Source organism: Bacillus sp. R45 (genome assembly GCF_021729365.1).
GTDB classification, from domain to species: domain Bacteria; phylum Bacillota; class Bacilli; order Bacillales; family Bacillaceae; genus Bacillus; species Bacillus velezensis.
In genome coordinates, this window is record NZ_CP091421.1 from 1,245,673 (window position 1) to 1,302,334 (window position 56,662).

Genomic DNA, 56,662 nt, shown 5'->3' on the forward strand with positions numbered 1-56,662 from the left:
AAATTGATGAAAGTATCGGTCAGCGATTGCAAAGAAAATAATCTCCGCGATAACGGCGATGTTGATGATGATTCCGATGGCATATGCGGGCGCATCGATTTCCTGCAAAAAGAGATAACCGTAATTGTAGTAAGATGCATGTGCCGCCTGCAGTAAGATAACGATTGCGAGCACCAGACCGAAATATTTGATGCGGAATAAGGCAAACATGCCCTCTTTTCTTGCGCGGTCTGTTTCCGGCCGTTTTGAAAGAACAGCTGGCGCATGCATAAAGCTTAGGGATGTGAATATCAGGGCGCCCAAAAGCAGTGCCCATAAAATCGCTTGGTCTCCGAATATACCTGTAAAGACGGACAGGATGACGCCGGCTGAAACAAAACCCGCGGATCCCCACTGTCGGCTAGTCCCATAAGCCTTTAATTCGTTATGCTGTACAAGGACGCCGCAAGCGCTGTCTAAAGCAGGCATTAAAGCCGGGTAAAACACATGCAGCACTAATGTGACAAGAAGCAGGCTTTGAAAAGAATCAGCGGGAATATAACATAAAAGTGCGAGAAGCGTCCCGATTCTGGCGCCGTTTAATAAGGCTTTGCTGCTGAATTTTCCTGATAAATAAGGGAAGAAAAATAATGTGGAAATCCCTCTTGCCGCCAGGCCCAGACTCATAATGAAACTGGCTTCGGATACGGAAACCCCTTTTATATGCACCATCCATCCCGTCCAATAGGGCAGAAAAACACCCCATGTCATAAAAAAACTAAAAAAATGAAGACTCATCCAGCGATATGCTTTCATTCCCGTTCCTCCTTTAATTGGCATGTTATCATGTAAGGACATAAAGACAATATGAGATATCTCATATTTTTGGGGTGGACGATGGAAATTTATAAAGGCGAGAAAAAGCGGCATCAGTTAAAAAAACACTCAATCGCGCATTTATTCTCTTTCCCCGCTGAAGAGTTTATGGAAGTGCGCGAATATGAGCGGGACGAATGGATTATTCAAGAGGGCAGGAGGCCTGACTTCCTGTTTTACGTGATTGAAGGAAAAGCGAAAATATATGTAACCCACCAAAACGGGAAAGTTTCTTTAATTAATTTTATCAACAAAAATGATTACATCGGAGAGATGGAACTATTACATGAAGTGTATTACACAAAAGGAATTCAAGCCTCAGCGAAGACTGTTTGTTTTGTTCTGCCTATTTACCGCTGCCGCGCGCAATTGCTGCAGGATGCGAAATTCCTGCGTGAGCTGGCTAAGTTTTTAAGTGCTAAGGCAACGCTTATGGCTTCGAAATATTCACAAAGTCTGGCGTTCCCGCTTGAAAACCGGCTTGCTGATTTTATTTTGCAGACGGCTTATAAAGGGGTTTATAAAGAGAAGCACGTAACGGTCTGTGATTATTTGGGTGTATCTTACCGTCATCTCTTGCATGTGCTGACGCAATTCTGCCAAAAAGGGTATTTGCAAAAAGAGGGGCGGGGCTATCAAATTAAGCAGTATGATTCATTGTATGAACTTGCAGAAGCGCTGCAGAATAAGTAGCACGCCCAGAAAAAACAGCCACCCGCAATTTACGGATGGCTGTTTTCATTATACAAGCTGAGCTTGTTTTTTTCGTGCCTGTTTCGCGGCGTCGACCATATTTTTTAATGCCGCAACGGTTTCTTCCTGCTGTCTTGTTTTCAGTCCGCAGTCCGGGTTTACCCAGAAGCGGTCAGTCGGACACACCTCAAGCGCGTCATCAATAATTTGATAGATTTCTTCAGTTGCCGGCACACGCGGGCTGTGAATGTCGTATACACCGAGTCCGAGGCCTTTCACGTAAGGATGTTCTTTCAGGTACTCTAAAAATCCTCCGTGGCTTCTGCTGTGTTCGATTGTAATGACATCCGCGTCAAGATCATTGATCGTATCTACGATATCTTCAAAGTTGCTGTAACACATATGCGTATGAATCTGCGTCTCATTTTGCACAGAAGACGTCGTTAACCGGAATGCTTCTGCGGCCCAAGTTAAATATTCATCCCAATCCTGCGTTTTTAACGGCAGTCCTTCGCGGAGCGCGGGTTCATCCACTTGGATAATTTGAATACCGGCATCTTCAAGCGCTTTTACTTCTTTTCTGAGGGCAAGCCCGATCTGGAAGGCGATTTCTTTTCTTGAAATATCCACACGCGGGAATGACCAGTTTAAGATGGTGACAGGTCCCGTCAGCATGCCTTTCATGTGTTTTTCCGTCAGCGATTGGGCGTAGACCGTATCTTTTACCGTCATCGGTTCGATAAATTCGACATCTCCGAAAATAACAGGCGGACGTACGCAGCGTGAACCGTAAGACTGGACCCATGCATATTTCGTAAAGGCGAATCCGGCCAGCTTTTCACCGAAGTATTCCACCATGTCCGTCCGCTCAAATTCTCCGTGAACGAGCACGTCTAAGCCGATTTCTTCCTGAATGTCAACCCAGCGCTTCGTTTCCGCATTAATAAAGGCTTGGTACTGTTCATCCGTCCAATCTTTTTTCCGCCATTTTTGCCGTGCGCTCCGCACCTCGGCAGATTGAGGGAAGCTTCCGATTGTCGTCGTCGGCAGAAGGGGAAGACCGAGTGATTCATTCTGCAGCGCCAATCGTTCTTCAAAGCTTGCCGGACGGGAGAAATCTTTTTCCGTCAGCTGATTCAGCTCTTCTTTTTGAGCGGAGTTCGCTCCTGTTGCGAATGCTTTTAAAGCCTTAAGTGCCGCTTTTGATTCTTCGATCTGCTCACTGACGGCCGCTTTGCCGGACAGAAGCCCTTCTTTTAAGACGCCGAGTTCCGCCAGTTTTTCTTTAGCGTATGACAGGCCGTTCAGCAAATCCTTTTCAAGATGCTCGTCAGGGTGTTTCGCCACCGGCACGTGCAGAAGGCTGCTTGAAGGCTGAATCCATAACTCCTCAACATCAGCGTGGCTGAGGATATCCAAAGCCGCATCAAGGCGTTCTTCTACATCGATTTTCCAAATGTTCCGGCCGTCGACCACACCGGCTGCCAGCACTTTATCTTTCGGGAAGCCGTGCTTTTTCAATTGCTCAAGGTTTCTGCCTTTATCATGCACGAAATCAAGTCCGATTCCCTGTACGGGATAAGAAACGAGTTCTTCATATGCATCAACCGAATCGAAGTATGTCTGCAGGAGGACATTCAGCCCTGAAAGCTCTTTTGTGATCGCTTCATAGAGGTCTTTGGCGGCGCGGACGTCTTCAGAGGAAGCTGTCACAAGGGCAGGCTCATCAATCTGAACCCATTTGACGCCTTCAGCTTCAAGCTCTTTCAGCAGCTGCACATAAAGAGGAACAAGGCGTTTTTGAATCGCTTTCGCTTCTGATTCTTCGTATCCTTTCGCAAGCGTGACGAATGTATACGGACCGACGATGACAGGTTTCGTTTCCGCTCCGAATTCTTCTTTGATCCGGCGGTAGTCGTCAAGCTGTTTGTTTCTCGTCAGACGGAATTCAATGCTTTCGTCATATTCAGGAACGATGTAATGGTAGTTGGTATTGAACCATTTCGTCATTTCACTGGAAACGGCGTCTTTTACACCGCGGGCAATCGCAAAGTATGTATCAACGGGATCCGTGATGCTGCGGAATCTTTCCGGAATCCAGTTAAAGCTGACGGCGGTATCAAGCACATGATCATAATGAGTGAAATCAGAGACCGGCACGATATCGATATGTTGGTCAAGCTGTGTTTTGACAGCTGATAAGAATAAGCCGTCAAGCTCTTTAAGAAACGTTTCTTTATCAGTGTTTCCTTTCCAATAAGCCTCAAGTGCTTTTTTCCATTCTCTGTTCAAGCCGATTCTCGGAAAACCGAGGTTCGAAGTTTTGATTGTTGTCATTAAGTCTCCTCCTTTAAGTGAGATGTAACAAAAAAGCCTCTTTCTCATGAGAGAAAGAGGCTTTAACTTCAAAATGCAAGCCTCTCTTATCTCTCAGATCACGTCTGATGGAATTAGCACCGTGCCTTATGAGACAATCGTCTCGGCGCAAAAATCACGCGCCCCATTTCACAATGGAATTACGGTCGGTTGCTGTTGGGGTCAAAAGGCCAATCCCTCGCCCAACTCTCGATAAGAGAAAGTATTTCAATTTTTTTGAAAAGTTACATCATTTGTTGGTTATCTTATCAGCTTATTCAGATCACTGTCAATAGAAAATCTCACAATTTAAAAATTGGTGATGTGACAAACTGATCAATCATTATACGAGAAAAATATCAGAAAGACAGCAGCTGTGCCTGTTCGGCTCTTTCCATCAGCACTTCAGGCGCGTCTAAATATAGAAATCCGTTCCCGGCCAATGTTTTGGCGATGTCCAAAGGAAGGGTCCGCCGCACGAGCTGGGCGTAGACTTCAGCCTCAGAAAGCGTCCGCTGAAACGCGTCCTGTTCAAGCCCTTTTATTAAGGCAAGCGCTCCGCTCACATGCGGGGCGGCCATTGAAGTGCCCGTCAGCTTCCCGTATTTATGGTTGGGAAGGGTGGAGAGAATATTTTCTCCCGGAGCCACCAGGTCAATCTCTTTATTGGCGTTTGAAAATTCAGACGATTTACGGGCGATTGAGACTGATCCGACTGCGATCACTTCGTTGTAAGCGGCCGGATACGACAGTTCCTCTGTACGCTCGTCTCCGTCGCCTTCGTTTCCTGCCGCGCAAACGACCAGAACACCGCTTTTTACCGCATTTGTGACCGCTTCTTTCAGTTCAGGCACATCGCTTGGCCCGCCGAGTGACATGGAAATAATGTCCGCCTTTTGTTCAACGGCGTAGTTGATGCCGTTAATAATCCATTCGTATTTGCCGCTGCCGTTTTTCCCGCCGAGAACTTTAACGATTAAAAGGCTTGCTTCCGGCGCGACACCCGAAATTCCGCCGTTTGAATCATTGGCTGCAATCGTTCCGGAAACGTGTGTCCCGTGTCCGTTGTAATCGGAAATCACGTCTTCTTTGCCTCCGTCATCATCGGTGAAGTTTTTCCCGCCGACAATCCGGTCTTTCAAATCAGGATGATTGATGTCGCAGCCTGTGTCAAGCACCGCGATTTTAATATCCTTGCCTTTAAACCCTTTTGCCCACAACTCTGGCGCCTTAATCACTTTAATCCCCTCAGGAAGCTCGTTCACATCCATGATCTGTTCATCCGTGACATAAGGAATCAAATGCATTTCACCATTCATAAAAAAGCCCTCCTTTTTTATGCTTGCGAGTGGATACAAGGGTGTTGCTACTATTTTATGGCAGAGCATGCCGGCCGGAAAGAGTCATTTGAAGCATTTTCATAAAAAAGGCGTAATCTATCGGACTAAAAAATTTCAAATAAATGGATAGTTTGACAGCTTTCATTTTCATTCATGACCCGCTGACGCTATAATTGGAAATGGGAAAGGAGAAGAGAGATGAAGATAAATGAAGCGTTATACAGCTATTTTTCAGAACAAGTGGATCAAATTGCGAAAGAGTGGATCGAAACGATGGAAGATTCGGATCCGAATTCGATTTATTCTTTGACAAATCCCGTCATCACAGAAGAACTGACGGAGCAGGATAAAGAATTTTACCGGCATATTAATAAAATGTATATCATGCCGGAAAAAGAATTTTTAGAAGAATTCGAGCGGTGGGTGATTGAGCTTGCGAAAGACCAGAAGCATCTGGATACTCCCGTCCAGTATGTGGTCCGTGAATTCATGAGAAACCGGAGACTATACATCAGTTATTATGATGCGTTTGCCGATAAACATGAATCTTCGTTTGCCGAGGGAGAAAGGAAGAAATGGGAGAATTTAATTGCACAAGTATTTGATTTTACGATTTACACGTTTGTCGATCATACTGAGCATAACTCAAAAATGCAGCTGAATGCGCAAAGAGAAATGATTTTGGAGTTAAGCTCGCCGGTTATCACGCTGAGCAAACGGACGGCGCTGCTGCCGCTTGTCGGCGATATTGACACGGAGCGCGCCAAATTCATTCTTGAAAATACGCTGAGCACATGTGCAAAACGGCTGATTGAACATCTGTTAATTGACCTGTCGGGTGTAGTGGTTGTCGATACGATGGTGGCGCATCAGATTTTTAAATTAATTGAGGCGCTGAAATTGATCGGCGTCACGTCCACTTTATCCGGAATCAGGCCGGAAATTGCTCAAACCGCCGTACAGCTCGGCATTAATTTCTCAGAGATTACGGTCAAGTCCAATCTCGCTCAGGCTCTCAATTATCATCAATAACATACATAACAAAACAGGCTGCCGAATCACTCCGGCGGCCTGTTTTTATACAAACAACAATGAAATGAGCCAGCTTGCGCCGAATAACAGAAGCACGAGCAGGAAAAAGCACCAGTCGGCGCGGCGCACAGTAACAGTTCTGTAAAACGTGCGGTTTCGGCTCCCAGTAAAGCCTTTAGATTCCATCGCGATGGCCGTGCGTTCCGCCTTTCTGATTGCGCCTGCCAATAGCGGAATGGTGAAGCGCCTGAAGGCGGAGAGCTTTCCTTTCAGCCCGGAATCAGACGCCGCACCCCTGATTCTGTGCGCCTGCCGGATGATCAGGATTTCATCTTTCAGAAGAGGGAGAAACCGGAATCCCGCGATAACGCCGTATGCAAGCTTGGGCGGCAGCTTACACTGCTGAATCAGACTGAGCATGAACAGAATCGGATCGGTTGTGAAAAGAAACATCATCGACAAAGCGGAAAAACATAAAATACGAAACGCGATAGAAATCCCGAGCGCCGCGTTATCACTGTTGACGGCAATCGGCCCGAGCTTAAACAGCAGATTGCTCCCGGTTGTCGGGACGTTTCCGAATACGGCGGCTGTCCATAAAGAACCGAAGGCCAGAATGACAAACGGAATCGTGAACAGCAGCCATTTTTTCAGCGGCACACGCCCCGCCGAGAGGACGCCTCCCGCAATGATGATATAAAACAAAGCAGGGGTGTACGGATTATAAATAAATGACAGCATAATGACGCATAACAATACAGCCGCCGCCTTTATTGACGGGTTAACAGCCTCCAGCCGCAAGTTCATTTCTCCGCCTCCTGTCGTGTTTCATCCATTCATACCGCAGGGGCAAAGCTAAATGCGCCCGCTCCGCGATTCCGATATGATCAGAAAACAATGAGTCGGGCGTTCCGCGGTACACCAGCTTCGTGCCGCAGAGCACAAGGATCGTGTCGGCATAATCCGAGACGAGTTCCATATCGTGTGTCACCATCAAAACAGCCGTTCCTTCCTTTTGAATCTCACGGAGCATTTGCATACACTCCCGCGCCGTTTTGGCATCCTGTCCGAAAGTCGGTTCATCAAGCATCAAAACGTTCACATTGTGCATAAGCATCGTCGCGACGCTGAGCCTGCGTTTTTGTCCTTGGCTTAAAGAAAACGGATGCTGTGAGGCATGGCGTCTCATGCCGAATCGGGTTAACAGCTGAAGAGCTTTCTCCTTTGCGGCTCTGTTGCTTTCAAAACCGAACATCAGCTCTTGAATGACGGAATCTGTGACAAACTGGTGTTCAGGATTCTGGAAAACATATCCGATCTGTCGCCGCAGCTCTTTTTCAGAATAGGAATCAATCGGTCTGCCGTCTATTTTGATGTCTCCGCCCAGCGGACGGATGAGCTTGGCCGCGGCAGAAAGGAGCGTGGATTTTCCTGTTCCGTTAGGACCGGCAATCGCGGTGATTGAACCTTTTTTTACGGAAAAGCTCACATCCTGAAAAATGACTTCTGCTCCTCTTGAGAATGACAGTTCGTGAACGCTCAGCGCGTCTTCTGCCGAAAGCGCGGCGGGCCGGGGTTCGGGCAGAGATGGTACAGGTTCGTCAAACAGATTTTCTTTACACAATGTAAAAGGAATGCTGACGTGCTCCTGCAATGAGATCACACGCGGAATCGGAATGCCGAGCTGCATCAGCTCTTCAATCTTTGTTTCAAAGATAACGTCTGTCTCTCCGTCCATCACCTTCTGACCCGTTTCGTCAAGGACAATCGTCCTGTCCATCCACGGCGCCCAGTGATCAAGCTGATGTTCGATAACGAGAAGGCCGAAGCCTTTTTTTGCTTGAAGATCTTTGATCAGCCGCACTAATTCACGTGCCGAATATGGATCAAGCTGTGCCGTCGGTTCGTCCAAAATAATGAGTTCCGGTTCCATTGCAATGATACAGGCAAGCGCCACTTTTTGTTTTGAACCGCCTGACAGCGAAGCGATCGTTCGCGTTTTCAGATGAGTGATCTCTAATTTTTCTAAAACGTCATCGATGATTGCGTCCATATCTTCTTTTGTATATTGCAAATTTTCCAGGCCGAAGGCGATTTCATCTTCAACGGTCAGCATGCAAAACTGCTGGTCCGGATCTTGAAACACGACGCCGATGGATCTGGCGGCGGGTTCTGTCAGGTGTGAAAGAGGTGTTCCGTATAAAGAAACGGTTCCCGATTGAACCCCATCGCATGCTTCCGGGTACAGACCGTTTAAACAGAGAGCGAGCGAGCTTTTGCCGCATCCGCTCGGCCCGAGCAATAAAGCCCGCTCTCCTTTGCGGAGCTGAAAGGACACGTTTTGAAAAATCGGCTTTTCATCCTGATCATAAGAAAAGGTAAGACGGCCGGCGGATAGAAGGGGTTCAGATGCCTGCATCTTGGTTCACCTGTTTCTTTTTCTTCTTGAATTGTTTTCCGAGCGCCATGCCGTTCAGCACTCCTGTGTAAGCCAGCGCATCACTGATTGCTTTGCCGAGAAGGCCGGCAAGAAGCGCACCTGAGACCAGACGGATGAGAAGCATGACGGCTAATAAACCCGGATTCAAAACAGAGTATCCGGAAACGAACAAGTCATAAATGAAGCTTGTCACAGAAGACCCCATACCGGATAAAAGAAGCACGGGCAGGGTATACACCCGCCAGCGTGTCGCTAAAAAGACCGCTTCCGCACCGATTCCCTGTGCGATCCCGATCAGAATCACCATCGGTCCTGACGGATTTCCGAGTAAGCACTCCACAAACGCGGCGATGATTTCAGAAACGAGAGCCGCTCCCGGTTTTTGAATAATGTACGCGGCAATCACCGAGACGATAAACCAGATACCGTAAATCGGTTCGTAGCTCATCCGGCCGAAAAATCCTGCCGCTATATTGCTTGCATGAGTTGATACTAAATAAATGACAGCAAATACAACACTGATGACGGACATGACGACAATTTCTCTCATTTTCCAATTTTTCATTGTGATCTCCTGCTTTCTTATCGATAGTCGTAAGTATGAAAGAGTTGATTTTACGAAAGACGATTGATCGTAAGTTTCATATTGCGGTGTCCTCCCCCGTTTTTTAATGAAAAATAAAAAACTGCATATCCGAGGGAATATGCAGCAGCAGAACGAAAACGCATGGGGAAAAACCCTGCGCTCCGGTCAATCTGCACTTCCCCACGCTGGTATTATCCAGATCGGGTTATAAGGGATCAAAACACGCCTGCCGCATGTTTTATCTCAGCCGATAACAGCACCCCTAGTGCGTTTCCTATACAGTTTTTTATAATGACATCATCATAGTTGATCATGTCTGATTTGTAAACAGCCTTTCTCCGAACAGAGTTTGGAATCGGACCGGAAGATCATTCATAAAGATAAGAAGAGCCCTTTTGATCAAAAGGAAACGGAGGACATCTATGTTTGTTCATACAGTGCAGTCTGGCGACTCGTTATTTTCCATCAGCAGAAAGTACGGATACCCTGTTGACAGCATCAGAAGCGTCAACGGGCTTGAGGAAACGAATATCGTTCCGGGGCAGGCGCTTTTAATCCCTCTTAATGAATATACGGTTCAGCCGAATGATACGTATGCCGTTATCGCAGGTAAGGCTTATGTGCCGCAGATGCAGCTGATGCAGGCAAACCCGGATATTCCGCCGAACCGGCTGCGGACGGGTATGAAAGTGAAGATCCCTGATATCTCTAACTATCTTGCGGGAACCCTGCAATTTTATGTCATTCGGACGCCTGAAGCGGATAGAGAGCTGATTAATGATTTTGCGCCGTATTCTTCGGCGATTTCTTTGTTTGAATATCATTTCGGCCCGAATGGAGATATCATGAACGATTTAAACGACAGAACCGCAATAGAAACCACATGGCAGAACAGAGTGCGCCCGCTTGCCGTCATTACGAATCTGACAGAAGGGGGATTCAGTCCGGAATTAGCCCATCAAGTGCTGCAGAATCCGGCGGCAAGAACGAATCTCGTCAACAATATCGTCTCCTTAACGGTAAGAAAGGGATACGGCGGTGTAAATATCGATTTTGAACGGGTCAGAGAAGCTGACAGGGATCTCTTCACAGGATTTCTCCGGCAGTTAAAAACCCGGCTTTCAGAGCATCAGCTCGCGTTAACGATATCGGTTCCGGCGAAAACAAGTGATGCAGTGCCGTGGCTGAGGGGATATGATTACGGCGGAATCGGAGCCGTCGTCGATTATATGTTCATTATGGCGTACGACTGGCACCACGCCGGCAGTGAGCCGGGACCCGTGGCGCCTTTAACAGAGGTCAGGCAAACGATCAATTTTGCCATCAGCAGGGTGCCGAGAAGAAAAGTGATTCTCGGTGTTCCGCTGTACGGGTATGATTGGGTGATTCCGTACCGTCCCGGAACGATCGGATCTGCCATCTCCAATCAGCGCGCCATGGAAACGGCGATGAAGCATCAATCAATGATCCGTTATTCCCAGCAGGAGCGTTCCCCTTACTTCCGGTATACTGATGAAAATGGAAGAACGCATGAAGTGTGGTTTGAGGATGTACGGAGCATGAGTGAAAAAATGGTTCTCGTTCGGGAGTTCGGACTGCAGGCGATCGGCGCGTGGCAATTAACGCTCGGTTTCAAACCGGGCCCGTGGCTGCTTAGGAACTTTTTCACGATCCGAAAAATATAGCTGCATGTCCCTCTCCGTAAGTGATTTTTTCTTTCCTATGATAACGGAGCTTCTTTTGGACAATCTAAAATTGAGAAGGAGGTCTGTCATATGAAGAAAAGGGAAGAGCAGTATATCAACGAGGCTGAGTATGTACCGCATCCGACAAAAGAAGGGGAATACGCGCTCATGCTGCATGAATCCTATCATTTCCTTTCAGAAGAGGATGAAAGCGATTTGCCGGAATAAGGGCTTTATGCCTTTATTCCGTTTATTTTATAGGCATGTGCTGAAATCACAAATTTAAGGTTGACACATTCCTTTTTTTTCTGTAATCTCAGTGTGTCAATTCAAATAAGAACTTCGTTAGGTGAGGCTCCTGTATGGAGATACGCTGCTGCCCAAAAATGTCCAAAGACGCCAATGGGTCAACAGGAATCATCGACATAAGGTGATTCTTAACGCAGCTGGATGGCTGTCCTATGCCATACAGTGCTAAAGCTCTACGATTGGAGGCCCCGCACGTTTATTTGCCGTGCTTGTTTTCGCCTTCATATCGGAAGGTTTTTTTTATGCCTCAAAACGTACACGACTGAGCATGATAAGGAGGTGCGGAGTATGGATTCTCCCCATTCGAGTATGTCAGAAGAAGTACCCATATACAGCCAGATAACCAGTGACGACATGATGAGGAGACAAACCGCCGCACTTCCCTTGACGGACGGCGCGTCTCCGTAAAGGAGGTACGAGTCCCGATGGTCCAAAACATGACCTATGACGAACTCATATTACGCATTATCATTTTATTGCGGGACGGAAAAATAAAAGAATTCCGAAACATGATAGATGAGCTTCAGCCCTATGACATGGCATTTTTATTTAAAGAAATGCCGGAAAAGCACCGGGCCCGCTATCTGTCATATATGACGGTTGATGACATCACCGACATGATCGGAGAGCTGGAGCGGGAATTTCAGCTTGCCGTTTTGCATAAGGTCGGTAAAACGAAAGCCACTCTCGCAATGAATAAAATGGATAACGACGATCTCGCCGCATTGCTTGAAGAGATGGATGAAGAACTGAAAGAACAGCTTTTATCCAGTATGGAGGCTGAGGAATCAAAGGCCGTACAGCTTTTGATGAACTATCCGCAAGAATCGGCGGGCCGGATGATGACGAACCGCTTCGTCTGGATTCCGCAGCATTATACAGTAAAAGATGCGGTCGTGAAGCTGAAAAGTTTTGCAGAAATCGCAGAATCAATAAATTATTTGTACGTGATTAATGACAGCAAGCAGCTTGTCGGAGTGCTCTCTTACAGAGATTTAATTCTCGGCGAGCCTGACGATAAAGTGCAGGATCTCATGTTTACGCGTGTCATCTCGGCCGGGGTGCTCCAAGACCAGGAAGAAGTCGCCCGGCTGATCCAGCGGTATGACTTTTTAGCCATTCCCATCGTGGAAGAAAATAATGTGCTTGTCGGTATTGTCACTGTCGATGATATTATTGACGTCGTGATTAAAGAAGCCGATGAAGATTACGAAAAATTCGCAGCCTCCGGTAAGGCGATTACATTTGATACGAAAGCATACGTGGCGGCGTACCGCCGTTTGCCGTGGCTCATTCTGCTTTTGTTTATCGGATTGATTTCCGGAAGCATTCTGAATTATTTTGAAGATACATTGCAAAAAGTAGTCGCCCTCGCGTTTTTCATGCCGATGATCGCGGGAACGACGGGTAATACAGGCACACAGTCACTCGCCGTCGTCATCAGAGGACTGGCTAAAGAAGAAATGAATAAAAAAACCATTTTTAAACTGATTTTCCGTGAATTAAGAACCGGTATCTACATCGGCATTGTCTGTGCGATCGCGATTACGATCGTCGCAACCGTCTGGCAGAAAGACTTAACGCTCGGTTTTGTCGTCGGTTCATCGCTGCTTGCAACGTTGATTATCGGTACGATGGCCGGAACGATCGTCCCTATTATTCTTCATAAACTGAACATTGACCCGGCGATTGCGTCAGGACCGCTGATTACGACGCTGAACGATATTTTGTCCTTATTAATTTATTTCGGCATTGCAACTGCATTTCTTCATGCTTTATAAAAAAAGTCCGTCTCACAGGAGGCGGACTTTTTTGATCAGCGGTTTTTATACTTAAAATGAGCATTAAGCTGTCCTTCCAGCATTTTTTTGCGGAGCTGCGGGTCGTTTTTGAGAGCCTGTTCTTTTTTCCGCATGTCTTTTAAAATCTCAGCCGTCTGCACGCCGTCTTCCCGCTTGTTGGCAATATCCATCAGCCGCTCAACGTCCGCGAAGGAATACTTTCTCGTTCCCCGTGATGATCGCTGCGGGTAGATTAATTTCCGTTCTTCATAGTATCTGATCTGTCTGACTGACAATCCGGTTAATTCGCTTACAATGCCGATCGAGATTACTTTTTTATCTTTGTAAGATTGTTCGTCTGTCGTCATTTTTCCACCCCTGGATGTCTTTTACTCATATTATATAAGAAAAAAAGAGAAAAAACCTGACGCTTGTCAGGTTTTCTGACGCGGAATAGAAAATTTTAGAAAAAAAGCGGCAGAAAAATTGACAAGGTTAATGCATGGTTCTGTGCCCCGTTTTATGCTTATTGTACAGATACAATGAGGAGGAAGGATAGGAATGGAGAAAGAAAAAGCGGTTTCGCTGGCAAAAGAAATCATTGAATTAGATATGAAACGCGATGAAATGCTGGAGGCGTTCATGCAGCTTGCCGGGGAACACGCTTTTCCGCTGCTCAGAGCCGTCCAGAACGGTCTTTACCGAAAAACATCATAATCTACAGAAGTTTTACAATGGCTTTATACGTCTTTGATATAAAAGCGTTATTCTGATCATAGAATAACGGAAAACAAAGGAGGCCGTCATGAGTCGTTTGCTTCAAAATGCATTGGATAAAGAGAGAAACCATTATTCCAAAAAGCTTCTGCAGATCGGAGTCTATACGAAAGAAATACTTAATTCCATGACAATTACGGAGCTGAGAAAGGAATACGCGTATTTTTTTCGGAACATTCCCTATAAAGAACGGAACCCTTATACAAATTAAATGATGTATAAGGGTATTTTTTTATATAAAAAAGAAGGAATTCTGAAAAACGGCACGAATAGAATATAAAACAAAGAACGACTCTTATGAATTGTAAGGGTTTACATTATTTTTTTATAAAAATCTTAAATACGGGGTAGATATGATGAGATTATCATTTAACGAAGAAGAAGTGATGCGTTCGATGAATTTGTACAAAGTTTTTGCAAGGGCTTTCAAGAGTGTGTCTGAACACAGCATCCGCGACAGTAAAGAACACGGTTTTAATCCGACTGAATTTGCCGTTTTGGAGCTGCTCTATACGAGAGGACCGCAAAAGCTTCAGCAAATCGGGTCGCGTCTTTTGCTTGTCAGCGGGAATGTCACCTATGTCATCGACAAGCTTGAAAGAAACGGGTTTTTGGTCAGAGAACAAGACCCGAAGGACAAACGGTCTGTTTACGCCCATTTAACTGATAAAGGAAACGAGTATTTGGATAAAATTTATCCGATTCATTCATTGAGAATTGCGAGAGCGTTTTCAGGACTTATGCCTGAGGAACAGGAACAGCTGATAGCCTTACTGAAAAAAGCAGGAATTCACAGCCAGCATTTGCTTTTCCGTTAAAAGAAAGCGGATACAGACACTCTTCTTCATGAAGAGTGTTTTTTTTTTTGTTTCGGACAGTAGAGCCTGAAGCGGTTTTTGCATAAGCTGATACAGGGCTGCATCATTATTTACCAATCATAATGTGTCATGCCTCATGCCAAAATATGAGGGTGCTTTGAATATAAAGAAGGTGAACATGTGAGAAGCTGTCTGCTGTCTATATGGTACTTACTTGATCCGCTTTATTTCTTCTTTACCCGGCTGACGCTGATTGATAAACGGCAATCGAATGTATTCCGCGTCCGTTTGACTAGATATAAAGGAAAAGAAGTCATCCTGAGCGACGGAACCAGAATTAAAAAAAACGACGTGTTAGTTAAGATTCATCTTCATAATGTCAAACTCCTGAAAGAGCTGCAGCCTATTGAAAGCGCAGTCAGAAGGGGGATTATGCTATATCAGAAGGTATATCAATCCATGCCACATTTAGCGGATTATATTAACCAGCATAAACGGAAAGACGAGATTAAGGGAGTCGTCGGCATTACAATGCTTCATAAAGGAGCGGCGAGACTCGGTTTTGATGTGATAAAACCGTCCAGCGGCTGCTACAGGCTGTTTAAGAAAGCGGCCCATCTTCCGATTTTATACTTTACTGCAAAACAGCTCACCCTCAAAAACATTCCTTACTCCTGCTATTTATTTATTTCCAAAGAAAAATTGATGTGCACGTATCAGACTGAAAAGAGCTGACCAAAAGCGTCAGCTCTTTCTCTTGATTTGCTCAAGCACGATTGAAAGCGGGCCGTCCTGCGGATTCCGGTAAAAATCATAAAACGGATCTCCCTCTGTCCTGACGCGGTTCACTACTGTATCGATCGTATAATCATCAGGTGTTAAAGAGGAGTTGACTTCGCTCCAATAAAGGGGAGCCGCAACCGTTCCCAATTCGTTGCCCCGGGTCGAATAGGGGGCGATAATGGTTTTCCCTTCGGCATGCTGCAAATAATCTAGGTAGAGCCTGCCGTTTCGGTTTTTGATAAACCGCTCTGTCGTAAAAAGATCCGGGCGTGTCCTGACGCAATAATCGGCGATGAGCATTGTGAAAGCACGGGTTTCTTCATAGGTGAATGCTTCCGGTGAAAGCGGGATGTAAAGCTGAATGCCTTTATTTCCGGAGAGCTTCGGGAATGACGTCATGCTGAATGAGTCAAACAGCTGTTTCAGCACATGCGCAGCCTCCACTGCCATAGGAAAATCATTCCTTGACGGAGGATCAAGATCAATGACGATTTCTGCGGGCCTTTCAGAATGCACTGTCTGAAACGGAACGTGAAATTCAAGCGCCAGCTGATTAGCCAGCCATAGAAGTGACGGTATGCTGCTGCATACGATGTGCTCGTGGCTCCCGTCAAACACGCTTGAGACAAAGTCCGGCGTGTAGTCCGGTTTGTTTTTTTGAAAGAAAGATTCGCCAGGCGCGCCGTGCGGATAACGGATCACCGTGACGGCCCGATCTTTAAGAAAGGGCATAAGAAAATCGCTCATTTTCACCATATAACTAAGGAAATCTGCTTTCGTTTTTTCATGTTTTTTAAAAACGATCTTATCCAGGCTTGTGAACTGCAGCTTCGGCGGCAGCGTTTTAGAGCGGAGGATAAGCTGCTGATACGTGCATTCCGTCCAATCCATTTCAAACTGAAAGGACACAAAAGATACTTCACGCAGCGTGTCCTGCAATATGGTTAAATACTGCACGGTCATGCAGATAGAAGGCTCAAGTGTATACTCGCCGCTTTTTTGTTTTTTTCCGTGGGTCTCCATAATGGTTCTGACGGCGTTTTTTTCTTCCGCCTGCATGCCGTGGGACACGGAAGCGATCGGGACGACGATGCCGTCTTTCAAAACAGAGGCTGTCACATACCCGTTCTTCGGATTGAATCCGGTTAATAGCACATGAGCCGTTTTCATATGTTTATACTTCTGCCAGTCGGGAGAGCGTTTATTTTCCGCCCATCCGCTGGAAGTCCTTTTGGCTACGATACCTTCTCCGTCATGGCGGACGACCTTGTCCCAAAGCGCGTCAAAGTCAGTGTGCTCCGGAATGTATTGAATTGCTTCTTCCGCTAAGTGATGAGGGCAGGCGGGAAGATTTGCTTCTTTAAGCAGTTTGGAAAGGGCGCGCTTCCGTTTCACATACGGTAATGAGACGGTGCCGGCGCCTTCCAGAACGAGGAGATCAAATGCCAGAAAGCGGCACGGCCGTCTCTCAGCGGTGCTTTTAATTGCTTCGGTTCGTTTTAAACGTCCGCGGATTTGAAGATGCTCAAAGTCCGCCCTGTACGGATTGATTAAATAGACAAGCTCTCCGTCAAGCGTAATGGGGAACCTGTCTTTCATGTGCTGAAAACACCGGGCCGCAAAAGCCGTGATCTCCGGAAATTGATTCGTCAGCGTCTGTCCGTTTCTGCTGGTTAATGTAACACCGTTTTCGTCTATGCGGAGAAGACAGCGGAATCCGTCATACTTTACCTCATAGCGCCACTCACTGCCTTCAGGCGGTACAGAGGTCAAAATCGGCTGCATCGTCAGCACCATGATTAAGACGTTCCGGCTTTTTGTCTGGTCGTCTTCTGCTTTTTGCCTCCGCCGCCTGCTGACGCTGTGTCTTTTGTCCGTGCCGGTGCAGCCTGTTCGCGATTCGGCCGCTTCGTCCGGTCAATGCTTGCCTGAAGCGCGCTGACAAGATCAATGACATCTTCTCGCGGGCCGGCAGGAGCAGGTGTCACGCCCGCTTCTTCATGTTCGAGCTTATCGTTAATTTTGGCGAGAAGGGCTTTCCGGTATGTGTCTTCGTATTGTTCCGGGTCAAACTCGGTTGTCAGCTCATTAATTAACGTGATCGCCGTCTGCAGCTCTTTTTCATTAACGGCTGTCTGCTCAGGAACGCCCGGCACATGTCCGGCATTTCTGACTTCATCCGGATAATGAATGGATTCCATCACGATGCAGTTGTCATACACGCGAAGAATCGCAAGCTGCTGTTTAGAGCGGATCGTAATGGAGGCAATCCCGATTTTACCCGTCGTCCTCAGCGCTTCCCGCAGAAGTGTATAGGCTTTTGTGCCGTTGTCTCCCGGCCCGACATAATATGACCGGTTAAAATAAATCGGATCGATTTCCTGCAGCTGGACAAAGTCAACAATCTCAACCGCTTTTTCTTCATGTTCCTGTTTTACGTCTTTCAAGTCTTCGTCTGTCATAATGACGTATTTCCCTTTTACATACTCATAGCCTTTCACGATTTCATCAGGCTCCAGACTCTTTTCACATCCGGTGCAGATTTTTTCGTATTTAATCGGCGCATGGTCTTCTTTATGAAGACTGCGGAATTTTATATCTTTATCTTCAGTGGCCGCAAAAAGCTTGACCGGGATATTGACGAGGCCGAAACTGATCGAACCCTTCCACATCGTGTGCATGAATAAAAACTCCTTTTTGTCTTTATTGTGGATAAACGGGTCCGTTCCATGTGTAGCAACTTATGGGTGATGCGGCGTTCATGGAGCGGCTGTTCTATTTCCTCATGCGGTAATGGCCGGCTGAAAAGGAAATCGCATGTGAATCGGTAAGTTCTTTAAATCGCTGAAGTCCCCGAAAATCATCAATGGTTGATCAAAAAAATTATACAGAATCATTCCCCGGGAAATGCCCACGCATTTCCATGTAGTGACCGAGAGAATTTCCCGCTCCCATAAAAACAGATTCGGCGATGGCAAAGATCCCGGCAAAACGCACTGCCCATATGAACTGAATTCCGGTCAGCCGCCGCTTACCGCGAAGGGTAACTTTTCCGGAGATCTTAAGTGATGTAACCGCCGCCAGAAGAGCAATCAGGAGAAAGGCGGGCCGATCTGAAACGACTCATATTTATAACGGGCATGTCTAAAAGATATTTCAGCCTCAAGGTTTTGTGTTAAAATCATTCTTAAGTTTCAGAATATAGACGTAAGCCGGGAGTGATAGATCATCGAAGATTTCATCATATCAATAATTGAAGCGTTTAAAAGCTTATCTTACGCCGGAATTTTTTTGGCGCTCAGTATAGAATTCATCCCGGCGGAAATTGTTCTTCCGCTTGCGGGCTATTGGGTCTCAAAAGGGGATATGACGCTTGCCGGAGCCGTGTTTGCCGGTTCGCTCGGCGGTGTTTCAGGTCCGCTTGTCTTATATGGGATCGGCAGGCTGGGCGGTCGGCCGTTTTTGCTGAAATATGGAAAGTACATATGGATAAAACCCGAATCCCTGCAGAAATCAGATGATTTCTTTCAGAAGCACGGAGGTTTGGTAGCGTTCAGCGGCCGTTTTATACCGGGGGTCAGGACGCTGATTTCTTTGCCGTGCGGCATTGCGAAGATGAATATCTGGGTGTTCTCTCTCTATACATATGCAGCGATGCTGCCGATTACATTTGCTTACGTATACCTCGGAATGAAACTCGGGGAAAATTGGAAAAGCGTCGGTTCCATTCTCGATCAATATATGCTGCCGCTCGGTATATTCATTGTGTTGCTTCTCGTTCTTTGGATGTTTTTGAAGAGAAGAAAACAGCGGGTCAAAACAGAAAAAATTTCTCAATTTGTTAAAAAAGTTAAGCGTTGACAAATGATGAAACAGGCTTTATCATGAGCGTATAAACAAATATTTCTTGAAATCCCAAAGGGGAGTAGCGTCCGGATATTCCGGAAACAAAGTCGTCAATTCATGGATCATATCCATCGGCTTTGTTGGCATGCCAATCATTCATGTCTAGCAAGACCTTTGCCTTATATCGGCAAAGGTCTTTTTTGCGTAAAAAAACCGCCGGTATAAGCTCGGATGATAGAAAAAAGAAACGGAGGGAATGGATTGGACTTTGCATTATTATTGGAGTATGGATGGGTTCTTCTCGTTTTAATCGGGCTGGAAGGGATTTTGGCGGCGGATAACGCGCTGGTGATGGCTGTGATGGTGAAGCATCTTCCTGAAAAACAAAGGAAGAAGGCTTTATTTTACGGATTGGCGGGCGCATTTATTTTGCGTTTCGGGTCGCTGTTCGCCATTTCATTTCTGGTGAATGTTTGGCAGGTCCAGGCCGTCGGCGCTTTATACCTGTTTTACATTGCGGTCAGCCATTTGCTGAAGCGGTATGTATTCAAAGATAACGCCGGGCAGAAAACGCAGAAAGAAAGCGGGTTTTGGCAGACTGTCTTGAAAGTGGAGCTCGCGGACATCGCTTTTGCCGTTGACTCCATTTTAGCGGCGGTCGCACTTGCCGTAACGCTTCCGGGAACACGGCTTCCTGCCATCGGCGGCTTGGACGGCGGTCAGTTTCTCGTTATTTTAGCCGGCGGCGTAATCGGTTTAATCATTATGCGTTTTGCGGCATCAATGTTCGTATCCTTACTGAAAACCAGGCCGGGCCTTGAAACGGCGGCATTTGTGATTGTCGGATGGGTAGGCGTGAAGCTCGCTCTTTATACGTTGGCCCATGAGGAACTCGGTATAATTCCGGCAGATGTCATCCATTCGGCGGCCTGGAAAATCATTTTCTGGGCGGTTCTGGCTGCCATTGCGGTTTGCGGATGGTTTATGTCAGGATTAAAACAAACAGAGTCCGGCGCGGCATCGGAAAAAAGAGAACACGCGTAAAATGATCAAAAAGGGAGTCTGGCTTTTTAGAAAGCAGGTTCCCTTTTTTGTTTGAAACGCTTACATTTAAGACATATGATAACAATTTTATAACAGCATTGTTACAAAAAACACAGAGAAAACCCCCTTAATTCTGCATGGGGGCACGAAATCATGTATAGTACGTCTTATTGGCTTGTCATAATTGAGACAAATGAAATCGATTTCTCTTTTTCTTCCTTTGCGAATCCCTACTAAATTAGCTATGATTATGAGTAGTTATAGGGAGGAACTGAGGTGAAACCAGTGCTTAGCCTTTTGTTTAAATTGGGAAAAAAGAAGCAAACGCTTGAAACATCTGTTGAAAAAATACAAAAAGGCGACAAAGATCTGCAGAACGATTTAATACAGCAATATAAGCCTTTTATCGCGAAGACGGTTTCATCCGTTTGTAAACGATATATAGATGAAAAAGACGACGAATTCAGCATCGGGCTGATCGCGTTTAACGAAGCCATTGAAAAGTATTCGGCTGAAAAAGGTAATTCGCTGCTTGCATTTGCAGAGCTGATTATAAAAAGAAAAGTGATAGACTATATCAGAAAAGAAGCAAGAACCGCTCAGCATATCAATATGGATGTGCAGGAGGGCGACGACCAGGAATCTTCGCAGAGCCTTATCGAAGCGGAGCTTTCCATTGATGAATACCGCAAACAGATAGAACAGGAACAGCGCCGGGAAGAAATTCTTTTTTTTCAGAAGCAGCTGAAAGAATACGGCCTGTCTTTTAAAGAGCTGCTGGAACAATCGCCGAAGCATACTGATGCGAGGCAGAATGCGATTAAGGTAGCCTACACGCTTGTTGAAAATGAAGAGCTGGCGTCCATTTTGCACCAGAAAAAACAGCTTCCTGTCAAACAGCTGGAGCAGCTTGTGTCGGTCAGCAGAAAAACGATCGAACGGAACCGAAAATATATCATCGCCATGAGTATTATTATTACCGGTGATTATATTTATTTAAAAGATTATCTTAAAGGGGTGTTGCACTCATGAGAAGAGGGATCATAGTAGAGAAAAATAAAAAATTCGTCACGTTGCTAACCCCTGACGGACAATTTTTAAAAACAAAAAATGATCACCGCACTTGTGAAATCGGAGAGGAAATTACGTTCGAAGGCGAAACGCGTATGGGAAGAAGGGCCAGCTTTTTTGATTTTCTGAAACTGCGCCCTTTTAAATTGGGAGTGTTTACGATGACTGCTATTATTTTGTTTATTTTAATTTTGCTCCCGGTTTTTTCTGATAACAAAGCTTACGCGTATATGACGCTTGACATTAATCCCAGCATTGAAATGGCTTTAAACAGCAAATATGAAGTCATTGAACTGACACCGCTGAACCATGACGCCAAACAGGTCATCAGTGACATCGGAGATTGGAAAAGCAGCGATTTTAAGGAAGTCATCAATAATATTATTACCGATTGCAGCAAGCATGGATATGTAAAGGAATCAAAAGAGATTTTAATTTCCACGGTTTATGAAAATACAGATGACAATACATATAAAAAAGGCGTTAAAAAACAGCTGGCTGACATGACTGAAAAATATAAGGGCACCTACCAGGTCCAATCTCTTGAATCTGATATGGAAACAAGAGAAAAAGCAAAACAGGAAGGGATGTCAACAGGCAGCTACATAAGAAGAAACGAAAAGAAAACAGAAGAAAAACAGTCTGAAAAGCAAACCGACGGCAATGAAACAGATCAAAAAGATACCGAAACAGACGCTGATCAAAGCAAGCAGCCGGACACAGAAAAGCCGGCGGCTGATGAAAAGACAGCTCCTGATGAAGAAAAGGCAGCAGAGAAGCCGGAAAACAATGAAACAACGCCTGGCACGGAAGAAGCGAAGCCGGACAGTCAGGACGGCAGTCAGCAAACCGACAAAAATGCAGCTTCCGGATCAGAAGAAAACACACAGAAGGAACAAGATGGGGAAACAGAGCAGCCCCCAACACAAAATCCTCAGGAAAACGGAAATGACAAAGAGCCTAAGCAAAAGTATTACAATCATTACTGGAATCAGCGGAATCATGATCGCAATGAACATTGGGACTCCTATCGGCATCATGAAGATTCGTCAGACCGCAGGAATCCGAACGGCTACCGGCACGGAAAGGAGAATGCCGATAAATATCAAAATTCGCCGAGAAGTCCCGGCGAATAAGCTGCATTATTGATTTTTCCCGTTTAATTGTGATTGAGCCTGCTGTACAAGACGTTTTGTCATTTCCCCGCCTACAGAGCCGTTTGCGCGTGCTGCTGTATCAGAGCTAAGGTTCACGCCGAATTCTTGAGCCACTTCGTATTTAAATTGGTCAAGTGCCTGCTCAGCCCCTGGAACTAAGAGTTTATTTCTGCTCGCCATCTTTTTCATCTCCTTTTCTCTGGCAAGATGTGTTTACGCATTTTAGTTTCAAACGGAACGGTATTGATTATGCTGGCAATTGTTGTACAGCAAAAAACCCCGGCGCAGACACCGGGGCGAAGAAGCGTTATGAATTATAATAAATGGCTGGTCATTTTGTAGGCTGAGGCTTGAATATGGAAAGTCAAAACGGAGAGCACCGTGACGGCGATGATGGATCTGATATTGTTCCATTGTCCGCTTCCGAGTTCTTTAAAGCAGCCTTTGAGCTTGTCCGTCTGCTCTTCAACGAGCTCCTGCAGGCTCGTTTCCTTCATCGGCGGGTTTGCTTTATGATGAAGATAATCAATCACTTGGGCGCAGCTTTCATAGTAGCTGATCGGGCTGATGACGTCGTCTGATCTGTCTGTGATCGTGTTAAAAGCGATTTTTAATATGCCGCGTATATGTTCGAAGTCATAAATTGATTTTAAATCACGTACAATGAGAAGGATGACAGCTTGTTCAATTGTATATTTTTTGCCGAGTAAGGGGTGGCCGATTAAATCTTTAATATCGCGCTTCACCCAGTTTTGGACGGCGGTTGATTTTAAAGACGTCAGCTCGCACAGATTTCCCAGCTCGACAATCTCGTTAGTTGAAAGCCCGTATTCCTTTTTCTCTTTTTTTCGTTCGAATCTCGTCAGAAATTCAGGGATATGCAGACGGCTTTCCGCTTCATCCAATGTCATTTCCGCTGATTGCAATAAGATTTGGAGAGGAGTTGCGTCTCCTTGGCCTTTTAACGCGTAAAGAAGCCGGACCATATCAGTTCGGGTCAGTTTAAACGTGTTCATGGTTCACCTCTGATTGATTACGTGTTCACTTTCTGATATCACTGAGAATTACATTTACATCATACGTCGAAATTGTTGCATTTTCAAACAGATCATTTATAATTTAATTAAATAAGTTCTTTTGATCTTAAAAAAGACGGAGGTAATTATGGCGAAAAGAATATTTCTGTTTATTTTAACGAACCTTTTGGTCATTACGACAATCGGAATTGTGCTTACGATTATTACAAGCGTTACCGGTGTCGGCTCGTATATACAAAATGGCCGCATTGATCTGATGGCATTGCTCGTGTTCAGTCTTGTCGTCGGTTTTGTCGGTTCTTTTATTTCTCTCGGAATGTCCAGATGGATGGCCAAAACGATGATGGGCGTCCGGGTGTTAAATCCGAAGAAACAGTCACTCAGCTATGAAGAACAGCAATTGGTTGACCGTGTGCACAGATTGTCCCGTGCCGCAGGGATGACGAAAATGCCTGAAGTCGGCATTTATCAGTCCCCGGAGGTCAATGCTTTTGCGACCGGACCTTCTAAGCGCCGTTCGCTTGTCGCGGTTTCTTCAGGTTTATTGCAGCAGATGGATGATGCTGCGGTGGAAGGGGTTCTTGCCCATGAAGTCGCACACATCACAAACGGTGATATGGTCACGATGACGCTGCTGCAGGGAATCGTCAATACGTTCGTCGTATTCCTTTCCCGAATCGCGGCATGGGTTGCAAGCCGCTTTGTCAAAGAAGACCTCGCACCGGTCGTGCATTTTATCGCGATGATCGTGTTTCAGATTATCTTTTCCATTCTCGGCAGTCTTGTCGTCTTCGCCTACTCGCGCCACAGAGAGTTTCACGCTGACCGCGGCGGTGCAGACCTTGCCGGCAAGGATAAAATGATTCACGCCCTGCGTACGCTGAAGTCTTATACAGGACATGTGAATGAAGAAGACCAGACGGCGGTGCAGACGTTAAAAATTAACGGCAAAAAGCATTCGTCACTGTTCTCCACACACCCTGATCTCGATGAGCGCATCCGCAGGCTGGAAGCAAAATAATAAACAAAACCTCTGACAATCGTTTCAGAGGTTTTTTGTTTAAAGATCGGCAAATTACATAAGGTAATGAAAAATCTTTCAAAAAAGGCCTTTAAAAATTCTCCCAATATCATTAGAATAATTACGTACTACATTTGAGAGGCAGAAGGAACTATCTTATGAAATTAAAACTGAAGAAATTCATACAGATCTTGTCGCCTGCACAGCTGATTGCATTATATTATTTTCTTGCTGTGACGGTGGCATTTATTTTGCTAAGTCTGCCGGCCGCCCACAAACAAGGGGCCAGCTGGTCGTTTATAGACGCGCTGTTTACGGCTGTCAGCTCAGTCAGTGTCACCGGTTTAACGGTCGTCAACACGGCTGATACATTCAGCACGGCCGGGATTGTCATTTTGGCTTTCGTGCTTCAATTCGGCGGAATCGGCATTATGACGCTCGGAACATTCGTCTGGCTCATTATGGGCAAACGGATCGGTCTGCGGGAACGGAAGCTCATTATGGTGGATCAGAATCAATCGCAGTTTTCCGGTATCGTCAACCTGATGAAGCAAGTGCTGTTTTTGATTTTATTAATCGAGTTTTTAGGCGGCATCATCTTAGGAACATATTTTTTAACGTACTATGATTCGTTTGAACAGGCGTACTTGCACGGATTCTTTGCGAGCGTCAGCGCCACGACAAACGGCGGCTTTGATATTACGGGAAATTCACTCGTCCCGTTCAGACATGACTATTTCGTGCAGTTTATTACGATGCTTCTGATTATTTTCGGTGCGATCGGTTTTCCGGTGCTCGTAGAAGTAAAAGACTTTTTGTTTTCAAAACAGCGCAGATACTCATTCACGCTGTTTACGAAAATTACGACCGTTACGTTCGGAATGCTCGTTTTGTTCGGAGCCGTGGGCATTTACGCGCTTGAAGCAAGCCATGTTATGAAGGGGAAAAGCTGGCATGATGTTTTATTTTTATGTCTCTTTCAATCAACTGCTACGCGAAGCGGCGGGCTTGCGACAATTGATATCAGCCAGCTGTCGGCGCCGACATTATTTTTCATCTGCGCCCTCATGTTTATCGGCGCATCACCGAGCTCGGTCGGCGGCGGAATCCGTACGACGACGTTTGCGCTTAACCTTCTTGCCCTGTTTCATTTTGCCAGAGGGAATAAAGCGGTCAAGGTCTTTAAACGCGAGCTTCATCAGGCTGATGTCATGAAGTCGCTGGTCGTTACGATGATGGCGATTCTGCTCGTGTTCGGGTCGACGCTGATTCTTTCCGTGACGGAGACAAATCAGACGCTCCTCGGACTGCTTTTTGAAGTGTGTTCCGCTTTCGGAACGACCGGCCTGTCGCTCGGGATTACTCCGCATTTAAGCGATATCGGAAAATGTGTGATCATGATTGTGATGTTTATCGGCCGGATCGGCATTTTGACTTTCCTTTATTTGATCGGCCGAAAAGAAATCGAAGCAAATTATCATTATCCGAAGGAAAGGATGATTATCGGCTGACACCGCTTTTCAGAAAGCGGTGTTTTTTTTATTGCCGTAAAATGGATGAGTGGAAACAGTTTCTTTGGAGATTCTACTTGTAAAGAGGTGACGTCATTGTTTGCCGTATTTTGGAAGTCGGTAGTTATGATCGCGGTCGGTACCTTTTTATTGCGGATTGCCGGACGGAAATCCATCAGCCAGCTGTCGGTGACCCAGACAGTCATCATGATTTCGATCGGCTCGATTATTATTCAGCCGTTTATTGAACATAATTTATGGGAAACCATTTTCGCGGCGACGATTTTTATTGCGGTACTGATTCTGATGGAATATTTAGAAATCAAATCAAGCTTTTTTGAGTTTTTATTTTCAGGAAAAACCGTCGCCGTTGTCAGAAACGGAAAAATCATCCCGGAAAACTTAAAAAAAATGCGTTTTACCGAAGACCAGCTGTCAATGAGGATCAGGCAGGAAGGCCTCGGAGACATTCAAGATTTTAAATATGTGCTGCTTGAGCCGAACGGACAGATCGGCTATGAACTTATTGATGAGGCCAAAAACGTGACAGTGCGCGACTTAAAAAAAATGCTTAATGAATTCAAAACAGATTTGCTTACAGAAGGAGGAAATCAAATGAAACGCAAAGCAGCAAAGAATGAAGCTTTGACCAACAACAATACACCGACTGAGAGCATGGACAAAGATGCATACAAAACACAATATGACGGTGATCCCGGACTGAGAGGCGCAAACCGCAAATCAAAACACGGCAAACAAGGAGGCGAGTAATATGACGAAAAAAAACCGCCACAGCAAAGACATGCAAAACCATAAAAAGCCGATGGACCCTAAATTGCTTGAAGAAGAGTTTTCAAGCGAGCTCGGTGATTATAACGCCGGAAAATGGATTGAAACGCTTGAACAGACGAAGCCGAAGAAAAAAGAAGACGGCAAAAAATAAAAAATACCTCTTAAGCGGCAACGCTTAAGAGGTATTTTGCATTATTTCGAATAAGCACCGTTTCTTGTTCCTTTCACCGCTTGAAGCAAGCCGGTTATCCGCAGCTCAATAAACGGCTGTGCGGCCGTTTTCACCGCATTGCTGGAGAGAATGGACGTAAGAGCGGCCGTTAACATTAAGAGCATGACTAAATTCTGATAATCAGACAAGTGATCTTCAAGCCCGATCTGCCGCAGCGTTTTTATAATGAATCCATGCAGCAGATACACGTAAAACGTTCTCGTACCCCATTTCGTAAAGAAATAACGCTTTTGCGGAACGAGCGCCAAAAAGCTGAAAGTGGCGGCAAAGGCCAAAACATACCAGCCGATGCGTGACAGACCGCTCAACAGCGACACTGTGCCGAATGTAGAATAAGGCTCTGATCCGAACAGCCACGAGTAATCAAAATCAATGCACCAGCATAAGAGGAAAACAATCCCCAGTACGCCCGCGGCAATCTGCCTGCCTCTTTTAGCCCGAAGCAAATCAAAGTGCCGTTTCTTTAAATAAAACCCGACGAGAAACATCGGTAGAAAAACAAACGTCCGTGAAAGACTCAGCGTGCTGCTGATGAAATCGAGATACCCGATCATGACGGCAAGCCCGCAGCTCGCCCCAAGCGCCCACATTTTCGGCAGCTTCGTAAAGGGATAAAGCAGCAGATTCCAAAAGAATAAGCTGACTAAAAACCAGAGAGACCACTGCGGATCAATCGGATTGACGCTTGCCATGCTTTCATCCTGAATCAAATAGTAAAAAACCGAGTAAATGCCCTGAAAAATCAGGTACGGAATAATCAGCTTCACAGCCAGCTTCTTCACATAACCTTTCCGCTTAAAGTTTTTTGCGAAATAGCCGGAAACCAGGATAAAGGCCGGCATATGAAAAGTATAAATGAATTTGTAGAGATGGAGCATAAACTCATTTCCGTTAATAAATGACCGGAGGATATGGCCGAACACCACCAGAAAAATCAAGATAAACTTGGCGTTGTCAAAGTAACTGTCTCGCGATTTTGTCATAGCATCACCTTCTCTTCAAAAATCATCCACTGCATGATTATTTCCTGTTGGTGTTCATTTTAAAATAAAAAACAAAAAATTGAAGGAGGACAAAAGGGATTGTTAGGATGATGTAACGGGGAGGTAAGGATCGTAGAAAAAGACTTTAACTTGTCATATCATTGAAATTTTCTGAAATGTATAGGGCGAATGAAGGAAGATGAGGTATTTTGTAGAAATATTGAAGGATAGGTTTTTGAAGAAGGAGTGTACTGAATGGCTGAAACTCTGGATTTGCAAACAAACGAGTCGCTGAAAGAGCAGCTGAAGCGGATGAAAGAGGAAAATGACCGCCTGAAGAGTGATTTGAACCGGTATCATGTGATTATGAATAACACGCTTGATGCCATTTTTATATGCCGTAAGGAAATGAAAATCGTCCAGGCGAACGAGGCTGCGGCCCGGATGATGCAGATTGAGGCAGAGAGCCTTATTAACCGCTCCGTCCTGGACTTTTTATATTCCGTGCCTCAGGAAGAACTGAATAAGGCCGTGAAAAAGTTTTTAAAAAAAGGCCATCTGTGGAAAGAGGTGCCGATTAAGCTTGACAGCGGCGCGACGAAATACATTGAATTCCTCGCCAGAGACGGAATTGGGGAGGATTATTTTTTTGTGGTGATGAGGGACATCTCCTCTAAAAAAATATTAGAGCGCGAATTCTCCATGAACGAGCAGCTGTTTAAAGATTTGTTTGACAGGGCTGTCGACGGCATCGTGCTGTTTGATAAGGACGGCGGGTTTATTGATGCGAACCTCTCTTTTTGCAAAAGCTTTGAGATCGGCCAGAATGAATTGTCCCATCTGTCGCTCCGCCATTTTACCGACGGCGAAAACAAAAAGCATCTGAAAGAAATCTGGGAAACCCTCCGCAGAAAAGGAAATGCCAAAGGAGAACTGCCCGTCAAGCTTCGGTCCGGCGAAGAGAAGCTGTTTGAATTTACGATTACGTCCAACTTAATCAGCGGGTTCTACATGTCCATTATGAGAGATATAACAGAGAAACGGTTGATGGAATTGAAACTCTTTAAAAGCGAAGAGCGATTCCGCGAAATTTTTGAAAACGCGATGGACGCGATTGTCATTTGGTCTGATGACGGAAAGATTGCTAAAGCAAACGAATCGGCGTGCCGCATTTTCGAACTGCCGATGGATAAGCTGCTGGAGACGAATTTATGTACGTTTATCGTTGATCCGCAGAAAAAATACAAGCAGATTAAGAAGAAATATGAAAAATACGGGGAAATTCGTGAAGAAATGCTGTTTCAGATGGCAAACGGCCAATACAAAGAGCTTGAGTTCACATCAAAACGAACCATACTTGAAGGTCAGCATTTAACCATTTTAAGAAATGTCAGCGATCGTAAGCGGATGGAAAAAGAATTGCGGGAAAGCGAGCTGAAATTCAGAAAAGTATTCAACGGCTCAATGGACGGCAAGGTCTTATTTGACAACCAATTCCGCATTATTGACGCGAATCCTCTCGCAAGCCGTATACTCGGCATGCCGGATGAGGAGCTGAGAGCGTACACCGTTCCGGATATTCTTTCTTTATTTGATATTGAAAACGCGGGTGTTCCCGCCAGAAAGATTGATTTAGAAGGAATGGATAATGAAATCCCCTTCCTGTTAAGCAGCAGTGACAGCCGCAAACTGGAATTCTCCTTCAAAAGAAATATCATTCAAAATATGAATCTGGCCATCTTTAAAGATGTCACAGAGGCCAAAGAGCTTGAAGAGAGGCTGCGGAAATCCGACACTCTTCATGTTGTAGGGGAGCTGGCGGCGGGCATCGCCCACGAAATCAGAAACCCGATGACAGCGCTGAAAGGGTTCATTCAGCTTCTTCAAGGAAGCATTGAAGGCGAATATTCCCTGTACTTTAACGTCATTACCTCAGAATTAAAACGCATCGAGTCTATCATCACTGAATTTTTAATTTTAGCGAAACCTCAGGCGATATTATATGAAGAAAAAGACGTGACGCAGATTATGAAAGACACGGCTGATCTTTTGAATGCCCAGGCCAATCTTGTCAATGTGCAGATTCATCTGAACCTGACCGGAAACATCCCGCCGATTTACTGTGAACCGAATCAATTAAAACAGGTGTTTATCAATATTTTAAAAAACGCCATTGAAGTCATGCCGGGCGGCGGCAATATCTACGTGACCATCCAGCCTTCTGATCAAGACCACATTTTGATTTCTTTTCAAGATGAAGGAACAGGCATTTCCGAAGACAAATTAAAACGTCTGGGCGAGCCATTTTACACGACAAAAGACAGGGGAACGGGCCTCGGTCTGATGGTCAGCTATAAAATCATCGAAGAACATCAGGGACGCATTCATGTGGAAAGTGAAGAAGGGAAGGGCACGGTTTTTCATTTGACGCTTCCGATACGGCAGAATACCGAAGAAAGAAGGAGCGGGGAATGATCTGTTTTACAAGTGTAAAAGCGCCGTTTGGAACCGTTATCGTAACAGAGGAAGAGGGCTTTATTACCGGCCTGTTTCTCACCGGGGAAGATTTTGAGGAATGGCGGAAAGACGCGCCCGGCGTAAAGCCGTGCGAAACCGCTTTGCTGTCGGAGGCCAAGCAGCAGCTGGCATCCTATTTTTCAGGAGAAAGAAAGCAATTCTCTCTGCCTTTGAGACAAAAAGGCACACCCTTTCAGGAAAAGGTGTGGAACGCGCTGACGATGATTCCTTACGGGGAATCCCGAAGCTACGGCGATATGGCCGAAGCGATCGGAAAACCGAAAGCGGTGCGCGCCATCGGACAAGCCAATAAACGAAACCGGCTGCCGATTTTTGTCCCGTGCCATCGGGTAATCGGCAAAAACAGCGCCTTAACGGGATACGCGGGCACGAAGACGGATGTAAAAGCGGTGCTGCTGAACATCGAACAAATATCCTATAAAGAAAAATAAAACATATGGCACGTTCCGTTTTTTCGCGTCCGACATATCATTTTATTAAGTGAAAAAAGTTGGTCTGGTGAAAAAGGAGGACGAAGCCTGATGAAAATGAGCCGTCCGCAAAAGATAGCCGGTTATGCAGAGCTGTTTTTTAAAATGCATCTCATTACAGCCGCCCAAAAAGATGAAGTGATTACATTGTGCAGACAAAAAAACCGCTGACATTGCCTGAGGCAACATCATCAGCGGTTTTTCAGCTCAGCTGACAGTCGGCGAATAATTGTTCAATTTCTTCCGTGTAAGAACCGGTCACAATTCCTTTCTCGGTGATAATGCCTGAAATCAGGCTGCCCGGTGTGATGTCAAAGGCCGGATTGAAGACCGGCACATCTTCGGGAGCGGTGCGTATGCCTGAGATCTGTCTGACTTCATCCGGATCTCTTTCTTCAATCGGAATCTGATCGCCGTTTTCAATCTGCAAGTCAAAGGTCGAAAGCGGTGCGGCCACAAAAAACGGGATCTGAAAGGCGTTTGCCAAAATAGCGAGGCCGTAAGTTCCGATTTTGTTGGCCGTATCTCCGTTTTTAGCAATTCTGTCAGCGCCGACAATGACTGCTGATATATGTTTTTCCTTCATTGTATGGGCGGCCATGCTGTCCGTAATGAGTGTGACATCAATTCCGCCCTGCATCAGCTCCCACGCCGTCAGCCGGGATCCTTGGAGAACGGGTCTTGTTTCACATGCGTAGATATGAAGGCCGAGGTCTTTTTGTTTCGCTAAGTAAAAGGGAGCAAGCGCCGTACCGTACCGGCTTGTAGCAATCGAGCCCGCATTGCAGATGGTCATGATCTGGTCGCCTTTTTTAAAAAGGTGCAGCGCATTTTGGCCGATCATTCGGCAGGTTTCTTCATCCTCAATCTGAATTTGAATGGCTTCATGAACGAGCGTTGTCTTCGCTTCATTGATTGAGATTGCATCCCTGATGGAATCCGTCAGTCTGTCAAGCGCCCACGCGAGGTTGACGGCAGTGGGCCTCGAACTGTTTAAATACGCTTTGACATCCGCGAACTGACGTCGGAAATCTGAAAGGTCGCGGGCTTCAAACGACTTGGCGGAGAGCGCGAGTCCGAATGCCGCGGTTATACCGATGGCCGGGGCGCCCCTTACTTTCAGCGTGACAATCGCGTCGAATACATCTTCCTTTGTTTCAAGTTCCACATACTCAGTGACGTCGGGAAGTTTTTGCTGATTTAAAATGCGGATGTAGGTTTCTTTCCATTCCACAGAACGGGGGATGGCAAATTCATTGGTCATGCTGCATCATTCCTTTACACGGAGCTTAAATTGGTCCAGAACCTCGGTGATATGCTTCAGTTCTTTTCTGTTTTCGATATAATAGGCGCCGATCTCAAGCGCCAGCTTCTTCCGTTCGATTCGTTTGTCAAACGGAGTGATTTCATCTAAGTCAGCCACATGGGCGAGTCCGATCGTGCGCCGGATCAATTCGCATCCCGCAAAACCGACCGCTTCTTCAAACGCGTTTTTCAGTGTGTCTTCCAGCAGGTGTCTGCGGGAAGGCAGGCAGTCTTTCTCCCATGCTTCACTGAATGTTTTCACAAATGTATCCCATACGGCGGCAGTATGGTCATATAACGGCTGTCTGTCGTCACCGTCGCGGCTGAGGGCGTTTAACAGCAGATTGGCGATAAATTGGCCGATGTCAAACCCGATCGGTCCGAAGAAAGCAAACTCGGGATCAATCACCTTTGTTTCATGTTCATCGGCGAAGATGCTTCCCGTGTGCAGATCGCCGTGAACCAATGTTTCCGCGGAATTCAGAAAGATGGCTTTCAATTCGTCAGCGCCTTCTTTCAGCCGGGAATTGTTCCAAACTTTTTCTGCGTACGGGCGCAGCTCCTCCTCAAAATCGTTTGTCTCATGGTCGAGAAACGGTTCTGTAAACACAAGCCTTTCTGTAATATTGCAAAGCTCAGGATTTGTAAACTGCTTTGCGAGCTGCTGCTTTACTTTCGCATCGAGCGCATAATCGGATGAGTAAAAAAGCGTTTTCCCTAAAAATTCACCGATATGAACCGATAAGTTCGGATAATGCTGCCCTTCCAGCAGCCCTTTTCTTGAAATCTGCAAATGTGAGAGGTCTTCCATTACCGTGACGGCCATTTCAGTATCGGAATAGTAAACGGCCGGAACGAGGTGCGGCACGTGTTCACCCTGGCGGATGAGGGCGCTGCTTTCGATTCTCGCCCGATCAATTGTAAGCGGCCAGCTTTCACCGACGACTTTCGCGTAAGGAATCGCCTGTTTGATAATCAGTCCTTTTTGGTTTTCTTTATCGTAAACATGAAAGACGTAATTTAAATTGCCGTCGCCGATTTCACGGCATGTCAGAGTGCTTTTGCTTTGGAATAAGCCGAGCTTGACGGCTAACGCGGCGGCGGAGCTTTCTGTTAATTGTTCATAAAGACTTGTTTTAGTTGCTGACATGGATTTACCCTCCAATTATGTAGTGGCAGTAAGAGATCGTGACGGAGAATACGCCCGAAAAAAAGCCTCCTTCTCTGAAAGAGAAGGAGGCTGAAACAGTGCAGTCCGCCTCTTATCTCTCAGATAACATCTGATGGAATTAGCACCGTGCCTTATGAGACAATCGTCTCGGCGCAAAATGTACGCGCCCCATTTCACAATGGAATTACGGTCGGTTGCTGTTGGGGTCAAAAGGCCAATTCCCTCGCCCAACTCTCGATAAGAGAAAATATATTGATTTGTATCACAATTCGGATTAATCAGTTGATGAAAATATTAGCAGGTGCCGGATATTCTTGTCAACATTTTTTTGAAAATTAATATAAATCACGCCGCAAGTCTTGGAAAACCGGAATGGTTCCGCGGACGGCCGCGCTTTCTGACACATCGATTTCCGCCCGGACTGCGCCTTCCGTCCGGTCTCCTTCGGCTAAAATCCGGCCCCACGGGTCAATAATCAGGCTGTGGCCGGCAAATTCATTATCGGGATTGGACCCCGTGCAGTTAGAGGCTGCGACAAAACATTGGTTTTCAATTGCTCTGGCGATAAGCAGGCTTCGCCAATGATCAAGGCGGGGCAGAGGCCATTCCGCAGAGATAAACAGGACATTCGCGCCCTGGGACGTATGCTTTCTGATCCATTCGGGGAAACGGATATCATAGCAGATCAGCCCGGCGCACTTGACACCGTCGAGCTCAAAGGAACCGTCGCTGTTTCCCGCTGACAAGTAAAGGTGTTCATCCATCAGCTGAAACAGATGGGCTTTCTGATACCGCTTCACGATCTGTCCGCTGTTATCGGCGATGTACATGGTGTTATAGACATTTTCGCCTTCTTTGACCGCAAAAGATCCGGCAACGAGGTGTACGTTGTATGTTTTTGCCGTTTCTTTAAGCCATTGTTCCGAAACTTTGCCGTTTTCATCCGCCAGCTGGTCTAGCCGTGTGAGATCATAGCCGGTTGTCCACAACTCAGGAAGCACGATTACATCCGCATGGCGGCTTTCTTGCTCAATCAAAGATTCCGCTTTTTTAAAATTTTCTGAAGGATTTCCGTATGAAATATCAAATTGCAAACAAGAAACGGTCCATTTCATTTTTTAACACCTCAAGTTTCTCTTTACTTTTTTTATTTAACCATATATGATGATGGACTATCATTTCAAGACATTTTTAGAAGGTGAAAAATATGAACTTTGAAATCTCAGATGTACTCAAACAGCTGCCGGAACAATTTTTCGCATCATTGGTGCAAAAAGTGAATCAAAAGCTGAAAGAAGGCAGAGACGTCATCAATTTAGGGCAGGGAAACCCTGATCAGCCGACGCCTCAGCATATCGTTGAAGAAATGAAGCGCGCCGTCGAAAGGCCGGAAAATCATAAATACTCATCATTCCGGGGCGCTTACAGCTTCAAAAAAGCAGCCGCTGCATTTTATGAAAGGGAGTACGGGGTCACGCTTGATCCGGAAACGGAAGTCGCCGTGCTGTTCGGAGGCAAGGCGGGACTTGTTGAGCTTCCGCAATGTCTTTTAAACCCGGGAGATACCATTCTGGTGCCTGATCCCGGATATCCTGATTACTGGTCGGGCGTCGCCCTTGCGAAAGCGAAAATGAAAATGATGCCGCTGACGGAAGAAAGAGGGTTTCTCCCTGATTACAGCGTAATTCCTGAAAAGGTGCGGAGCGAGGCGAAGCTGCTTTATCTCAATTATCCGAATAATCCGACCGGCGCTGTGGCGACAGAGGCGTTTTTTGAGGAGACGGTCGGTTTTGCGGAACAAAACGGTATTTGTGTCGTTCACGATTTCGCGTACGGAGCCGTCGGCTTTGACGGGCATAAACCGCTGAGCTTTTTGCAGACGGAAGGCGCAAAGGAGACGGGAGTCGAAATCTATACCTTGTCCAAAACGTATAATATGGCGGGCTGGCGGGTCGGATTTGCCGTCGGAAACGCTTCTGTCATCGAAGCGATCAATCTTTATCAGGATCATATGTTTGTCAGCCTGTTTCCCGCGGCGCAGCAGGCGGCGGCAGCCGCTCTTTTAGAGGATCAGGCATGCGTCGCAGCGCAAAATGACAGATATGAATCGAGGCGCAATGCATGGATTGAAGCCTGCCGCGGTATCGGCTGGGATGTGACGGCTCCGGCTGGCTCCTTTTTTGCATGGCTCCCTGTGCCCGACGGTTATACGTCACAGTCGTTTTCAGATCTGCTGCTCGAGAAAGCGGATGTCGCCGTCGCTGCCGGAAACGGGTTCGGAAAATGGGGGGAAGGCTATATAAGAGTCGGTCTTCTGACAAGTGAAGAAAGACTTAAAGAAGCTGCGGAACGGATCGGGAAACTGAATCTTTTCACCCGAAAAAGCATTGACATATCTGGATAACAATGCGATAATTCAAAATACTTTATAAAATCATTATTCTTATCAAGAGCAGGCAGAGGGACGAGCCCGATGAAGCCCGGCAACCGACTGATAAAGCACGGTGCTAATTCTTGCAGCAGGAGCTGAGAGATAAGATTCGGACATAACACGAAGCCTCTTTCTGCTCATACGGAAGAGGTTTTTTTATGTTTTGTGAAAGAAAGAGAGGCGTTCACGCATGAGCGAAGTATTGGCAACATATCTTCTGACAGACACAACGGACAGTGAAAAGCGGGCGGAACAGATTGCGGCGGGGCTGACGGTAGGCTCCTGGACTGACCTGCCCCTGGTGAAGCAGGAACAGCTCAGAAAACATAAAGGCCGGGTCGTAAAAGTTGAGGAGAAAGAAGGAACCTCAGAAAACGAAACACAATCCGTCATCACTATCGCCTATCCCGAGGCGAACTTTTCAAGAGATATTCCGGCCGTCCTGACGACGGTATTCGGAAAGCTGTCACTGGACGGAAAAATAAAATTGACTGATCTTGAATTTTCCGAAGGGTTTAAACGCTCCCTTCCCGGGCCGAAATTCGGTATATACGGCATCCGCAAACTGCTGGGCGAATTTGAAAGACCGCTTCTGATGAGCATATTTAAAGGCGTGATCGGACGGGATCTCGCCGACATTAAAGAACAGCTCAGACAGCAGGCGCTCGGAGGCGTGGATCTGATTAAAGATGACGAAATTTTCTTTGAAAATGAACTGGCTCCGTTTGAAACCCGCATTATCGAAGGAAAACAAGTCCTGAAGGAAACCCGGGAGGAGACGGGGCATAAAACGCTGTATGCCGTAAACCTTACGGGAAGGACCGCTGAACTGCGGGATAAAGCGAGGCGCGCGGCAGAACTCGGGGCGGACGCGCTTTTATTGAATGTGTTCGCTTACGGTTTAGATGTGATGCAGAGCCTTGCCGAAGACAGGGAAATCCCGCTTCCGATCATGGCGCATCCGGCAGTCAGCGGCGCGTTCACTTCATCTCCCGTTTACGGCTTGTCGCATGCGCTTTTGCTCGGCAAGCTGAACCGCTATTGCGGCGCTGATTTCAGTTTATTTCCGTCACCTTACGGATCCGTTGCTCTTCCGAAGGAGTCCGCGCTTGCAATTCATGATGAATGTGTAAAAGACGATGTCTTTCATCCGTCGTTTGCTGTCCCGTCGGCAGGCATTCATCCCGGTATGGTGCCATTGTTGATGCGCGATTTCGGCATCGATCACATCATCAATGCCGGCGGAGGCATTCACGGCCATCCGAAAGGAGCCGAGGGCGGCGGAAGAGCGTTCCGCGCCATCATTGATGCGGTGCTTGAAGCGCAGCCGATTGAAGAAAAAGCCGCGTCGTGCAAAGATCTTCAGCTCGCATTAGACAAATGGGGAAGGGTGGAAGCCGTATGACCCGCACACCGCTGATTATTTGTGATTTCGACGGAACGGTCACCATGAACGACAACATTGTCAGCATGATGAAAGAATTCGCGCCTCCTGAGTGGCTTGAATTAAAAGACGGTGTTCTGTCTAAAAGCCTATCAATCCAAGAAGGAGTCGGCCGGATGTTCGGACTGCTGCCGAGCAGCTTAAAAGAAGAACTGACCGGCTTTATTCTGAAGGATGCGAAAATACGGGACGGCTTTTTGGATTTTGTCTCGTTTGTCCGGTCAAACGGCCTCCCGTTTTATATCGTAAGCGGAGGAATGGACTTTTTTGTGCATCCGCTTTTGGAAGGGATCGTAGAAAAGGAGCGGATTTTCTGCAATCATGCATCCTTTGACAATGAATATATTCATATAGACTGGCCGCACGCCTGTGACGGAGGCTGTACCAATCAATGCGGCTGCTGCAAACCGTCAGTCATCCGGAAGCTGTCCGATCAGCAGAAATTTCTCATTATGATCGGTGATTCGGTCACGGATGTCGAGGCTGCAAAGTTATCCGATATGTGTTTTGCGAGAGATTATCTTTTGACTGAATGCAAAGAACTCGGCCTCCGGCATCTGCCTTTTCAAGATTTTCATGAGGTGAAAACAGGCATTGAAAACATCGGGGAGGTGCAGGCATGGCTGCAAAAGAAGAACGCTGGCGCGAACTTGCCGAGGTAAAGCGCGAGCTGGCCGAAAGAGACTGGTTCCCGGCAACGAGCGGGAATCTTTCCATCAAAGTATCCGACGCGCCGCTGACTTTCCTCGTTACGGCGAGCGGAAAAGACAAACGAAAAGAAACAGACGAAGATTTTCTCTTAATCGATGAGAACGGGAAGCCCGCTGAGACCGGCCATTCTTTAAAACCTTCAGCGGAAACGCTTCTCCATACTTACTTATACCAAAAGACAGAAGCCGGCTGCTGTCTGCATGTCCATACCGTTAATAATAATGTCATCTCAGAGCTTTACGGGGATGAAAAACAAATCACGTTTCAGGGGCAGGAGATGATTAAGGCGCTCGGATTATGGGAGGAAAACGCGTCCGTGACCGTTCCGATCATTGACAACCCGGCGCACATCCCGGCATTGGCCGAAAACTTCGCGCACCATGCGGACGCCGGCTCAGGCGCGGTGTTAATCCGCAATCACGGCATTACGGCATGGGGGCGGACCGCATTTGAAGCGAAAAGGGTGCTGGAAGCCTATGAATTTTTATTCAGCTGCCACCTCAAGCTTCTGTCACTGCGGCCGCAGCTTGTAAAATAAAAGGAGGAACGGAAAATGGCGACCATCAGAATACATGACGAAAAGAATACGCTCATTGAAAATCAGGAAGAAGTAGCGCGCTTTTTAGACGAACAAGAGGTGATCTATGAGCAGTGGAACATTGAAAAACTTCCGTCTGAGCTTTCGGAGAAATACAATCTGACAGAAGATGAAAAAGAACGGATTCTCGCGGCGTTTGACACGGAGATTCAGGACATTTCAGCCCGGCGCGGATATCAGTCTCAGGATGTCATTTCTTTATCAGATACCACGCCGAATCTTGATGAATTATTAAAAAATTTCCAAAGAGAACATCACCACACGGATGATGAAGTCCGCTTTATCGTCAGCGGACACGGCATCTTCGTCATTCAAGGCAAAAACGGCACATTTTTCGACGTCCGTTTAAATCCGGGAGATTTGATTTCAGTTCCGGAGAACATCCGCCACTACTTTACGCTTCAGGAAGACCGCCGGGTCGTCGCAATCCGAATTTTCGTGACGACTGAGGGCTGGGTGCCGATTTACGAAAATGAAAGTGTGCAAAACTGATAGACGCCCGAACCTCTCATGCCCCCGCCGGCATGAGAGGTTTTTTATTGTAATATAAAGTCAGCTGTGGATGTTTTTTGAATCTTGAATATGCCGCATTCTGTTTATATCATTACCTGAATGGGTATTATTCTCGTATTCATGCTAAAGATTCCAATATGAAATGAAAAAATAAGTTATTTAGTAAAAAAATGTTTACAAATAAAGTATAATCTGTAATAATGCTCAATAACCCAATCAAACTTGTTTCCTATTCTTTTAGCGGTGAGGGGTGAAGTGAATGGGCAGTTATTCTGAACAAGAAAAATTGCTTGTATCTATTGATAAAAAAAGAAAAATGATGATAGATGCGGCTAACAGACAAGGGTTTACCGGATATGACACGATCAGGCACAGCCAGGAACTGGACTGTCTGATGAACGCGTATCAGCAGCTGGTAAACCGTGATCGCACACATCACCAAGGAATACAGGGCCTTGTGAAGAAAATAGGCTTGTTCTCCCGCGGTGACGTCATGCCTGCATATGAAGCAAACAAATGATTGATGATAAAACAGATAACGAAGACTGAATGCGCTTCCTGATCAAGCGCCGCATCCGAAAGATGACCGCGTACAGTCAGCAGATTTTTCCGCTGGCACGGCTCACGAAGCGCCTCGTACTATCTGCCGGCTATGATGCCGTTCCTCTGGTATATCCTCTTACACATATTCTTCTTTAAATAAAAAACACCCCGACCCAGGGTGTTTTTTTCATCGTGAAGCGGCAGGAAGGGTAATGGTGACCTCTGTGCCCTTATCGACTTCGCTTTGAATGTCAATCGAACCGCCGTACATCAGCATGATTCGTTTACATACGACAAGGCCGAGGCCGGTGCCTTTTTCCTTTGACGTTACAAACGGAAGAAAAATGTGTTCAAGCATATCTTCAGAAATGCCCATTCCGTTGTCGGCCACCTTAATGACTGCTTTATGGTCGCGGGCTTCTAAATAGATGGACAGCCGGCCGCCTTCCTGCATGGATTCCAGCGCGTTTTTTGCGACATTTAAAATCACCTGTTTAATATGGTCTTTCGTGCAGTTGACCTTGAGCGGCCGATTGACGAGAATCTCCACATTCACTTCCACATTATACAGATTCCCTTCAGAATAAATAATCGGCATAATCTCATCAAGAATATCCTGCAGCGAGTTCACTTCCAACCGTTCAGCAGTGGGTTTACCGAGCACTAAAAACTCACTGACAATCTGATTGATCCGTTTAATCTCCTGCTCAATAATTGAGAAATACAGCTGATCTTCCTCCGATTTGTATTTTTTCTGCAAAAGCTGAATGAAGCCGCTGATCCCTGTAAGCGGGTTGCGGATTTCATGGGCGGTGCTGGCGGCAAGCGTTCCGATCAGCTCCAATTTCTGCGCTTCATTTTGAGCGCGCTCCAGCTGGGTCTTGCGCTTAAGCAGATAATATTGGACGAGGATGAACAGAATATTCAGCAGCACGGCAATACTGGACATCGGCAGCAGCACGCTTTTGGTCAGCTCGTTCAGCTCAACCGGTTTCGGATAAACATTGATATTCCAATTAATATCATCCAGATAGCCGCTGACCGGTTTCACCCCTTCTGATTGATCAGCCCGTCCGCTGGCAAATATCACTTTATTCTGATTGGTTGCCTTGACATAAACGTCAGGGCTCAGCATATTGATCATATTTCTCAAATAATCGACTTGGATAGCGGCTACTAAATAATCCGTGACTTCCCGTTTTGCGTCTAACACCGGCACGCAGATCGTGAAGATGCGCTGGCCTGTAATTCTGCTGGAGTAGTCATTTGTGATAACCGTTTTTTTCGTCTTTTTCGCCTTCGTAAAATACGGTCGGTCGGCCAAATTCACCTTTGATTTCAGATCAGTCGTGCTTGCGATGACATCACCTTTGGAATTCAGCATATACAGACCGCTGAATCTGGGTTCATCCTCAAAAGCCTGATCGAGAATATCAATGATCTTTTCTTCATTGACAGGCTTATCGACAGCGATCGCAAGTGTTGTCATCCGGGCTTTTGTTTCACCGATTAAATAATTGAGCTTATTGCGGTGAAGGTTGAGCATCATACTGGCTTCCTGTATGTGTTTATCGGCTATTTTCTGCTTTTCTTTTTCATAAATGAAAAAGCTGATAATAAGTGCCGGGATGATCACCAATATGAGATAAAGTTTGATCTTTCCCCGGGCACCTTTAAATGTATTCACTCTGCATCGCTCCAACATTACACTTGAATAGAGGTATTATATCATTTTTATACTTCTTTAATAAGAAAAAATAACCAAAATGATAGAAAAACAAATTATTTTATTAAGGCCAGACAAAAAGAAGAGAAATTTTGGAAACATTTTTGTTGACATTTTTCATTTTGTTTATTAATGTTTCTCTGTAACGGTTTCTTTTGTAAAAGGATGATTGAATGTATGACGGATAAAACAGAAAACTCATTGAAATTATTTATTGTACTGTCACGTGCGTACCGATCTATTAACGACCATATGAATAAACATATTCATAAGCACGGTCTGAACCCGACGGAATTTGCGGTGCTTGAGCTGCTGTACCACAAAGGCAACCAGCCGCTTCAGCAGATCGGCGACAAAATTTTATTAGCGAGCGGAAGTATTACATACGTTGTTGACAAATTAGAGAAAAAAGAACTTCTCATCAGAAAAGCCTCGCCGACTGACAGAAGAGTGACTTTCGCACAAATTTCCGAAAAGGGAATCCGTCTTTTGGACGATATTTTCCCTGATCATGCTGAAGAAATTAAAGAAATGATCAGTGTGCTGAGTGATGAAGAGATAGAAATGTGTACGGAAATGCTGAAAAGAGTGGGGTTAAACGCTAAACATTTTCATCAGAAATAAAAAAGGAAGCCGTTTGAAAGGCTTCCTTTTTTATATTACTGATTTTGGTCAGTCGCGGCGTTTCTAGGCTGTATCAATACCTCGACGCGCCTGTTTTTGCTGCGCCCTTCAGCGGTTTTGTTCGACACGGCCGGTTTATACTCTCCGAAACCTTTGGCGCTGAATACTTTTGCGTCAAGTTTCGGGTTTTCCGTGAGAATAGCCATGAAGTTGACGGCCCGCATGACGCTTAAATGCCAGTTAGATTGATATTGTGAGTTTTTAATCGGCACATTGTCCGTATGTCCGCTGATGATAATATTCCTCGGCGGATTCAGCACAAGGAGATTCGAGATTTCCTTGGCAAGCGGAATATCTTCCTGACGGATATCCGCCCGTCCGGAATCAAAAAAGATACTGTCTTTAATGGTAATTAAGAGTCCTTCTTTAGTCAGCTTTGTTTCCAGCTGAGTTTCAAGCTTTTTGTTTTTTATAAATTGATTGACTTGCTTTTGCACGCCTTCAAGTTCTTCGCGGTCGGCTGCTTCTCTTTCTTTCTTTTTCTGTTCTTTATCTTTTTCCTTGTCTTTTTTTAACTGATCAACGCCGTCTTTTTCGTTTTCAGGAGGGGTGACGCTTGAATATTCAAGAACACCCGTGCCTCCGGTAAACACGGCGTTAAATGATTTAGACAGCATTTGGAATTTCGCCGCATCGACCGAGCTCATGGCGAACAATACAATGAACAGAGCCAAAAGAAGGGTGAGCAAATCCGCGTACGGAATCAGCCAAGACTCATCCACATGCTCGTCATCATGCTTCTTCTTCTTTTTTCTCGCCATTGTTTGCCTCTCCTTCTTGTTCAGCGACTTTTGCGCGTTCATTCGCAGGAAGATACATGAGAAGTTTTTGTTCGATCACTTTCGGGGCCTGTCCTTCAAGCACTGACAGAACGCCTTCGATCATGATTTCACGCAGTTTGACTTCCTGCTTTGATTTGCGTTTCAGTTTGTTGGCGAAGGGATGCCAAAGTACATACCCTGTGAAAATCCCGAGAAGGGTGGCGACAAACGCCGCACTGATGGCATGTCCGAGCGCCTCGGTATTGTTCATGTTGGAAAGAGCGGCGATAAGGCCGATGACCGCACCCAAAACGCCGAGTGTCGGCGCATATGTGCCGGCTTGTGTAAAGATCGCTGCGCCGGCCTGGTGTCTGTCTTCCATCGCTTCAACTTCTTCAGTCATAATATCTCTGATAAATTCTGCGCTCTGTCCGTCAACCGCCATGCTCAGACCGTTTTTTAAAAATGCGTCATCCACGTCTTCAATGCTTGCTTCCAATGCGAGCAGACCTTCACGTCTGGCGATTTGCGCCCATTGAGAGAACATAGGAATTAATTGCGCAATTGTCAGCTGTTTGTTTTCTTTAAACAGCACTTTAAAAAGGGCAGGCACTTTTTTGATTTCTTTTCCGGGGAATGCGATGATCACCGCAGAAATCGTACCGAACAAAATAATCAGAATAGCTGCCGGGTTAGCGAGTGCGCTTAAGCTGACCCCTTTCAGCACCATGCCCACGCTTAAAGCAATCACGGCGAGGATGATACCGATAATCGATGTTTTATCCATAGTTTTCACCAAATCCTTTATACTAGCTTTCTATGGTTAATATCGGTGGCAGTGCATGGAACTTTAGGGTGATTGAAAAATTGTTCCCGAATTCTTCACAGTTTCTCCCTTCCGGCATGGAGAAAGAAACAAAAAAGCGGCTCCCCGCGAGGAGGGAGCCGCTTTTTTCTTATTGTGCCCGGACTTTGATGCCGTCCTCTTCCATTACGACATGGAAGGCTTTGATTTCGTTGTCATCCAATAAGAGATCTGTCATTTCGTCCTCGATCAATTCTTGGATGGTTCTTCTGAGCGGGCGTGCTCCGAAAGCGGGGTGGTAGCCGATTTCAGCGATTTTTTCCTTCGCATCATCGGTGACGCTCAGGCTGATGCCGCGCTCTTTTAATGTATCTTCAAGCTCTGTGAGAAGCAGGCTGACGATTTTCACGAGATGTTCTTTTTTCAGGGATTGGAATTCAATAATGCTGTCAAACCGGTTTAAAAACTCCGGTTTGAAGAACGCGCTCAGTGAATCAATCAGCGTTTGTTCTTCCATGACGCTCTCTTCAGATTGGAATCCGACTTTCATCTGTTTTTCGCCGGTTCCAGCGTTGCTTGTCATAATCAAAACGGTATCTTTAAAGCTGACCGTTCTGCCCTGGCTGTCTGTCAGACGGCCGTCCTCCATAATCTGCAGAAACATATGCTGGACATCAGGGTGGGCTTTTTCAATCTCATCGAGCAGCACGATGCTGTACGGATTGCGGCGCACTTTTTCCGTTAATTGACCGGCTTCATCGTGTCCGACATATCCCGGCGGTGAACCGATAATTTTTGAAACGGCGTGTTTTTCCATGTATTCACTCATATCGAGACGGATAATGGAATCTTTTGTACCGAACAGTTCATCTGCGAGTGTCTTTGATAACTCGGTTTTTCCGACTCCGGTCGGTCCGACAAAGAGGAAGGAGCCGACAGGTCTGTTTTTGGATTTTAAGCCGGCGCGGCTTCGTCTGACCGCTTTCGCCACTTTTTTCACGGCTTTTTCCTGACCGATGACACGCTGATGAAGATGCTCTTCAAGTTCCTTCATTTTGACTTGTTCATCAGCCTGGAGTTTTCCGACTGGAATGCCTGTTTTCTGTTCAATGATGGCTTGAATATGCTCCGCACCGATTTCAGGTGAAGAGGCCGGTGTTTCATGCGCCAGCTGCTTTTCCAAAGCCGCTTCTTCATCACGCAGTTTCGCGGCAAGCTCATAATTTTCTTCCCGAAGCGCTTTTGTTTTCTCCGCGTCAATTGCTTTGAGTCTCTCAGCCGCATCTTCTTCATTTACAGTATCAAGTTCCAGGTTCGCCTTAGAGCCGGCTTCATCTAATAAGTCGATCGCTTTATCCGGCAGGTGGCGGTCCTGAATGTAACGGGATGAAAGCGTAACACAGGCGTTTATCGCTTCATTGCTGAATGTGACGCCGTGGTATTTCTCGTATTTATCTTTAATGCCTTCCAGAATGCTGATGGCTTGTTCTATTGTAGGCTCGTGAACCATGACAGGCTGGAAGCGTCTTTCAAGCGCCGCATCTTTTTCAATCTGGCGGTACTCTTTCAGCGTTGTCGCCCCGATGACCTGCAGCTCGCCTCTGGCAAGCGCCGGTTTCAGGATGTTCCCGGCATCCATTGATCCCTCGGCAGAGCCGGCGCCTACAAGAAGGTGAATCTCATCAATGAACAAGATGACATTTTTCCGTTCTTTTAATTCGTTCATTAATTGTTTCATTCTTTCTTCAAACTGGCCTCTGATCCCTGTATTGGCGACGAGAGAAGCGACGTCAAGCAGGTAAAGCTCTTTGTTTTTCAATTTGTTCGGCACATCGCCTTCAGCGATTTTAAGCGCGAGGCCTTCTGCAATAGCCGTTTTACCGACGCCCGGCTCACCGATCAGCACCGGATTGTTTTTATTCCGGCGGTTCAAAATTTCAATTACGCGCGCCACTTCATTGTCGCGGCCGATCACAGGGTCAATCAGACCTGCTTTTGCGCCGTTTGTGACGTTTTGAGCGAGCTCGTCGAGCAGGCCTTTTTCAGGGCCGGCCTGCTGTTTATTTTGATTGGGAGCGAAACCTTGCTCAAACGGGAATCCGAATGATTGCGGACCCATGCTCATAGACGGTTTTCGGGTTAATTCTGTATAACATGTTTCACATAAAACGAATTGTTTTTGAATGGAATTGACTTGCATGTTCAGGCGAATCGTCGCCTCGTTTTTCTGACAATGTTGACAACGCATTTGCCAAAACCTCCTCGAAAAATGTTTGATCATCTTTGACCAAATAGGTTAGAAAATAAGGCCGAAACTTTGACCTTCTTTGATTATTAGTATACTCTGACCTTCTTTGACTTTCAAGTATTTTGTTTCAAACCCCGAAAAATAAATGTTTACAGCATGATAAGTGATATTCGTGAGGTTTGATTATTTTTGACCAATATAGTTAGAAAGGAAATGAAATGCTTTGACCTTTCTTGATGAAGAGTATACGCCGGCCCTTTTTTTCTTTCAATATTTTTGCTTAGAGGAGAGAGCTGAATCTGTTTTCTCCGGGGAAGGACGATTTGTTCGTCTTTTCGGGCGACTTGTCTCATAAGCATATATAAAGGCCTGGACAAATCTGCGCTTAGCCGGAGGGTGAAATGGGACAAACAAAAGGTTCTGCAAGTCAGCTTGCATTTGTATACGTAGGCACGGTTGTAGGAGCCGGTTTTGCCACGGGACGGGAAATCGTTGAGTTTTTTCTGAAGTTTGGCTGGATCGGTCTGTTCGGTATCGTGGTAAGCGGTCTGATGTTTACATATTTAGGCGCCAAAATCATGATTATTTCCAAACGGATTCATGCAGCATCTTATCAGGAATTGAACACATATTTATTCGGCCAGTCCATCGGCCGCGCCGTGAACATGTTTATGATGTTTATATTGCTGGGAGTGACCTCTGTCATGCTGTCCGGAGCCGGAGCGCTGTTTCATGAACAGCTTGGCTGGCCCGCACAAGCGGGGATCCTACTGACGATCGTACTGAGTTTTGCCGTCATGACAAGCGGTGTTAAAGGTGTGTTCGGCGTCAATATATTGGTGGTGCCGCTTTTAATTTCTTTCTCTTTTATCGTGACAGCTGATTCATTTGTATTTACAAGCACGAGAAACGCGGACGAATGGGTATGGCCTGACAAGTGGAACTGGCTTTTGTCCGCCGTCTCTTACGGCGCGTTAAATTTATCGCTCGCCCAAGCCGTCCTTGTGCCGCTTGCGAACGAAATGTCTTCAGAGAAGGTGATCAGAAGGGGAGCTTATATAGGCGGCGTTCTGTTGACACTGGTGCTTGCCGCGAGCTTTTTATCATTATCGGTGCTGCCGGATGTGCTGGAGTTTGACATTCCGATGGCTCAAGTTGTCTATTCGTATTCGCGTTCGCTTCATATCATTTATTTGTTTATTATTTTCGGGGAAGTGTTTACGTCGGTTATCGGCAATTTATACGGATTGGAAAAACAATTAAACAGTTTTCTTCATATAAAAAGTACATATATTTACGGCGGCATTTTGGCGTTTGCTTTCATTATCAGCCAAATCGGTTACGGGCAGCTGATTTCCACCGTTTATCCGGTGTTTGGGTATGTGAGCCTCGCTTTCATCGGCGCATTGATTTGCAAAAAAATCCCGAAAGAAAAATAAGGATATAAGGAAAATGTCTGTATATTTTGGGAATTCCCCTTCTTTTTTCCTGTCATTTCTGTATAATGAATTGGGAAATGATGGGGAGGAGTAAGAGATGAAGGATCGACGTGTATTATTGGGATTTATTTTTATTTGTATCGGCATTACGTTTTTTTTACAGAAGGCGGGAGTTATACATATATCCGCAGGTTCGGCGTGGCCGTTTCTTTTCATTATAATGTCCGCAGGGTTTCACGCCGGATTTATTTTTGCGAAAAAAACGCCTGAACAGGCGGGACTGCTCGTTCCCGGCGGTATGTTTCTTGTGCTGGGCTGCCTGTTTTGTTTTGAGACCGCAACGGGATGGACGTATTCAGGCATGACGTGGCCTGTTTATATATGGGCGCCTGCTCTCGGTCTGTTTGAGCTGTGGTATTTCGGCGGGAGAAAGATCGGCGTATTGATTCCTGCTTTTATCCTGACAGCCGCGGGAGCACTATGCTTTGCCGGTATGCTGATGACGGGGCTGTGGCCGCTTTTGATCATCGCAGCCGCGCTTTTGTTTCACGCCGCTGCCTTTATGCAGCCGAAAAAAAGATCGGGCCTTCTTATTCCGGGCGGCATTTTGCTTGTGACGGGCGGCTTGTTATGGTTTGAAACGCTGACGGATTGGACATACGCAAATGTGACATCTCCTGTTTACCTCTTTGCCGTTGCATTCGGGCTGTTTGAAGCCTGGCTGTTCGGCAGAAGGCAAAGAGGGCTTTTGACTGCTGCGGCGGTTCTGTGCGCCGCGGGCATTTTCGGCATATTCACCAATGCAAATGAAGTCATCAGCGAACGCGGCTGGCCCGCTCTCATTCTGTTGCTGGGCGCCGCTTTTCACATTCCGATTTTCGGCCCGAAACCTGTCAAAAACGCGGGGCTTCTCGTACCGGGCGGCATCTTATTGATTACGGGGATCTTGTTTGTCTTTGAAACGGCAACCAATTGGTCCTACTCTGATGTGACATGGCCTGTTTACCTGTTGGCAACGGCATTCGGTTTATTTGAGCTGTGGCTGTTCGGCGGGAAACAGAAGGCGCTGCTCATTCCGGTTGCAGTGCTGACCTTGACAGCACTTTGCTTTATGATGACGTATCAGCCGATCATTCCGGTTTCTGTTTTCTGGCCTGCTTTATTTGTTCTGATCGGGATTGCGCTGATGGTATTTCCGGGGAAGAAACGCGGGGCTTAAACCCGCTTTTGCAGCCTGACACAGGGTTCAGGCTGTTTTTTTATTGTCACGGGAAACAACATTATGGTATGATAGCAAAAGTGAAAAAAGAAGAAAATCCGTATTGATGCGGGAGAGGTTCTAGCTACACCCTCTATAAAAAACTAAGGACGAGCTGTATCCTTGGATACGGTTTTTTTATGTTTTTTAGGGCGCCTTCTCCGAAAAAGGCGCTTTTTTTATGGAATGATAGATAAGGGAGAGAAAGACATGAAAAAAGAAAAAGCGGTTGTGGTGTTCAGCGGAGGCCAAGACAGCACGACTTGTTTATTATGGGCTCTGCAAAATTTTGAAGAAGTGGAAACCGTTACATTCCATTATAATCAGCGTCACCAAGAAGAAATCGATGTGGCAAAATCGATTGCCGAAAAGCTCGGTGTCAAAAACCACTTGCTTGATATGTCTCTTTTAAATCAGCTTGCGCCGAATGCGCTGACAAGAGATGATATCGAAATTGAAGCGAAGGACGGGGAATTGCCGACAACCTTTGTACCGGGACGCAACCTTGTATTTTTATCCTTTGCATCGATTCTTGCATATCAAATCGGCGCGCGCCACATTATTACCGGTGTTTGCGAGACTGATTTCAGCGGCTACCCGGACTGCCGTGACGAGTTTGTCAAATCCTGCAACGTCACCGTCAACTTGGCGATGGAAAAGCCGTTCGTCATTCATACGCCCCTTATGTGGCTGAACAAAGCAGAAACGTGGAAACTTGCGGATGAGCTCGGCGCGCTTGATTTTGTAAAGAATAACACACTGACTTGCTATAACGGCATCATTGCGGACGGATGCGGCAAATGCCCGGCATGCCTGCTCCGTAATAAAGGATATGATGAATATATGAAAATGAAAGGAGAGCGGAACTAATTGCTTTCTCAAATTTACCCGCAGGTTCAGCATCCTTATTCGTTTGAGTTGAATAAGGACATGCACATTTCAGCCGCGCACTTTATTCCCCGCGAAAGCGCCGGAGCGTGCAGCAGAGTCCACGGGCACACGTATACAGTAAATATTACAGTTGCGGGGGATGAACTGGACGATTCAGGCTTTCTCGTGAATTTCAGCGTGCTGAAGAAATTGGTGCACGGCGCTTATGACCATACATTGCTGAATGACCATGAGGAATTTTCTGATGATGACAGATATTCACTGCCGACGACCGAGGTCGTGGCCAAAACGATTTACGATAAGGTGCAGTCCTACCTCGAAACACTGGAGAATCAGCCGGTCTGCGTGCAGGTTTTTGTCAGGGAAACCCCGACAAGCTATTGCGTATACCGCCCGAAAAAAGGTGATAGGAATGGCTAAAGGAATTCCGGTATTAGAAATTTTCGGACCGACGATACAAGGGGAGGGCATGGTTATCGGCCAGAAAACCATGTTCGTCCGCACGGCGGGCTGTGACTACTCCTGCAGCTGGTGCGACTCCGCTTTTACATGGGACGGATCAGCCAAAAAAGATATCCGCTGGATGACGGCGGAAGACATTTACCGCGAGCTGAGAGAAATCGGCGGAGACGCCTTTTCTCATGTCACCATCTCAGGAGGAAACCCGGCGCTGTTAAAGCAGCTTGACGCGCTGATTCTGCTGCTGAAAGAGCACGGGGTGCGCGCCGCTTTAGAAACGCAGGGAACAGTCTATCAGGATTGGTTCACAATGATTAACGACCTGACGATTTCACCGAAGCCGCCAAGTTCGGGGATGACAACCGATTTTGCAAAGCTCGATCACATTATGTCTTCGCTTGATGCGGCAGAAAGGCTTAACGCGGTCAGCTTAAAGGTCGTCATTTTTAATGATGAAGATCTGCAATTCGCGAAAACCGTGCACAAGCGGTATCCGAATATCCCGTTTTATCTTCAGGTCGGAAACGATAACGTCCATACGACGGACGACCGGGCATTGATCGCACATCTGCTCGGAAAATACGAAACACTCGTTGATAAGGTTTCAGCCGATTCGGATCTGAATCTCGTCAGAGTCCTGCCTCAGCTGCATACATTGCTTTGGGGCAATAAACGGGGAGTTTAATAGAAAGGGAGATTTATATGACAAGAAAAGAATCAGAATTAGAAGGAGTTACGCTCCTGGGGAATCAAGGGACAAACTATTTATTTGAATATGCGCCGGAGGTTTTGGAATCATTTCCGAATAAACACGTGAACCGTGATTATTTCGTTAAATTCAACTGCCCGGAATTTACGTCGCTTTGCCCGAAAACGGGACAGCCGGATTTTGCAACCATCTACATCAGTTATATTCCGGACGAAAAAATGGTGGAAAGCAAATCGCTGAAGCTGTATCTTTTCAGCTTCCGCAACCACGGAGATTTCCACGAGGACTGCATGAACATCATCATGAATGACTTGATCGAATTAATGGACCCCCGCTACATTGAAGTATGGGGCAAATTCACGCCAAGAGGCGGAATCTCTATTGACCCGTATACAAACTACGGCAGACCGGGAACAAAATACGAAAAAATGGCCGAACATCGGATGATGAATCATGATATGTATCCGGAGACGATTGATAATCGTTAATTTCAGACGGAGTACGGACTCGGACTATAACCTAAATACCCCCGCCTTTTAAGCGGGGGTATTTTTCGTCTCTGCCACGCAGCCAAAAAGGTGCATGATATTCGCACAGAACTTCTATAAGGAAAAGAGAGATCATTTGGAGAAAAGAAAAAGACGAGTAAACCCGGGGGGAGTGTACTCGCCGCTTCATTACGTGACGGGTGCTGGATGGCAGCTCGTCTGTTTTATTATAAAATAGGGAACGTATGTTTGTAAAGACCTGCGCTGTTTTTTCTTATTCGGAGCGGATCAATTGTAAAGGAATGGTCAGCATGGTAGCATGTCCTGTAAAAAGAAGGAGTGTTCGTTATGGAGCCGTTAGAGTTAAACGGTGTAAGGCTGAAAATGTATGATTGTAAAGAAAGTGCGGGTAAAAACGGCCGTATGATTTCATTCGTATTGAAGGTGACCTCTGAAACGTATCATGATATTGCCGTCCTTTTGTATGAAAAAACATTTGACATCAAGGCGCCCGAGCGTGGGCTTGAATTCCGCGGTAAAATAACCAACTACTATACATCCGTCACAAATCTTTACAATAAAGATGAGATCGGTGATTTTTTTGTGGAAATGACCGAGATCTGAATTCATTTGAAAAAGCTGCCGGGCGGCAGCTTTTGTGCGGGATATGTAAATGGTTCGGATTGTTCGGGGGGTTTAATAGGAGTCTCTGATGATTTTATAATTCTTATGGTTGACGACAGTGAGGGAATCTAATTCAAGGTCACGATAATTATCCATGATGGTTACATCAACGATGACGGAGTTTTCATTTACTTTTTCAACAATACCGGTTAATCCGTTTTTAAATTCAATGACGTTTCCAACCTTAGCAATTTTCACGAGCTTCCTCTCCTTTATCATAAATCCTGTTTGAAAATATTTTGCAGTATTTTCTTTAAGAAGTAAAGCGATATGGGTATCAGCCCGCTCAATCATTGTCCCGGCGGGGGAAAGATGGTATATTGTTTTTCGGGAAAAAGCCGAGAAAAGGAGGCTGTATTCGTTGCTGCCTGAGGAAATTTCAGAACGTATCAACCAAATGCGCATCGGTGAAATCAAAGAATTCAGGGTGCAGAAAGAACATTTTCTTGCATTTCGAGCAGTTTTGTCGAAGCAGGAAGATTTTAAGCATTTCCGCGGTATTGCCCAGCAGGGCGGAGATGTTATCTTCCAGTATTTAGAACAGCCAAGAAGCTGACGGCTCCTCGCACTTGAGGAGTCTTTTTTTGTTTTCGCTGCTTATTTCATCTGACTGTAACAGATGTAAACAAAATGTAAAATCCCTCCGATGGATACTTTTACTGCTATTTGGTTAATGTTGTGAAAATGACGGCTGTTTTCCTGCCAATAACAAGGCTGTTAACAAACTTCTTCCATCATAAAAGCTGATTGGGAGCATTGGAAAATCTTTAACCGTGAATTTGCGTACAGCTCTTGTTAAGGTAGTGAAGTATTTAAGGAGGAAATCGTATGACGACAAAATTTGCTGCCTTGGCTGTCTTTTTTCTATGTTTTATGCCTGCATCAAAAATTGAACATACAGAAGCTCTGTTTACTTTTGCGAAGAAGCCAAAGCAAGAACCCAGCACACTGGTTGCTGATTTAAATAAAAAAAGCCCGGTTCCGAAGCTCTCAGAAACGGATCATAAGCACTCTATCCAACCGATAAAGCTGTCATCTCACCAAGAGAAGAAAGCAAAACCGGAAGAGACGGCTTATCAGCCGCCGAAAAAAACGTATTCCCGCGCTGACAGACAGCTCCTGTCACGTCTCGTTCACGCAGAAGCGAAAGGTGAATCTTATAAAGGGAAGGTTGCGGTAGCCAGCGTAGTGCTGAACCGTACTGAAAAAAACGGTTTCCCGGATACCATTCGGGGCGTGATCTATCAAAGGAATGCATTTGAACCGGTAGCAAACGGAAGCATTAATCAAAAGCCGGATAAGGATTCCATCGCCGCCGCAAATGAGGCGTTAGACCATCCGGGCAGAGAAACGAACGCGTTGTTTTTCTACAATCCGAAAACGGCATCTGACCACTGGATCCGTTCCCGAAAAATTATCGAACGGATCGGCAGACACGTATTTGCGATGTAAGCATAGCGGGATCAAAAATATCCCCGCTATGCTTTTTTCAATTTTGAGAAATCGAAAATATTTTCAGAACTTGTCTCATATGATGATGGAAGAACGTGAGACAAGGAGAGACACCATGAATCGATTTGTGAAAGGGATCATTCTTTTATCCATCGCCGCCTTTTTCGCGGAATGTCTGGAATTTGTCGTGAATATGATACTGGCGCGGGAGCTTGGCGAGCATGGGATGGGGCTTTACATGAGCATTCTGCCCACCATTTTTTTAATTATCGTGATCGCCAGTCTGGAGCTTCCGATCTCTATTTCAAAATTCATCGCGGAATCCAATCAGAAGCTGCATGAAAGCATGCTCCGGCATGCCTTCAGAATGACCGCCGTTTTTACCGCGTTTTCCACCGCGGCCGCAAGCATCGCGCTGCCGTTCATTCCTGTATTCGATACGTATCACCCGTTTATTAAAGGGATTGTCATCGGGCTGATTCCAGTCGTCGCTTTTACATCCATCGCCAGAGGTTATTTTATGGGTGTGCAGCAAATGGGAAAAATCGCGGTTGCGAATGTCTTGAAAAAAATCATTCAAGTGCTTTGTCTGTTTATCTTTTTTCAATGGTACTCTTTTGAAATTGATATGGCCGTGCTTATTTCGTTATTTGTGCTGGTCGCAAGCGATGTTGTGGTGTTCGTTTATCTGTATACGCAGTTTATTTTGGCGCGGAGGGCGCTTTCCGGCCATCAGCACATTCATCTTCGCGGGAAAGACGTGCGGAAACGCCTCCTGGCCGTATCCATCCCGACAACGGGTCTTCGTATATTTCATGCGGTGACAAACGCAATTGAACCCTTCTTGGTTAAAGGAGCGCTGCTGGCGTCCGGGGCAGCCGGGACCGCCGCGATTGATCAATACGGAATGCTTGCCGGTGTAGCGATGACAATCGGTTCGTTTCCCGCATTTATCGCCCATTCGCTGATGGTCGTTATGATTCCCAGCATTTCAGAAGCGTATGCGCTGTCCCAATATGATATTGTGCTGAAACGGCTGAGACAAGCGATTTTTATTACATTCGGCTACGGCATTCCGGCGGTCTGGGTCATGTTTCAGTTCGCGGGCCCGCTGACCCATTTGTTTTTTCAGTCTCCGGAAGCGCAGTATTATTTGCAGCTTTTGTGGCCGTTTTTTCTTTTTCATCTGTTTGTGATGCCGCTTCAAGCCTGTCTGATCGGCATCGGCCACGTGAAAACGGCGTTTTATCATAACGTATGGAGCAGCATTGTAGGTCTTTCAATGATGTATGTGCTCGGTTCTATGCCGGAATTGCAAATGCTCGGCATTATACTCGGTATGAATACCGGCATGATTCTTCTGACAAGTTTACATTACGCGACGATCTGCAAAGACCTCGGTGTCTCCGTGTTTTTGACGGGCGGCGGAAGAACAGCGCCCCGGATCGAAAGCTGAAAAGGCTGATACATTTCAATAAGGAAGGGCAAGCTATCCGAAACGCGTGAAAGGAAGATCATATGCATAAAAACCGCCTAATTGTATGTGCAGTCCTTTTGATAGCTGCCGCCGTCTGGATGCCTGAAGCAAAAGCCTCCTCAGAAAAACAGGCAGTTCCCGCCGTGTTTCTGATGAAGACGATTGAAGGAGACGAAATATCGATTCCGAATAAAGGGCAGAAAACGATTTTACATTTTTGGACATCGTGGTGTCCGCCGTGCAAAAAAGAACTGCCGCAATTCCAAACCTATTTTGAACAGCATCAGTCCGATGATGTAAGCCTTGTAACGGTAAATTTGATGAATGCCGAGCGAAATAAAAATACCGTTCAAAACTTTGTCACTCAGCACCATCTCACATTCCCGATTGTTCTTGACACGAAAGGCGAGCTTATGAAGGAATACGATGTCATAACGATTCCCACGTCATTTCTGCTGAATGAAAAAGGAGAAATCGAAAAAAAGATCGTCGGTCCGATGACCGCCTCACAATTAAAAGAATGGTCAGAGAAATAAAAAGGTGCGGGAGGAATTCCTCCCGCACCTTTTTTGCATATAATGAACAGCTGAAGAAACGCTAATGATAATTATTATCAAAAAGAAATTAAAACAATTATAATTGAAATCTTCCGCCGGCATGCTATAATAAAGAAAACACTGTGAAAATGCTGCCTGTCAGGCGGCTGTTTTACTTTTATCGGGGAATTGAAGATGATTTGCGTTCTCAATTAGAGAGGAGAATTCATAATGAATGAACAAGTGATGACACAAACCCATTCACAACAGCAGATACAAGAAGAGCGGGCCGGAAAAAGGTGGCTCCAGCATGCAGAACTCATTGCGGCGCTCGTATCCGGCGTCCTTATTCTTGCGGCCTGGTTTTTTACCGAAACAAAAGGCCTGTCCGTCACTTTGTATATCCTTGCCTTCCTGATCGGGGGATTTGCAAAAGCAAAAGAGGGAATTGAGGATACCATTGAGACGAAGGCGTTAAATGTGGAACTGCTGATGATATTTGCGGCTGTCGGCTCCGCCCTGATCGGTTATTGGGCGGAAGGCGCAGTTCTTATCTTTATTTTTTCGTTAAGCGGCGCGCTCGAAACATATACGATGAATAAAAGCAGCCGTGATTTAACATCCTTGATGAAACTGGAACCGGAGGAAGCGACCCTGCTTGCGGACGGACGGGAAAAGCGGGTGCCGGCTGCTGAACTTAAGATCGGTGACATGATCGTCATTAAGCCGGGCGAACGCGTAGCGGCAGACGGGATTATTGAGTCTGGCGTGACGAGCCTCGATGAATCGGCGCTGACGGGTGAAGCGATGCCGGCGGAAAAAACAGCAGGAGATTCTGTGTTTACAGGAACGGTAAACGGAAACGGCTCCTTAACGGTCCGTGTGACGAAAACAAATGAACAGTCTTTATTCAGAAAAATCATCCGGCTGGTAGAATCAGCCCAAAACAGCGTGTCACCGGCTCAGGCATTTATTGAGCGATTCGAAAGTGTCTATGTCAAAGGCGTGCTGTTAGCCGTGGCTGTGCTTTTATTCGTTCCTCATTTCGCTTTAGGCTGGAGCTGGAGTGAAACCTTTTACCGGGCGATGGTGTTTATGGTGGTCGCCTCCCCGTGCGCGCTTGTCGCTTCTATTATGCCCGCTGCGCTTTCTCTTATCTCAAATGGGGCCCGC

The 56,662-nt window shown here is 46.0% G+C and carries 58 protein-coding genes and 6 riboswitches (2 of these 64 running past the window's edge); of the genes, 38 read left to right on the forward strand and 20 right to left on the reverse strand.

Translation table 11 applies throughout. From position 1 onward, the window contains the following. Positions 1-795 carry the 5' portion of an MFS transporter gene (locus tag L3V45_RS06525; RefSeq protein WP_236837310.1) on the reverse strand. Its footprint begins 390 nt before the window's first position, so 795 of the gene's 1,185 nt are visible here — the first part of the coding sequence; its start codon is at positions 793-795; the stop codon falls past the left edge of the window. A gap of 81 nt (positions 796-876) precedes the next feature. On the opposite strand from L3V45_RS06525, the gene yeiL reads away from it, so the two are divergent. Continuing rightward, entirely contained in the window at positions 877-1,548 is a 672-nt protein-coding gene (gene yeiL, locus L3V45_RS06530; protein WP_003154752.1) for a transcriptional regulator YeiL, read from the forward strand. 48 nt (positions 1,549-1,596) lie between these two features. Here yeiL and metE read toward each other — a convergent pair whose 3' ends face one another. Together metE and L3V45_RS06540 are read right to left on the reverse strand one after the other, a co-directional pair. Then, positions 1,597-3,885 (reverse strand): 5-methyltetrahydropteroyltriglutamate--homocysteine S-methyltransferase, encoded by a 2,289-nt coding sequence (gene metE / locus L3V45_RS06535; RefSeq protein WP_003154751.1) that lies wholly within the window; start codon positions 3,883-3,885, stop codon positions 1,597-1,599. Positions 3,886-3,968: 83 nt separating this feature from the next. Continuing rightward, positions 3,969-4,123: riboswitch (SAM riboswitch) on the reverse strand. 139 nt (positions 4,124-4,262) lie between these two features. Then, a complete protein-coding gene (locus L3V45_RS06540) occupies positions 4,263-5,222 on the reverse strand; it encodes a S8 family peptidase (RefSeq protein ID WP_014304883.1) in 960 nt (319 codons plus the stop codon). A gap of 219 nt (positions 5,223-5,441) precedes the next feature. Between L3V45_RS06540 and L3V45_RS06545 the strand changes: the two genes are divergently transcribed. Then, positions 5,442-6,275 carry an STAS domain-containing protein gene (locus tag L3V45_RS06545; protein ID WP_236837311.1) on the forward strand — a complete coding sequence of 278 codons (834 nt, stop codon included), beginning with the start codon at positions 5,442-5,444 and terminating at the stop codon, positions 6,273-6,275. 45 nt (positions 6,276-6,320) lie between these two features. On the opposite strand, the gene L3V45_RS06550 is transcribed toward L3V45_RS06545, so the two are convergent. The 3 genes from L3V45_RS06550 to L3V45_RS06560 are packed head-to-tail and all read right to left on the reverse strand — an operon-like array spanning position 6,321 to position 9,280. Further along, positions 6,321-7,082, reverse strand: coding sequence for an energy-coupling factor transporter transmembrane component T family protein (locus L3V45_RS06550; RefSeq protein ID WP_022553447.1), 762 nt, complete (start codon positions 7,080-7,082; stop codon positions 6,321-6,323). Further along, on the reverse strand, positions 7,057-8,694 hold the full coding sequence (locus tag L3V45_RS06555) for an ABC transporter ATP-binding protein (RefSeq protein WP_048367181.1): 1,638 nt from the start codon (positions 8,692-8,694) through the stop codon (positions 7,057-7,059). The genes L3V45_RS06550 and L3V45_RS06555 overlap by 26 nt, the downstream gene beginning before the upstream one ends. Beyond that, positions 8,681-9,280, reverse strand: a complete 600-nt coding sequence (locus L3V45_RS06560) for an ECF transporter S component (protein ID WP_003154744.1) — start codon at positions 9,278-9,280, stop codon at positions 8,681-8,683. The genes L3V45_RS06555 and L3V45_RS06560 overlap by 14 nt, the downstream gene beginning before the upstream one ends. Positions 9,281-9,461: 181 nt before the next feature. After that, positions 9,462-9,575: riboswitch (TPP riboswitch) on the reverse strand. 148 nt (positions 9,576-9,723) lie between these two features. Here L3V45_RS06560 and L3V45_RS06565 point away from each other — a divergent pair. From L3V45_RS06565 to mgtE, 3 genes are all read left to right on the forward strand, one after another. Beyond that, complete coding sequence (locus L3V45_RS06565) at positions 9,724-10,986, forward strand: glycoside hydrolase family 18 protein (RefSeq protein ID WP_003154742.1); 1,263 nt, start codon at positions 9,724-9,726, stop codon at positions 10,984-10,986. Between the two features lie 90 nt (positions 10,987-11,076). Continuing rightward, a complete protein-coding gene (locus L3V45_RS06570; protein WP_003154740.1) occupies positions 11,077-11,214 on the forward strand; it encodes a transcriptional regulator SplA domain-containing protein in 138 nt (45 codons plus the stop codon). A gap of 106 nt (positions 11,215-11,320) precedes the next feature. Continuing rightward, positions 11,321-11,486, forward strand: a riboswitch (M-box (ykoK) riboswitch). Between the two features lie 234 nt (positions 11,487-11,720). Further along, positions 11,721-13,076 carry a magnesium transporter gene (gene mgtE / locus L3V45_RS06575; protein WP_014304888.1) on the forward strand — a complete coding sequence of 452 codons (1,356 nt, stop codon included), beginning with the start codon at positions 11,721-11,723 and terminating at the stop codon, positions 13,074-13,076. A 35-nt stretch (positions 13,077-13,111) separates the two neighbouring features. Here mgtE and tnrA read toward each other — a convergent pair whose 3' ends face one another. Continuing rightward, positions 13,112-13,444: a MerR family transcriptional regulator gene (tnrA, locus tag L3V45_RS06580; protein ID WP_003154734.1), complete on the reverse strand. Its 333-nt coding sequence runs from the start codon at positions 13,442-13,444 to the stop codon at positions 13,112-13,114. A gap of 193 nt (positions 13,445-13,637) precedes the next feature. Between tnrA and L3V45_RS06585 the strand changes: the two genes are divergently transcribed. The 4 genes from L3V45_RS06585 to L3V45_RS06600 all read left to right on the forward strand — a co-directional run bounded on the left by L3V45_RS06585 (position 13,638) and on the right by L3V45_RS06600 (position 15,406). Then, on the forward strand, positions 13,638-13,793 hold the full coding sequence (locus L3V45_RS06585; protein ID WP_003154733.1) for a hypothetical protein: 156 nt from the start codon (positions 13,638-13,640) through the stop codon (positions 13,791-13,793). A gap of 88 nt (positions 13,794-13,881) precedes the next feature. Further along, positions 13,882-14,064: a Fur-regulated basic protein FbpA gene (locus tag L3V45_RS06590; protein ID WP_003154731.1), complete on the forward strand. Its 183-nt coding sequence runs from the start codon at positions 13,882-13,884 to the stop codon at positions 14,062-14,064. Between the two features lie 142 nt (positions 14,065-14,206). Continuing rightward, complete coding sequence (locus L3V45_RS06595; protein ID WP_007610911.1) at positions 14,207-14,671, forward strand: MarR family winged helix-turn-helix transcriptional regulator; 465 nt, start codon at positions 14,207-14,209, stop codon at positions 14,669-14,671. Positions 14,672-14,851: 180 nt separating this feature from the next. Beyond that, positions 14,852-15,406: a YkoP family protein gene (locus L3V45_RS06600; protein WP_003154727.1), complete on the forward strand. Its 555-nt coding sequence runs from the start codon at positions 14,852-14,854 to the stop codon at positions 15,404-15,406. Positions 15,407-15,415: 9 nt separating this feature from the next. Here the strand turns inward: L3V45_RS06600 and L3V45_RS06605 are convergent, their stop codons facing one another. After that, positions 15,416-17,251: a DNA ligase D gene (locus tag L3V45_RS06605; RefSeq protein ID WP_107994420.1), complete on the reverse strand. Its 1,836-nt coding sequence runs from the start codon at positions 17,249-17,251 to the stop codon at positions 15,416-15,418. A 2-nt stretch (positions 17,252-17,253) separates the two neighbouring features. Beyond that, the gene (gene ku / locus L3V45_RS06610) at positions 17,254-18,135 is read right to left on the reverse strand and encodes a non-homologous end joining protein Ku (protein ID WP_003154722.1); all 882 of its coding nucleotides are present in this window, start codon (positions 18,133-18,135) and stop codon (positions 17,254-17,256) included. 544 nt (positions 18,136-18,679) lie between these two features. Here ku and L3V45_RS06615 point away from each other — a divergent pair. The 4 genes from L3V45_RS06615 (at position 18,680) to L3V45_RS06630 (ending at position 22,551) form a co-directional block, all read left to right on the forward strand. Continuing rightward, a complete protein-coding gene (locus L3V45_RS06615) occupies positions 18,680-19,315 on the forward strand; it encodes a DedA family protein (protein WP_371745798.1) in 636 nt (211 codons plus the stop codon). Between the two features lie 246 nt (positions 19,316-19,561). Then, positions 19,562-20,344: a TerC family protein gene (locus tag L3V45_RS06620; RefSeq protein ID WP_014304892.1), complete on the forward strand. Its 783-nt coding sequence runs from the start codon at positions 19,562-19,564 to the stop codon at positions 20,342-20,344. Between the two features lie 276 nt (positions 20,345-20,620). After that, complete coding sequence (sigI, locus tag L3V45_RS06625) at positions 20,621-21,376, forward strand: RNA polymerase sigma factor SigI (RefSeq protein ID WP_003154719.1); 756 nt, start codon at positions 20,621-20,623, stop codon at positions 21,374-21,376. Then, entirely contained in the window at positions 21,373-22,551 is a 1,179-nt protein-coding gene (locus tag L3V45_RS06630; protein ID WP_014304893.1) for an anti-sigma-I factor RsgI family protein, read from the forward strand. The genes sigI and L3V45_RS06630 overlap by 4 nt, the downstream gene beginning before the upstream one ends. Positions 22,552-22,557: 6 nt before the next feature. Here L3V45_RS06630 and L3V45_RS06635 read toward each other — a convergent pair whose 3' ends face one another. Together L3V45_RS06635 and L3V45_RS06640 are read right to left on the reverse strand one after the other, a co-directional pair. Further along, entirely contained in the window at positions 22,558-22,752 is a 195-nt protein-coding gene (locus L3V45_RS06635; protein ID WP_003154717.1) for an alpha/beta-type small acid-soluble spore protein, read from the reverse strand. 134 nt (positions 22,753-22,886) lie between these two features. Next, on the reverse strand, positions 22,887-23,588 hold the full coding sequence (locus L3V45_RS06640) for a DUF1836 domain-containing protein (protein ID WP_032856705.1): 702 nt from the start codon (positions 23,586-23,588) through the stop codon (positions 22,887-22,889). A gap of 148 nt (positions 23,589-23,736) precedes the next feature. Between L3V45_RS06640 and htpX the strand changes: the two genes are divergently transcribed. From htpX to L3V45_RS06660, 4 genes are all read left to right on the forward strand, one after another. Continuing rightward, entirely contained in the window at positions 23,737-24,630 is an 894-nt protein-coding gene (gene htpX, locus L3V45_RS06645) for a protease HtpX (protein WP_003154715.1), read from the forward strand. 158 nt (positions 24,631-24,788) lie between these two features. Next, positions 24,789-26,141 carry a TrkH family potassium uptake protein gene (locus tag L3V45_RS06650; protein ID WP_014304894.1) on the forward strand — a complete coding sequence of 451 codons (1,353 nt, stop codon included), beginning with the start codon at positions 24,789-24,791 and terminating at the stop codon, positions 26,139-26,141. A gap of 96 nt (positions 26,142-26,237) precedes the next feature. Continuing rightward, a complete protein-coding gene (locus L3V45_RS06655; RefSeq protein ID WP_236837312.1) occupies positions 26,238-26,912 on the forward strand; it encodes a DUF421 domain-containing protein in 675 nt (224 codons plus the stop codon). Between the two features lies 1 nt (position 26,913). After that, on the forward strand, positions 26,914-27,084 hold the full coding sequence (locus L3V45_RS06660; protein ID WP_003154711.1) for a hypothetical protein: 171 nt from the start codon (positions 26,914-26,916) through the stop codon (positions 27,082-27,084). Positions 27,085-27,125: 41 nt separating this feature from the next. Here the strand turns inward: L3V45_RS06660 and L3V45_RS06665 are convergent, their stop codons facing one another. After that, entirely contained in the window at positions 27,126-28,148 is a 1,023-nt protein-coding gene (locus L3V45_RS06665) for an acyltransferase family protein (RefSeq protein ID WP_003154708.1), read from the reverse strand. Between the two features lie 255 nt (positions 28,149-28,403). Here L3V45_RS06665 and L3V45_RS06670 point away from each other — a divergent pair, with 255 nt between their 5' ends. Next, entirely contained in the window at positions 28,404-30,623 is a 2,220-nt protein-coding gene (locus L3V45_RS06670) for a PAS domain-containing sensor histidine kinase (protein WP_003154707.1), read from the forward strand. Continuing rightward, complete coding sequence (locus L3V45_RS06675; RefSeq protein ID WP_058905978.1) at positions 30,620-31,117, forward strand: methylated-DNA--[protein]-cysteine S-methyltransferase; 498 nt, start codon at positions 30,620-30,622, stop codon at positions 31,115-31,117. The genes L3V45_RS06670 and L3V45_RS06675 overlap by 4 nt, the downstream gene beginning before the upstream one ends. 241 nt (positions 31,118-31,358) lie before the next feature. On the opposite strand, the gene mtnA is transcribed toward L3V45_RS06675, so the two are convergent. The 3 genes from mtnA to L3V45_RS06695 form a co-directional block, all read right to left on the reverse strand. Further along, a complete protein-coding gene (mtnA, locus tag L3V45_RS06685; protein ID WP_003154704.1) occupies positions 31,359-32,420 on the reverse strand; it encodes an S-methyl-5-thioribose-1-phosphate isomerase in 1,062 nt (353 codons plus the stop codon). Positions 32,421-32,426: 6 nt separating this feature from the next. Then, positions 32,427-33,611: an S-methyl-5-thioribose kinase gene (gene mtnK, locus L3V45_RS06690; RefSeq protein WP_003154703.1), complete on the reverse strand. Its 1,185-nt coding sequence runs from the start codon at positions 33,609-33,611 to the stop codon at positions 32,427-32,429. Between the two features lie 109 nt (positions 33,612-33,720). Further along, a riboswitch (SAM riboswitch) is annotated at positions 33,721-33,876 on the reverse strand. A 91-nt stretch (positions 33,877-33,967) separates the two neighbouring features. Beyond that, entirely contained in the window at positions 33,968-34,747 is a 780-nt protein-coding gene (locus L3V45_RS06695) for a carbon-nitrogen family hydrolase (RefSeq protein WP_003154702.1), read from the reverse strand. A gap of 92 nt (positions 34,748-34,839) precedes the next feature. Here L3V45_RS06695 and L3V45_RS06700 point away from each other — a divergent pair, with 92 nt between their 5' ends. From L3V45_RS06700 to L3V45_RS06725, 6 genes are all read left to right on the forward strand, one after another. Then, positions 34,840-36,036 (forward strand): pyridoxal phosphate-dependent aminotransferase, encoded by a 1,197-nt coding sequence (locus L3V45_RS06700; RefSeq protein ID WP_058905980.1) that lies wholly within the window; start codon positions 34,840-34,842, stop codon positions 36,034-36,036. Positions 36,037-36,072: 36 nt separating this feature from the next. Continuing rightward, positions 36,073-36,172, forward strand: a riboswitch (SAM riboswitch). A gap of 81 nt (positions 36,173-36,253) precedes the next feature. Then, entirely contained in the window at positions 36,254-37,468 is a 1,215-nt protein-coding gene (mtnW, locus tag L3V45_RS06705; protein WP_015388316.1) for a 2,3-diketo-5-methylthiopentyl-1-phosphate enolase, read from the forward strand. Then, on the forward strand, positions 37,465-38,169 hold the full coding sequence (gene mtnX, locus L3V45_RS06710) for a 2-hydroxy-3-keto-5-methylthiopentenyl-1-phosphate phosphatase (RefSeq protein WP_003154696.1): 705 nt from the start codon (positions 37,465-37,467) through the stop codon (positions 38,167-38,169). The genes mtnW and mtnX overlap by 4 nt, the downstream gene beginning before the upstream one ends. Further along, entirely contained in the window at positions 38,127-38,756 is a 630-nt protein-coding gene (locus L3V45_RS06715; RefSeq protein ID WP_003154694.1) for a methylthioribulose 1-phosphate dehydratase, read from the forward strand. The genes mtnX and L3V45_RS06715 overlap by 43 nt, the downstream gene beginning before the upstream one ends. 15 nt (positions 38,757-38,771) lie before the next feature. Continuing rightward, a complete protein-coding gene (locus L3V45_RS06720; protein WP_236837313.1) occupies positions 38,772-39,308 on the forward strand; it encodes a 1,2-dihydroxy-3-keto-5-methylthiopentene dioxygenase in 537 nt (178 codons plus the stop codon). A 280-nt stretch (positions 39,309-39,588) separates the two neighbouring features. Further along, a complete protein-coding gene (locus tag L3V45_RS06725; RefSeq protein WP_003154690.1) occupies positions 39,589-39,849 on the forward strand; it encodes an aspartyl-phosphate phosphatase Spo0E in 261 nt (86 codons plus the stop codon). Between the two features lie 210 nt (positions 39,850-40,059). On the opposite strand, the gene L3V45_RS06730 is transcribed toward L3V45_RS06725, so the two are convergent. Then, a complete protein-coding gene (locus tag L3V45_RS06730) occupies positions 40,060-41,577 on the reverse strand; it encodes a sporulation kinase KinD (RefSeq protein WP_046559543.1) in 1,518 nt (505 codons plus the stop codon). A 198-nt stretch (positions 41,578-41,775) separates the two neighbouring features. Here L3V45_RS06730 and L3V45_RS06735 point away from each other — a divergent pair, with 198 nt between their 5' ends. After that, positions 41,776-42,222, forward strand: coding sequence for a MarR family transcriptional regulator MhqR (locus tag L3V45_RS06735; protein ID WP_003154686.1), 447 nt, complete (start codon positions 41,776-41,778; stop codon positions 42,220-42,222). 35 nt (positions 42,223-42,257) lie between these two features. Here L3V45_RS06735 and motB read toward each other — a convergent pair whose 3' ends face one another. From motB to clpE, 3 genes are all read right to left on the reverse strand, one after another. Further along, positions 42,258-43,043 (reverse strand): flagellar motor protein MotB, encoded by a 786-nt coding sequence (gene motB, locus L3V45_RS06740; RefSeq protein WP_003154685.1) that lies wholly within the window; start codon positions 43,041-43,043, stop codon positions 42,258-42,260. Beyond that, entirely contained in the window at positions 43,015-43,830 is an 816-nt protein-coding gene (gene motA, locus L3V45_RS06745) for a flagellar motor stator protein MotA (RefSeq protein WP_003154684.1), read from the reverse strand. Before motA ends, motB begins: the two co-directional genes overlap by 29 nt. Positions 43,831-43,999: 169 nt before the next feature. Further along, the gene (clpE, locus tag L3V45_RS06750) at positions 44,000-46,096 is read right to left on the reverse strand and encodes an ATP-dependent protease ATP-binding subunit ClpE (protein ID WP_236837314.1); all 2,097 of its coding nucleotides are present in this window, start codon (positions 46,094-46,096) and stop codon (positions 44,000-44,002) included. A gap of 401 nt (positions 46,097-46,497) precedes the next feature. Here clpE and L3V45_RS06755 point away from each other — a divergent pair, with 401 nt between their 5' ends. The 7 genes from L3V45_RS06755 (at position 46,498) to L3V45_RS06785 (ending at position 51,964) form a co-directional block, all read left to right on the forward strand. Next, positions 46,498-47,535 carry a YkvI family membrane protein gene (locus L3V45_RS06755; RefSeq protein ID WP_060386908.1) on the forward strand — a complete coding sequence of 346 codons (1,038 nt, stop codon included), beginning with the start codon at positions 46,498-46,500 and terminating at the stop codon, positions 47,533-47,535. Positions 47,536-47,632: 97 nt separating this feature from the next. Continuing rightward, positions 47,633-48,754 carry a hypothetical protein gene (locus L3V45_RS06760; protein WP_236837315.1) on the forward strand — a complete coding sequence of 374 codons (1,122 nt, stop codon included), beginning with the start codon at positions 47,633-47,635 and terminating at the stop codon, positions 48,752-48,754. A gap of 108 nt (positions 48,755-48,862) precedes the next feature. Further along, a riboswitch (PreQ1 riboswitch) is annotated at positions 48,863-48,907 on the forward strand. Positions 48,908-49,003: 96 nt separating this feature from the next. Then, the gene (gene queC, locus L3V45_RS06765; protein WP_060386910.1) at positions 49,004-49,663 is read left to right on the forward strand and encodes a 7-cyano-7-deazaguanine synthase QueC; all 660 of its coding nucleotides are present in this window, start codon (positions 49,004-49,006) and stop codon (positions 49,661-49,663) included. After that, positions 49,664-50,104, forward strand: a complete 441-nt coding sequence (gene queD / locus L3V45_RS06770) for a 6-carboxytetrahydropterin synthase QueD (protein ID WP_003154678.1) — start codon at positions 49,664-49,666, stop codon at positions 50,102-50,104. Beyond that, complete coding sequence (gene queE, locus L3V45_RS06775; protein WP_014304903.1) at positions 50,097-50,828, forward strand: 7-carboxy-7-deazaguanine synthase QueE; 732 nt, start codon at positions 50,097-50,099, stop codon at positions 50,826-50,828. The genes queD and queE overlap by 8 nt, the downstream gene beginning before the upstream one ends. 17 nt (positions 50,829-50,845) lie before the next feature. Then, a complete protein-coding gene (gene queF / locus L3V45_RS06780) occupies positions 50,846-51,340 on the forward strand; it encodes a preQ(1) synthase (protein ID WP_003154673.1) in 495 nt (164 codons plus the stop codon). 348 nt (positions 51,341-51,688) lie between these two features. Then, entirely contained in the window at positions 51,689-51,964 is a 276-nt protein-coding gene (locus L3V45_RS06785; RefSeq protein WP_234949655.1) for a DUF3219 family protein, read from the forward strand. A 72-nt stretch (positions 51,965-52,036) separates the two neighbouring features. Here L3V45_RS06785 and L3V45_RS06790 read toward each other — a convergent pair whose 3' ends face one another. Then, positions 52,037-52,222 (reverse strand): YkvS family protein, encoded by a 186-nt coding sequence (locus L3V45_RS06790; protein WP_003154669.1) that lies wholly within the window; start codon positions 52,220-52,222, stop codon positions 52,037-52,039. A gap of 163 nt (positions 52,223-52,385) precedes the next feature. On the opposite strand from L3V45_RS06790, the gene L3V45_RS06795 reads away from it, so the two are divergent. The 5 genes from L3V45_RS06795 to L3V45_RS06815 all read left to right on the forward strand — a co-directional run. After that, entirely contained in the window at positions 52,386-52,580 is a 195-nt protein-coding gene (locus L3V45_RS06795; RefSeq protein ID WP_003154667.1) for a hypothetical protein, read from the forward strand. Between the two features lie 272 nt (positions 52,581-52,852). Beyond that, on the forward strand, positions 52,853-53,476 hold the full coding sequence (locus L3V45_RS06800; RefSeq protein WP_024085230.1) for a cell wall hydrolase: 624 nt from the start codon (positions 52,853-52,855) through the stop codon (positions 53,474-53,476). A 115-nt stretch (positions 53,477-53,591) separates the two neighbouring features. Next, complete coding sequence (locus L3V45_RS06805) at positions 53,592-54,932, forward strand: polysaccharide biosynthesis protein (protein ID WP_003154663.1); 1,341 nt, start codon at positions 53,592-53,594, stop codon at positions 54,930-54,932. Between the two features lie 62 nt (positions 54,933-54,994). Continuing rightward, positions 54,995-55,489: an endospore biogenesis thiol-disulfide oxidoreductase StoA gene (stoA, locus tag L3V45_RS06810; protein ID WP_272904912.1), complete on the forward strand. Its 495-nt coding sequence runs from the start codon at positions 54,995-54,997 to the stop codon at positions 55,487-55,489. Between the two features lie 231 nt (positions 55,490-55,720). Beyond that, positions 55,721-56,662, forward strand: partial view of a heavy metal translocating P-type ATPase gene (locus tag L3V45_RS06815; RefSeq protein WP_044053151.1) — the 5' end (the start) only. Its footprint extends 972 nt past the window's final position; 942 of the gene's 1,914 nt are visible here — the first part of the coding sequence; its start codon is at positions 55,721-55,723; its stop codon lies off the right edge, out of view.

What these genes read in the sequence shown, in the direction of transcription:
- L3V45_RS06670 (WP_003154707.1), top strand. Translation starts at nt 28,404, where the DNA reads ATGGCTGAAACTCTGGATTTGCAAACAAACGAGTCGCTGAAAGAGCAG.
- L3V45_RS06585 (WP_003154733.1), top strand. Translation starts at nt 13,638, where the DNA reads ATGGAGAAAGAAAAAGCGGTTTCGCTGGCAAAAGAAATCATTGAATTA.
- L3V45_RS06555 (WP_048367181.1), bottom strand. Translation starts at nt 8,694, where the DNA reads ATGCAGGCATCTGAACCCCTTCTATCCGCCGGCCGTCTTACCTTTTCT.
- L3V45_RS06590 (WP_003154731.1), top strand. Translation starts at nt 13,882, where the DNA reads ATGAGTCGTTTGCTTCAAAATGCATTGGATAAAGAGAGAAACCATTAT.
- mgtE (WP_014304888.1), top strand. Translation starts at nt 11,721, where the DNA reads ATGGTCCAAAACATGACCTATGACGAACTCATATTACGCATTATCATT.
- L3V45_RS06715 (WP_003154694.1), top strand. Translation starts at nt 38,127, where the DNA reads ATGGCTGCAAAAGAAGAACGCTGGCGCGAACTTGCCGAGGTAAAGCGC.
- L3V45_RS06760 (WP_236837315.1), top strand. Translation starts at nt 47,633, where the DNA reads ATGAAGGATCGACGTGTATTATTGGGATTTATTTTTATTTGTATCGGC.
- queF (WP_003154673.1), top strand. Translation starts at nt 50,846, where the DNA reads ATGACAAGAAAAGAATCAGAATTAGAAGGAGTTACGCTCCTGGGGAAT.
- L3V45_RS06720 (WP_236837313.1), top strand. Translation starts at nt 38,772, where the DNA reads ATGGCGACCATCAGAATACATGACGAAAAGAATACGCTCATTGAAAAT.
- clpE (WP_236837314.1), bottom strand. Translation starts at nt 46,096, where the DNA reads ATGCGTTGTCAACATTGTCAGAAAAACGAGGCGACGATTCGCCTGAAC.
- L3V45_RS06785 (WP_234949655.1), top strand. Translation starts at nt 51,689, where the DNA reads ATGGAGCCGTTAGAGTTAAACGGTGTAAGGCTGAAAATGTATGATTGT.
- ku (WP_003154722.1), bottom strand. Translation starts at nt 18,135, where the DNA reads ATGCACACGATGTGGAAGGGTTCGATCAGTTTCGGCCTCGTCAATATC.
- L3V45_RS06665 (WP_003154708.1), bottom strand. Translation starts at nt 28,148, where the DNA reads ATGACAAAATCGCGAGACAGTTACTTTGACAACGCCAAGTTTATCTTG.
- L3V45_RS06540 (WP_014304883.1), bottom strand. Translation starts at nt 5,222, where the DNA reads ATGAATGGTGAAATGCATTTGATTCCTTATGTCACGGATGAACAGATC.
- queE (WP_014304903.1), top strand. Translation starts at nt 50,097, where the DNA reads ATGGCTAAAGGAATTCCGGTATTAGAAATTTTCGGACCGACGATACAA.
- mtnX (WP_003154696.1), top strand. Translation starts at nt 37,465, where the DNA reads ATGACCCGCACACCGCTGATTATTTGTGATTTCGACGGAACGGTCACC.
- L3V45_RS06805 (WP_003154663.1), top strand. Translation starts at nt 53,592, where the DNA reads ATGAATCGATTTGTGAAAGGGATCATTCTTTTATCCATCGCCGCCTTT.
- L3V45_RS06725 (WP_003154690.1), top strand. Translation starts at nt 39,589, where the DNA reads ATGGGCAGTTATTCTGAACAAGAAAAATTGCTTGTATCTATTGATAAA.
- stoA (WP_272904912.1), top strand. Translation starts at nt 54,995, where the DNA reads ATGCATAAAAACCGCCTAATTGTATGTGCAGTCCTTTTGATAGCTGCC.
- mtnA (WP_003154704.1), bottom strand. Translation starts at nt 32,420, where the DNA reads ATGACCAATGAATTTGCCATCCCCCGTTCTGTGGAATGGAAAGAAACC.
- yeiL (WP_003154752.1), top strand. Translation starts at nt 877, where the DNA reads ATGGAAATTTATAAAGGCGAGAAAAAGCGGCATCAGTTAAAAAAACAC.
- L3V45_RS06675 (WP_058905978.1), top strand. Translation starts at nt 30,620, where the DNA reads ATGATCTGTTTTACAAGTGTAAAAGCGCCGTTTGGAACCGTTATCGTA.
- L3V45_RS06595 (WP_007610911.1), top strand. Translation starts at nt 14,207, where the DNA reads ATGATGAGATTATCATTTAACGAAGAAGAAGTGATGCGTTCGATGAAT.
- motA (WP_003154684.1), bottom strand. Translation starts at nt 43,830, where the DNA reads ATGGATAAAACATCGATTATCGGTATCATCCTCGCCGTGATTGCTTTA.
- L3V45_RS06700 (WP_058905980.1), top strand. Translation starts at nt 34,840, where the DNA reads ATGAACTTTGAAATCTCAGATGTACTCAAACAGCTGCCGGAACAATTT.
- L3V45_RS06695 (WP_003154702.1), bottom strand. Translation starts at nt 34,747, where the DNA reads ATGAAATGGACCGTTTCTTGTTTGCAATTTGATATTTCATACGGAAAT.
- L3V45_RS06635 (WP_003154717.1), bottom strand. Translation starts at nt 22,752, where the DNA reads ATGGCGAGCAGAAATAAACTCTTAGTTCCAGGGGCTGAGCAGGCACTT.
- L3V45_RS06605 (WP_107994420.1), bottom strand. Translation starts at nt 17,251, where the DNA reads ATGGTGCTGACGATGCAGCCGATTTTGACCTCTGTACCGCCTGAAGGC.
- L3V45_RS06640 (WP_032856705.1), bottom strand. Translation starts at nt 23,588, where the DNA reads ATGAACACGTTTAAACTGACCCGAACTGATATGGTCCGGCTTCTTTAC.
- queC (WP_060386910.1), top strand. Translation starts at nt 49,004, where the DNA reads ATGAAAAAAGAAAAAGCGGTTGTGGTGTTCAGCGGAGGCCAAGACAGC.
- htpX (WP_003154715.1), top strand. Translation starts at nt 23,737, where the DNA reads ATGGCGAAAAGAATATTTCTGTTTATTTTAACGAACCTTTTGGTCATT.
- L3V45_RS06735 (WP_003154686.1), top strand. Translation starts at nt 41,776, where the DNA reads ATGACGGATAAAACAGAAAACTCATTGAAATTATTTATTGTACTGTCA.
- tnrA (WP_003154734.1), bottom strand. Translation starts at nt 13,444, where the DNA reads ATGACGACAGACGAACAATCTTACAAAGATAAAAAAGTAATCTCGATC.
- mtnK (WP_003154703.1), bottom strand. Translation starts at nt 33,611, where the DNA reads ATGTCAGCAACTAAAACAAGTCTTTATGAACAATTAACAGAAAGCTCC.
- L3V45_RS06650 (WP_014304894.1), top strand. Translation starts at nt 24,789, where the DNA reads ATGAAATTAAAACTGAAGAAATTCATACAGATCTTGTCGCCTGCACAG.
- L3V45_RS06570 (WP_003154740.1), top strand. Translation starts at nt 11,077, where the DNA reads ATGAAGAAAAGGGAAGAGCAGTATATCAACGAGGCTGAGTATGTACCG.
- L3V45_RS06565 (WP_003154742.1), top strand. Translation starts at nt 9,724, where the DNA reads ATGTTTGTTCATACAGTGCAGTCTGGCGACTCGTTATTTTCCATCAGC.
- L3V45_RS06755 (WP_060386908.1), top strand. Translation starts at nt 46,498, where the DNA reads ATGGGACAAACAAAAGGTTCTGCAAGTCAGCTTGCATTTGTATACGTA.
- L3V45_RS06550 (WP_022553447.1), bottom strand. Translation starts at nt 7,082, where the DNA reads ATGAACTTGCGGCTGGAGGCTGTTAACCCGTCAATAAAGGCGGCGGCT.
- L3V45_RS06660 (WP_003154711.1), top strand. Translation starts at nt 26,914, where the DNA reads ATGACGAAAAAAAACCGCCACAGCAAAGACATGCAAAACCATAAAAAG.
- L3V45_RS06630 (WP_014304893.1), top strand. Translation starts at nt 21,373, where the DNA reads ATGAGAAGAGGGATCATAGTAGAGAAAAATAAAAAATTCGTCACGTTG.
- L3V45_RS06545 (WP_236837311.1), top strand. Translation starts at nt 5,442, where the DNA reads ATGAAGATAAATGAAGCGTTATACAGCTATTTTTCAGAACAAGTGGAT.
- L3V45_RS06730 (WP_046559543.1), bottom strand. Translation starts at nt 41,577, where the DNA reads ATGTTGGAGCGATGCAGAGTGAATACATTTAAAGGTGCCCGGGGAAAG.
- mtnW (WP_015388316.1), top strand. Translation starts at nt 36,254, where the DNA reads ATGAGCGAAGTATTGGCAACATATCTTCTGACAGACACAACGGACAGT.
- metE (WP_003154751.1), bottom strand. Translation starts at nt 3,885, where the DNA reads ATGACAACAATCAAAACTTCGAACCTCGGTTTTCCGAGAATCGGCTTG.
- motB (WP_003154685.1), bottom strand. Translation starts at nt 43,043, where the DNA reads ATGGCGAGAAAAAAGAAGAAGAAGCATGATGACGAGCATGTGGATGAG.
- L3V45_RS06560 (WP_003154744.1), bottom strand. Translation starts at nt 9,280, where the DNA reads ATGAAAAATTGGAAAATGAGAGAAATTGTCGTCATGTCCGTCATCAGT.
- L3V45_RS06800 (WP_024085230.1), top strand. Translation starts at nt 52,853, where the DNA reads ATGACGACAAAATTTGCTGCCTTGGCTGTCTTTTTTCTATGTTTTATG.